The organism is Archangium violaceum, assembly GCF_016859125.1.
In the GTDB taxonomy this organism is placed as follows: domain Bacteria; phylum Myxococcota; class Myxococcia; order Myxococcales; family Myxococcaceae; genus Archangium; species Archangium violaceum_A.
The window spans coordinates 7,633,376-7,689,718 of the sequence record NZ_CP069338.1 but is presented as its reverse complement, the minus strand read 5'-3'; the positions used below and the strand labels follow the sequence as shown (position 1 = coordinate 7,689,718).

The window sequence follows — 56,343 nt, the reverse complement described above, 5'->3', positions numbered from 1 at the left end:
ACCTTCGCCCTGCTCGGCCAGTACTTCCGCAGCGAACACGTCCGCCAGGCCGTCAGCCTCCTGGACGGCGATCTCGCCGAAGAAGAGGACTGAGCACCTCCTCGCGCCGGGCCCTCCTCAGGGCCTCAGGCCGGGACGCCTCGCAGCAGCTGATCCAGGGGAGACGGTGAATCCGGCCCCGAGCCGTTGAGCACCAGCCTCGTCCCCTGCATGCGGTGCAGTTGCAGCAGCAGCTCGCGCTCCACCCCGAAGACCCACGCCAGGTGGCCCATCGGCCACTGGGCCTGCATCCGCGCGAAGGCCTCGTCGTCGAACTCGCCGTCCAGGCACTCGGGAAGCTCCACCTCGTCGTACAGCAGGCGCTCCCCACCGACGTGCTGCCCTCCTCCGAAGGCCTTGACCTCCTCGTACTCCTGGGGGTCGTACACGTAGGAGTGGACGGTGACGCCCACCTCCCTGGACAGCAATCGGGCCAGGGTGTGGTGCTCGCTATACCAGTGCGAGCCCCTCCGCCCCGCCGTGTGGGGTCCATCCAGGGCCAGCCGGACGATCTTGCGCCGGCGGTAGACGGACACCGTCAGCAGGGAGTCCGCCGGGGCACCATCCTCGGCAAGCGCCTGCCGGGCCAGCTCCATCAGCTTCAGGCCGCCCAGGGATTCAACTCGAATGAGATAACCGCCATGCGCTTCCAGTGGATGCCCCCCGGTGTGCGGGCGGGCATATACCCGGGCTGACCTGGGAAAGGCAACTCCCGGAGAGCCTGGAAGAACGTGGAGGATCCAACCATCCGGGCCGCACGGGACGTGAAAGGTAGGGGGGGCCGCGCGTGCTTGCCAAGGGGTCCCCGACCCTTACGTTGGTGACATGCGACTCGACAAATACACAGTGAAGGCGCAGGAGGCCATTCAAGAGGGACAGTCCCTGGCCCGGCGGGCCGACAATCCGAACTATGAGCCGGAGCACCTCGCGACGGCACTGCTCGGACAGAAGGACGGCATCGTCGAGCCGCTGCTCCGCAAGATTGGCGTGGATGTCAAACTGTTCGCCGGCCGGTTGGGGGAGACGCTCCAGAAGCTGCCGAGGATGCAGGGCGGCGAAGGCGCGATGCTCAGCCAGCGGCTGCTGAAGACTTTCGACAAGGCCGAGGACGAGGCGAAGTCCCTCAAGGACGACTTCATCTCCAGCGAGCACCTGCTGCTGGCCCTCACGCAGGACAAGGGGGCCGTGGGCGAGGTGCTGAAGTCCTCCGGCGTGACGCGCGAGCGCGTGCTGTCCAGCCTGAAGGAGGTGCGGGGTTCCGGCCGCGTGACGAGCCAGGATGCCGAGTCCACCTACCAGGCGCTGGAGAAGTACGGCCGCGATCTCACGGACGCGGCGCGGGCCGGGAAGCTGGATCCCGTCATCGGACGTGACGAGGAGATCCGCCGCTGCATCCAGGTGCTCAGCCGGCGCACGAAGAACAACCCGGTGCTCATCGGTGAGCCGGGCGTGGGCAAGACGGCCATCGTCGAGGGCCTGGCGCGGCGGATCATCGACGGGGACGTGCCCGAGGGGCTGAAGAACAAGCGCCTCGTGACACTGGACCTGGGCGCGATGGTGGCCGGAGCCAAGTACCGCGGCGAGTTCGAGGAGCGCCTCAAGGCGGTCCTCAAGGAGGTGGCGGACGCGGCGGGGGAGATCATCCTCTTCATCGACGAGCTGCACACCCTGGTGGGCGCGGGCAAGGCCGAGGGCGCGATGGACGCGGGCAACATGCTCAAGCCGGCCCTGGCGCGCGGTGAGCTGCACTGCATCGGCGCGACCACGCTGGACGAGTACCGCAAGCACATCGAGAAGGACGCGGCCCTGGAGCGGCGCTTCCAGCCGGTGATGGTGGGCGAGCCGAGCGTGCACGACACCATCAGCATCCTGCGCGGCCTCAAGGAGCGCTACGAGGTGCACCACCACGTGCGCATCCAGGACTCCGCGCTGGTGGCGGCGGCCAACCTGTCCAACCGCTACATCTCCGACCGCTTCCTGCCGGACAAGGCCATCGACCTGGTGGACGAGGCATGCAGCCGCCTGCGCATCGAGATCGACTCGATGCCCACGGAGATCGACGACGTGCGGCGGAAGATCACCCAGCTGGAGATCGAGCGCGAGGGTCTGCGCAAGGAGACGGATCCGCACTCGAAGGAGCGGCTGTCCACGATCGAGAAGGAACTGGCGAACCTCAACGAGCGCTTCAACACGCTGAAGGCCCACTGGGACTCGGAGAAGAAGGCCATCGGCGGGATTGGCGCGCTCAAGGAGAAGCTCGAGAAGGCGAAGAACGACCAGGCGGCGGCCGAGCGGCAGGGTGACTTCAACAAGGCGGCGGAGATCAAGTACGGCGTCATCCCCGGCCTGGAGAAGGAGATCGTCCAGCAGAACGCGAAGCTGGCCGAGCTACAGAAGACCCACAAGTTCCTCAAGGAGGAGGTGGACGCGGAGGACATCGCGGCGGTGGTGGGCAAGTGGACGGGGATCCCCGTCTCCAAGCTGCTGGAGGGCGAGGTCCAGAAGCTGGTGAACATGGAGGACCGGCTGACGAAGCGGGTCATCGGCCAGCGCAGCGCCATCGAGGCGGTGAGCAACGCGGTGCGCCGTGCGCGCTCCGGGTTGCAGGACCCGAACCGGCCCATCGGCTCGTTCATCTTCCTGGGCCCCACGGGCGTGGGCAAGACGGAGACGGCCAAGGCGTTGGCGGAGTTCCTCTTCGACGACGACAGCGCGATGGTGCGCATCGACATGTCCGAGTACATGGAGAAGCACTCCGTGGCCCGGCTGGTGGGCGCGCCTCCGGGGTACGTCGGCTACGAGGAGGGAGGCCAACTCACCGAGGCGGTGCGGCGCCGGCCGTACACGGTGGTCCTGTTCGATGAGATCGAGAAGGCCCACCCGGACGTCTTCAACATGCTGCTGCAGATCCTCGACGAGGGCCGGCTGACGGACAGCCAGGGGAGGACCGTGGACTTCAAGAACACGGTGCTCATCATGACGAGCAACGTCGGCTCGCAGGCCCTGCAGGAGGGGATGGCGGGCAAGGAGGAGCTGGACGAGGCGACGCGCAACGACGTGCTGGGGATTCTGCGCCAGAACTTCCGGCCGGAGTTCCTCAACCGGGTGGACGAGATCATCATCTTCGAGCCGCTGCGGAAGAAGGACATCCAGCGCATCGTGGACCTCCAGGTGGCGAGGATGCAGAAGCTGCTGGCGGACAAGCGGCTGACGCTGGAGCTGACGGAGAAGGCGGAGGCGCTGTTGGCCGAGCGCGGGTACGATCCGACATACGGGGCCCGGCCGCTGAAGCGGGCCATCCAGAAGTACCTGATGGATCCGCTGGCGCTGAAGGTGCTGGGAGGCGAGTACCTGCCCGGGGACCACATCGTGGTGGACGCGGACAAGGACGGGCTGACCTTCGGCAAGGGCCAGGCGAAGGCCGCGTAGCACCTCACCCTCTCCCGCTGGGAGAGGGACGGGGTGAGGGTATCGAGGGCCCCGGGTTTCCGAACCTGGGGCCTTTTTCGTTCGAGAGAAACCCACGGCCCCACCCCATTGACGGCGAAGGTCATCCGGCCGAGAGTCACTCCGTGATCCTCCCCCTGGTGGCCGCCCTCGTGGTGGGCCAGCTGATCGACCCCCAGCAGCAGCCCGGCGAGGGCGCCTCCAGACCGGACGCCGCCGGTCCCGCCATCTCCGAGCCCTCCCCTTCCCCGGCCCCCCCCGAGCCCGAGGAGATCGACCGAAGCAAGCAGACGGTCGTCACCGCCTCGCGCGCCGAGCGCAAGCTCGAGGACGTGGTGGTGGCCACCGAGGTCATCACCCGGAAGCAGATCGAAGCAGTCGGCGCCCGGGACCTGGGCCAGCTCCTCCAGCAACACCCGGGAGTGGAACTGGTTCAAACCTTCCGAGGCACGGGACTGCGCCTGCAGGGCCTGGATCCCGAATACGTGCTCGTGCTCGTCGACGGCGAGCGCGTGAGCGGCCGGGTGGGCACCACGCTCGACCTGGGGCGCTTCAGCCTGCGCGACGTGGAGCGCGTGGAGATCGTCAAGGGACCGGCCGCTGCGCTCTATGGCGCGGATGCCATCGGCGGCGTGGTGAACCTCATCTCCCGGCGCGTGCAGCGCCCGCTGGAGCTGAGCGCCCGGGGCTCGTTCGGAGCGCTGCTCGAGGGCGATTTCCGCGCGAACGCGGGCACGAAGCAGGGCCCCTTCGAGGTTCGCGTGGGCGGCAGCTACCGCACCCGCAGTCCCTACGACTGGGCGCCCGCGGACGCGGCGACGAGCGGCGCGGGCATCCGCCGGTTCGACGGTGACGTGGCGCTCGCCTATGCCCCGGATGAGCGCTCGCGGCTGTGGCTGCGCAGCCAGTACAACCAGCGTGACGAGAACGCCGTCGACCTCAACCCCTCGGGCGCGGTGCTCGACCGGAGACAGCGGCAGGAGCAGTTCGACCTCTCGCTCGGCGGCAGGAAGCAGCTCGCCGATGACACCTCCCTGCTCGTCCGGGGACACTTCGGCCTGTTCCGGGATCAACTCCTGCAAGACCAGCGCGGCTCGCGGGCGCTCGACGACTACTCGCAGAACTTCAATCGCCTCTACGAAGGCGTCATCCAGGCGGACCACCGCATGGGCCATCACGCGATCACCGGAGGCATCGAGGTGCTCGGCGAGCGGCTCTCCTCGGCACGGCTCGAGGAGAGCCCGGTGGGCCGCATCCGGGGCGGAGCGTTCCTCCAGGACGAGTGGGATGTGGCGTTGTCATCGGACGGCTCGGGGCCGAAGCTGAAGGTGGCACCGGGCTTCCGCTTCGACCTGGACTCGCAGTTCGGCGGAGCGCCCTCGCCACGGCTCGCCCTCAAGCTGGATCCCATCCCGGCCCTGACGGCACGAGCCTCGGTGGGACTCGGGTTCCGCCCGCCGTCGTTCCAGGAGCTGTACCTGCGCTTCTCCAACCAGGGCATCGGCTACGTCGTCGCGGGAAACCGCAACCTCACGGCCGAGCGCTCTGCGGCGGTGAACGTGGGCCTGGACTGGCGCCCGCCCATCGACGGGTGGATCTTCTCCGTGAGCGGCTTCCACACCCGGCTCAACAACCTCATCAACGTCACGGCCAGCGGGGTGCCCAACCCGGATGATCCGGTGACCTACAACTACGAGAACGTGGCCAGGGCGTACACGCAGGGACTCGAGCTCAACGGACACTTCCGCCTGCCCGTGCGCGCCACGTACCTGGACCTGTCCTATACACGGCTCGACGCGAAGGATGTCACGCGTGACCGCCCACTGGAGGGCCGAGCCCGGCACCGGGTCAACGCGCAACTCTCCACGAGGGTCCGCCCGCTGAACCTCGAGGCCACCGTCCGTGGCTCGTGGGTGGGTGGCCGGCCCTACTACCTGGGCACGGATGGCGGCATGGCGAACGTGATCGGCCTGGGCGAGGAGGAGGAGGTGTGGGCGCCGTCGTATTTCGATCTCGAGGCCCAGGTCACCTACAAGCTGAAGGGTGGGTTCGAGGTCTTCGTCAACGGCTACAACCTGCTCAACGCGGGCGACCAGCGGTTCAACCCGCGGACTCCGCGAGGCGTGCTGGGCGGAGTCCAGTGGGAATACTGAGCAAAGCTCCCTCTCCCTCTGGGAGAGGGCTGGGGTGAGGGTCGACATGCGGATGCGGATTCACGGGACGATGCTGCTCCTCGGCCTCTCGGTGGCGGGCTGCGCGACCGACCTGCGCGAGGACTACCCGTTCGACGGCCAGGCCAGCGGCGACAAGCTCGTCGAGGTGACGGCGCAGGAGGATGGGAGCAACGTCGCCATCATCGACGCGACGAACAAGTCCGCCACAGTCTTCTTCGACATCGACGAGGGCCGGGAGATGAAGACCGACGAGGCCTTCGACACCAACGAGTGGGACCTGTCCTTCCAGCGCTACGTCATCACGATGAACGGAGGAGGCGGCAACCCGACGGGCGAGGTCTCGGTGGCGGTGCTCGAGGACACGAGTTGGGACGCGCTCACGTCGGCGCCGGCCGAGGGCTATCAGCAGGACGCCTCGCAGCCGGTGTTCAGCGACGTGGAGGGCGGCTGGTACGCCTACGATCTCGTCCAGCACAAGCTCGTCACCCGTGACGGGCTGCTGTACGTGGTGCGCAGTAGCAGCGGGCAGTACTACAAGCTGCGGATGCTCTCGTACTACGACAGCGCGGGCACACCGGCGCGGCTCTCGTTCCGCTATCAGCGGCTGGCCTCGCCCTCCGCGGCCCCCTGAGCCCCGAGCCGCGAGGCCGCCTCGCGCGCCGCGGCACTCTGCGGATCTCGCTCGAGCACGAGCCGCCACACCTCCCGGGCCCGGGCTCCCTGGCCGAGCGTCTCCAGACAATCGCCCCACGCGAGCAGCGCGCCGCCCCCCTGCCCCTTGTACGGGTGCGCCGCCCCGGCCTCGAAGTGACGCGAGGCCTCCGCCAACCGCCCCCGTGCCAGGGCGATCCGCCCGAGCATGAACAACCCATTGCGCGTGCTCGCGGCGCGGCGCGCGAGTGCCAACCCCTCGCGCGCTTCCCTCTCCGCCTCGTCGTACCGCTGGAGCACGAGCAGCACCGCGGCGCGGGTGAAGGCCACCTCGCTCCAGTACACGCGGGGCAGTTCCCCACGATTCAACGGCTCGAGCGTCGCGAGCGCCTCGGCGCCGTGCCCGGTATGCGCCAGGATCCACCCCCGTTGCAGGAGGAGCGCATGCCGGAGGATCGGCTCGTCCGCCGCCTCCTCCTCGACTGCCCGCAGACGCGCGCTGGCGGCCTCCCAGTCCCCGAGGTTGTAGAGCGCCTCGGAGAGATTGAGCTGAACCAGGCCCCGCTGCTCGTCGGGCCCCAGCTCCTCCGAGGCACGCGAGTCCGGGCTCTTCCAGCCCCGCTCGACGCCAAGCGCCTCCTGGTAGAGCCCCGCGTTAATGAAGGTGTTGACGGCCGTGTTGGCGAGCCCCCAATCCCCCGCGGCCCGGGCCTCGTCCGCGAGGCGCCTTGCCCCCTCGACGGCTCGTGCGGTGTTCCCGAGCGCCTCATGGGCATGCACCCGGAGCTGATGCAGCGACCGCCTCATCAGCTCGTCGGGGCCCAGCAGCTCGATGGCGCGGGTGAGGCGGAACGTGCCGCGGTAGGCGCCCCAGTGAAAGCTGCACTCCTCCGCCAGCGCGAAGAGTACGGAGATGGCCGGCTGCCGGAGCAGCAGCAGGACCACGGGCAGGAGGACGAGCGCGAGCCAGGACATGAGGAGAGGGACGTGCCTCAGCGTACCTCGCATGCGCACCGGAGGAAGAAAGGCTGCCCGCCGCGGACGTTCATGGAGCGCCCCGACAACATATCCTCCACCCGGAACGAGGCCGCCCTTCAAGGCCCGGAGTCGAACGGACACGCGAACGCTCACGGCACCATCCACCGCGACGGCGAGCCCGAGGAGCACTCAGGGAGCCCGGGCCTCCGCCCCGTAGGACGCGGGAGGCGACGCGCGAGGCATCATCCGCCACCGGCACGTGGGCCCGATGAGCGTGAGGGCCCCCTGGGCCGCGAGCGCCAGCAGCGAGCGCAACACGTCGTATCCGCCCCGAGCGGGTGTGGGCAGCGGCACGCTGAAGCAGAGCGCGTCATCGTCCCGCACGGGCTCGCAGGGCGCGAGCGCCTGCACGAGCTTGTACATGGGCAGGTTGCCCGCCAGCACGCGGAACTCGAAGCGCTCCACGCCCCGCTCGTGCGCGGCCTCCACCAGCCTGTCCATCAGGATCCGGCCGAGCCCCTTGCCCTGGGCATCATCCACCACGGTGATGGCCACCTCGGCGACCTCGGGGGACTCCGCCAGGCGGAAGAACCGGGCGACGCCCAACCCCACCTCCTTGCCAACCGGGCTCCACGTCACCGCCCCGATGGCCACGTGCTGCTCCCCGTCCACGCTCGTGAGGTAGCGCAGCTCCTCCTCGGACAGCCGGGGCTTGGAGAACAAGAAGCGCTGGAAGCGCGAGCGGGCGGAGAGCCGCTCGAAGCCGTCCCGCAGCAGCGCGGCGTCCTCGGGCCGCACCATCCGCAGCTCCGCCCACGACCCATCCGCGAGCGCCAGACGCTCCCGGTAATGAGGATGGAAACGACGGTAGGGCTGCATCACGAACCTCCAGGTCGTTCGGGGATGGTGGGTTCGATGCCGCAACGCGTCAAGCCACCCTGGACTCCCGGCCAGGGCCAGGGGGAACTAGCGAACAGCCCGAGCTCCGGTCGAAAGCCGGGACGCCCCCTCCAGGGCCAGGAGTGTCGTGATTCCGGGCGTTTGCAGAGGACGTCCGAGGTGCCCGAGCGCAGCACATCCCACGAGCACTCGGCTACCGTGGCGCGAGAGGGCACGGACATGGTGGGGAGCGACGATGCGGCGTCCCCCATGGGAGCGCCAAGCCGTTGAATACACAGCCTCCTCGCTCGTCCAGGGTCCTGACGCTCCGCCTCTCTTCCTCTCCAATCGTATGCGCTCGCATCCCCTGGCCTCGCGCTTCTCCTCACTTCTCGCGCTCCTGGTGTTGAGCGGCTGCAACACCGCCTACCGGCAGGCCATGTCCCAGGCCAAGGAGGCGGCGATTCGCGGCGACTTCATGACGGCGGCCCGCTCCTACCGGACGGCCTGTGCCGCCGCCCCCGATGACGAGATGGCCTGCACCCGGGTCCCCATCTTCGCGGAGAAGGCCACGGCCCAGGCCCTCGAGTCCGCGCGCCCACCGTGCGAGGCGGGGGACCTGGATCGGTGCATCCCTCCCCTGCTGGACTCCCTGGACCTCATCCCCAACCACCCCGAGGTCACCGAGATGCTCGAGAAGGCCAGCCAGCTCCACACGGAGCGCTGTGCCGGCAAGTGGAACGCGGAGGGCTCGCTGGAAACACAGGTGGCCGGGCTCGCCTGCCTCCAGACCCGTGGCCACCAGTTCCCCCTCCCGAGCTACCAGACACTTCTCACCGAGCGCGCGAGCCGGATCGCCTCGCGCTTCGCGGAGCTCGCCATGACCGCGGAGAACCAGGGCACGGCGGGTGCCGCCACGGTGCTGTGGTCCGCGGCGCAGTGCCTCGCGCCCGGCGCGGACACGAGCTCACGGACCGAACAGACCCGCGAGGCATTCCGCTTCCAGAGCGCCATCCCCGTGGCCACCCGGCTCGAGGGCTCGATGTCGCCCCCCATCGCCCGGGAGCTGTCCGATCTCTGCCATCGCCTGACTCCAGGACTGCCTTTCTGGGCGCGGTGCGCGGAGACCGGGACGGTGCCCGGCCAGCCGGCGCCACTCGAGCTCCAGGTGGACGCGCTCATCCAGCGCGTCATGGAGAACGTCAGCGAGGACGTGCGCAGCGTGGACTACGTCAGCGGCACGCGGTGGGTCTCCAATCCGGATTACGCCGCCGCCGAGAAGCGCCTCGCGCAGGCCGAGCGCGAGTACCGGAGGGCCGAGAAGCATCGGGATGACATGGACGACGAGTGCGCGAACGAGACGGACACGCACGAGGCGAGCTGTGTCGGGTGTCCCGAGCCCTCCAGCAAGAAGACGGCCTGCGACGAGGCCAAGGCGCTCCACGCCGCCTACGATTCCGCTTCCCGGGAGCTCAGCGCGGCCCGCTCGAGCCTGTCCAACACGCCCCAATCGGTGAAGGAGGACGTGTACGACACCTTCACCTACTCGGTGTGGACCCACCGCTGGTCGTCGGACTTCCGCTTCACACTCCAGGCGAATACCCCGGGCTCCACCGCGCCCGTGCATCATCAGGGCGTGCTGCGCTTCGAGGACGACGAGCACGTGGGCTTCAGCCCCGCCGGACTCCGTGCGAACGCCCTGGAGGTCCCGTCCGCCCGGGATTATTCGAACGCGTTCTTCGAACAGCTCGCGCCCCACATGCTCGCGGCGGTGCATCGGGACGCCCAGGCCCGTGGCGCTCAGCGGAGGGCCTGGTGCAACGAGCTCCCGACGGACTGGAGCACCCCCTGGGTGCAGTGCTGGGCGGAGTCCACGCTCTGGGAAAGCGGCCGGGAGCCCCAGCCAACCGCTCTCCTACAGCTCATCGCCACCCGGGCCGGCGCTTCCGAACAGCCCCTGTGTCGCTGAGGATGACGCGGCGCTTCCAGCGACCTATGGTGGATGGACGCGCCGTCGCACCCGGTATCCGCCCCCCCCCATGGGACACGTCCACATCATCCGAGACTTCGCCTCTCCGCAGGAGGGGTTCCACCGAACCGTCCGCATCTACACCCCGGATGCGTACGACCATGAGCCCCACCGGCGCTTCCCCGTGCTGTACATGCACGACGGGCAGAACGTCTTCGCCCATCCCGAGTCGGCCATCTACGACACTTGGTGTACCAACAGCATCCTCGAGCGGCTGGTGGCCGAGGGCAGCCTGGAGCCGTGGCTCATCGTCGCGGTGGACTCGACGCCCAACAGGCTCTCCGAGTACTCGCCCTGGGACGAGCCACGCGGCCATATCCAGGGCCGGGGTGGATCCTACGTCCGCTTCCTCGTCGAGACGCTCAAGCCCCACATCGATTCCACCTACCGCACCCGCCAGGGCGCCGAGTCGACGGCGGTCATGGGCTCATCGCTGGGCGGCCTCATGTCGCTGTACATGGGGTGGAAGCACCCGGAGCTGTTCGGCCGCATTGGAGGGATGTCGCCCTCGGTGATGTGGGGCTGGAACCGGCTCTTCGCGGAGTGGTCGGCCCACACCCGGCGCTGGTCGCGCATCTACCTGGATGCCGGCCAGCACGAGAGCGTGGATCCGGTGGGCTACGCCATGAACTACGGCGACTCCACGCGCGACTTCTTCCACCACCTCCAGGGGCTGGGCTACGCCGGCCACGAGCTGTTCCTCGTGTTGGATCCCGGAGGGCTCCACCACGAGAAGGACTGGCAGCGCCGGCTGCCACTCGCCATGCGCTGGCTGCTGAGCTGAGACGCCCGGCGCTCGCGCTCAGCCCCGCGCCTGGATGAAGCGCAGGGCCTCCTGCATGGCCGGTAACTCCTGGTGCCGGATGAGGTACATCTCATCCCCCAGGGCGCTCCGGAAGACGGCGGGCAGCTCACGGTGCTGCAGCAGCGCTCCACCGAGCCGGTCCACCACCTCCGCATGGCGGTGACGGTACTGGTGGCCCGTGCGCCGGCCGGCGTGACACACGTGGTACCTGGGCGTGTAGCGGAAGTCGCGCAGATCCTCGCCCGTCAGCATGCGTGCCCACAGGCGGTACACGTCCATGTCGCACGCGTAGTTCATCATGTCCGTCAGGAAGGCTCCGGGCGGGCGCAGGTTGGCCTCGAGGGCCACGTAGCCGCCATCGGCCAGCCGGAAGAACTCCAGGTGGAACCAGCGCTCGCGCAGCCCGAGCGCCTCCACCGCCTTGTGGCCCATGGCATCCAGCGAGGGGGGAATCTCCTTGTGGCTCCAGATGGCGAGATCCTTCTGCTCGAGCACCGATTCCATGATGCCGTCGCTGTACTCGTGGCTGAGCCGGAAGATGATGCGGCCCTCGCGGTCCACGAGCCCGTCGTAGGTGACGATGGTGCCGCGCACGAAGGCCTGGGCGAGGTAGCCGGGCAGCGACTCGGTGAGGGCCGCGTCCACCTCCGCGTCGTCGGACACCTTGAAGGTGCGGGCGGCGCCAACGCCGACGTCGGGCTTGAGCACGAGCGGGTAACCGACGCTCCGGGCGAAGGCCTTCACCCCGGCGGCATCCTTCAGCGGGATGGCATCGGGGTGCGGGATTCCCGCCTGCTTGAAGACATCGTGCATGCCGAGCTTGGAGCGCAGGCGGGCGATGTCGGCGGGCTGCAGGCCGGGGACGTGGAAGTCCTCGCGCAGCTGGGCCTCCACCTCGAGCCACGTCTCGTTGAGCGAGTCGATGCGATCGATGTGGCCGTGGCGCCAGGTGAAGTAGCCGGTGGCACGCAGGAGGGCGCCATAGTCGTTGAGGTTGGGAGTGAAAAAGTATTCGGACAGCGAATCGCGCAGCTCGCGGCGGAGGGAGTCGTAGGAGGCGTCGCCGAGACCCAGGACACTGACTCCGAGCTCGCGCAGGGCCGTGACGAAGTGAAAGAACTGGGGAGGAAAGTGGGGCGAGATGAAGACGACGTTCACGACTGCGCCTCCGACGGCAAGTGACATCTGGCTGACGCTCCACGATACCGGCTTCCCAGATTCTGGGACAGGGAAGATGACGCGAAGCGCCATGACTTCGTGGAATCCATGTCCCGCCCTCACCCCCCGTGTGGGTGCGACCGGCCCGTTTCTGGCTCCGGCTCCCCACCAGGGCCACCATCCCGCCCGTCATCCAACTCCGAGGGGAGGCTCACATGGGCGCACTGGACGGAAGGACCGCCATCATCACGGGAGGAGGCTCGGGAATCGGCTTCGCGATCGCCGAGCGGTTCGCGCGCGAGGGGGCGGAGGTCGTGCTCGCCGGGCGGAATCGGCAGCGGCTGGACCAGGCGGTGGCGAGGATTGGACGCAGCGCGCGGAGCATGCCCACGGACGTGGGCGACGAGGAGCAGCTCCAGCAGCTCATCCACTCCGTCGCGCGCGTGGACCTGCTGGTGACCTGCGCGGGCGGGGCGGTGTTCGGCCCCGTCGAGGAAGTGCGCCCGAAGGCGTGGCGCGAGCTGTTCAACGACCGATTCTTCGGACAGCTCTCCGCCTGCCATTACGCCGTTCCGAAGATGAAGCCGGGCAGCTCCATCATCCTCTGCTCGGGCATCGCCGGCCACGCCGCCCTGGTGAACTACGCTGGCGGCGCGGGCCTGTGTGGCGCGGTCAATGCCATGGGGCGCTCTCTCGCGGTCGAACTGGCCCCGAAAGGTATTCGGGTGAACGTTCTGTCGCCGGGGCTGACACGCAATACGGCGATTGATTGGGGGGTCCCGCCCGAGCAGGTGGAAGCGTTCCTGGCCGGGCTCGCCAACAACGTTCCGATGAAGCGCGCGGGCACGACCCGCGACATGGCCGACGCGGCCTTCTTCCTGGCGACGTGCGAGTACGCCACCGGGATGGTGCTCGACATCGACGGAGGCTGGACGGCGGTCTGAATCCGCACCGAGGGTGCGGCAACATGTCACATTCCTCGGGCCGTGCCCTCCCCCTAGAAGGCCCGCATGGGAGGAGCACGAATGAAGGCTCGATCGCACCTGTTGTCCGCCGCCGTGGTTTCGATGCTGTGCACTGCCGCCGAGGCCCACATCTCCGTGGGCGCCCCTGGCCCCGCGGTCGCGGGAAGCACCCAGGAGCTCACGTTCAACGTGGGCCACGGCTGTGATGGCGCGGACACCTTCCGCATCGAGGTTCGCATTCCGGAAGGAGTCACCTCGGTACGCCCGCTGAACTCCGAGTTCGGCAAGGCGGTCGTGTCGAAGGACGCGGCCACGAACACGATCACATCGGTGACCTGGACCAAACCCAGCAGCGCCGACGTGCTGCCCGCCGACACCCATTTCTACAAGCTCACCCTGAGGGCCAGGCTGCCGGACCAGGCCTTCACCACGCTGTTCTTCCCGACGATCCAGCACTGCCGGGCCGCTGACGGCACCGAGTCGACCGTGGAATGGATCGCCACCACCACGGATCACAACCACGGCCAGAACGCGGGCACGGAACCCGCGGAGAATCCCGCTCCGGCTCTCTTCATCGTTCCCGCGCGCACCCCCGGCTGGAACAAGTACACGGTGGACCAGCATGTCCATGACATGTCGGTCTTCAAGGATGCGCAGATCGTCTGGGCGGGAAGCGAGGCCTACAGCCCCAGTACCTACATCCTGAGCTTGATCGAGAAGGAGCCGAACACCCGGGTGCTCCAGGCCATCCATCCCGGAACCGAGATCTGGGTCAAGTACTGAGCGAGGAATTCGCCATGCGTCCCCTGCTCCTGATTGCCACCCTGACACTGTTCTGCGCCTGCCCCTCGAACCCCACCCCGCCTTCGGGCGACGCGGGAACGACCCCTCCCGGGGAGACGCCCGCCGGCCAACTGCCTCCAGAGCTGAAGCCACCCACCCAACAACTGGAGTCGGAGCGCCCACCCGAAGGGTCGGGGCTGCCGAGCAACCTGAAGCCTCCTGAACACTGAAGAGCTATCGATAAATTGGCTGGAGCCCACCTGCCAAACCAATAAATCCGGGCACTTGGCGGCTCCGCCGGGTGATTTATCGATAGCTCTTGAGGCGAACCTTCGCGGAGACCCGCGCGGCACACGAAGCTCAGTGCCGCGCGCCTCCGCTGAGATTCAGGACCACGACGCCCGCGATGATCAGCGCGATGCCTCCGAGCGCGCCCCAGTTGAACGCGTCCCGGAAGTACAGCCACCCGATCATCGCGGTGAGGGCCGTGCCCACGCCGCTCCACACGGCGTACGTGAAACCAAGCGGCAGCGACTTCAACGCCTGGCTCATGAGGTAGAAGGCCGTGCCGTAACAGACGACCACGATGACACTCGGCAGGATCCGGGTGAAACCCTGGCTGGCACGCAGCGCGCTGGTTCCCATGACCTCCGAGAGAATGGAGATGCCGAGCAGCAGGTACGGGTTCATGCCTTGACCCCTACCACCTGCACCATCCCCGGGGACGTGCGAAACTTCACGGACCTGCGCGGGGTGAAGCCCGCCTGCCGGAGCCAATCCCGCATCTCATCGAGGGTCCAGGTCCCGGACTGGCTGGTGAGGGCGAAATAGAGATCCGTCAACGCACCCACCTGGTTCTTCGGAGACGGCCGCTTCCCACGCTCGAAGTCCTGGAGCACGAACACCCCGCCCGGGGCGAGCGCACGGAAGACCTTGCGTGCCACCGCGAGGTTCTGCTCGCTCGAGAAGTGGTGCGCCACCATGGACATGAACACGAAGTCGTAGGTGCCCTCTCCCAGGTCGTCGCCGAGCACGTCTCCCGCGACGAGGCCGAGGCGCGCTCCGAGCTGATGCGCCTCCACGAACGGGCGCGCATGAGCGACCGCCGCCTCGAGGTCCAGGATCGTCGCCCGCAGCCCGGGGTACTTGCGCAGGAAGGCCGCGGAGTAGGTGCCTCCCGAGCCGCCGATGTCGAGCATCCGGCGAGCCCCCTTGGGGATGGGCGTCCGGAGCACCACCTCCTCCAGACCGAGCCGGCCGATGTCGACCATGCCCGCCTGGTACGCGTGCCACTCCTCCGCGCTGTTCGAGCTGTGCATCGCGATGGGCTTGCCACTGCGGACGACCGACTCGAGCTGCCCGAGGTACTCCCACTCGAGCAGCTGGAAGCGCATCTTGTTGGCGAGTGAGTGGGGGCTGTCGTTCAGGAGCCACTTGCGGCTCACCGGCCGCAGCGAGTACCGGCGCGTCGAGTCCTCGTACGCCAGATAGTCACACCCCACCAGGCAGTTGAGGAGCGCCTCGGTGGCTCGCGGGTGCGTGCCTCGCTCCCGGGCGACCTCCTCGACCGTCCTGGCCTGCTCCTTGAGTGCCTCGAAGAATCCCAGCTCGACCCCCGCCATCACGGCACGCGCGAACGTGAAGGCGAGTTGTGTCTCGGCGACAGGCCTGGGGACGAGCCCCGCCGCGAGCACGAGCCGCTCCAAGGGATTCTCGGGAATGACACCCAGACGCATGAGTCTCTCCTCCGCGAGGCCTCGTAACCGACGGGCGCGCGCTTCGTCCATGCCAATCAGTGGTAGAGATGGCCCACATGAAACCGAATCATCCAAGAAGGGTGTTCTTCCTGCTCGTGATGAGCGTTTGGGCCTGTCGCTCCACGGATCCCGAAACCGAAGTGCCGGAGGTGGCCGATGAATCGCTGCAGTGCCCGGGGCCAGGGGACGGCACGGAGCTGCCCGCATGTCCGAGCCTCTGCGACTCGCTGGAGCTGGCCTCACAGCCACTACCTCCGTCAGCGCAGGATCTGTCGCGCGACATCCTCTCCACGGCGCTGGACGTGAAGCTCGACTCGCTGAACGCCACGGCCCTCATCCAGATGGCGGGCACCACGAGCCGCGCCCTCTCGTTGAAGGTAGGCAACCTTCGAATCACCGATGTGCGCAGCCGCTGCGGCAAGCTGAGCTACACCGTGAAGGACGGGCAGCTGGACATCGGCGTTCCCGAATGGGCGAGCTTCGTCCTCGTCGACTACACGCTCACCCCGTCATCGAACTTCGATGGCTACCTGCCCACCGGCACCACCTTCAGCTGGCCCTCCTTCTGCGCCAACCTCTTCCCCTGCCACCCGGCCCTGGCCGACAGCACGAAGTTCTCGCTCAAGCTCAGCAACGTGCCCGAGGGCAAGACGGCGGTCTACCCCACCCACATCCCGGGCGAGGCCCCGCCCTATATGCTGGCCTGGGCGGTGGGCGAGTACACGGAGAAGGCACTGGGCACCACCACGGCGGGGACGCAGGTCTCCGTCTGGTACCTGCCGGGAGAGGAGGCCGCGGCCCTCGAGGGCACCCCGCACCTCGAGGACGCGGTGGACTTCTTCGAGCAGCGCTACGGCGCCTATACCTTCGGCACCAAGGTGGGCTCGGTCTCGGCCAACTGGGGCGAGGGGGCCTATGGCGGAATGGAACACCACCCCTACTGGCACGTGGCCGCCGATGCCATGAATGACAAACTGGTCCACCACCACGAGGCGGCGCATGGCTGGTTCGGCAATGGCGTGCGCATCCAGTGCTGGGAGGATTTCGTCCTCTCCGAGGGCACCGCCGAGTACCTGACGGCCCGCTCGGTGCGCGAGACCGAGAGCGTGGAGGCCGAGGAGCAGGTGTGGGCCACCTGGAAGGGAGAGCTGGAGAGGGCCGTGGCACGCGGTGACACGGTCGCCCTGCCGGATGCCACCTGCAATCAGATCGACATCCTCACCCACCCGCTCTGGTCCAACATCCCCTACAAGAAGGGAGCCTTCTTCTACCGCGCGCTGGAGAAGGAGATTGGCACCGAGGCGATGGACCGCGTGCTGGCCGGTTTCTACCGGAGCCACGTGGGCGGCACGGCCCGCATGCAGCAGATGCTGGAGCTCGTGAAGGCCGAGACGGGCTATGACCCCAAGCCGCTCGCCGATACCTGGCTGCGCGGCCTAGGGGTGCCAGCCGACGTCCCTTGAACCGACGCGCGCTCGCTACTTCTTCCGCCCCGGCACTTCGGCGGACAGATCCGGGAACAACTTGCGCCATGCCGGAATGTCTTCTTCCTCTTCCGCCGGCTTCGCGGGCGCGCTGCTCGGCGGAGGAGGCGGCGGAGGCGTCCTGGCGGCGGGCGGAGGCGTCCGGCCCTTCGCCTCCTTCACCGCGGGAGCAGCCGGAGCGGTGGGCGCGGTGGGCGCGGCCGCGGCAGCGGCCCGGCGCCTCTCCTGCTCCGCCGCGAACATGCGCTGGAGTGAGCCCGAACTCCGGCCCAGCTTCTCCAGGGATTCCCGCACGTCCCGCAGGTGCTCGATGCGTTGCTTCAGCCTTCGATCCAGCTCAAAGGGCAACGAGACCCCTTCAGCGTTCTTCATGAAATGGTCTTCCTCTCGAGAATGCTGCCCACCACGCCCTCTGCTCGCGGGTCCGTTTCCGACAATGGCTTCGCATTCACGCTCAACGTGATGAACATCAACGAGCCTGCAAAGCCATACGGAAGCAACATTTCCTGTATCGAATCAGCGCCCGATGGAATGGGCGAGGGGGGCACTTCGTGACCACATCATGCCACGACCGGGGTCCCCCCGCTCGAAATTCATGAGGCATGCGACGGCCGGGACGCCGGAGAGCGAGCGCCTACACGAATCGCGATAGCCCGGACGCCCGCTTCGCGGGCGGCCGGGCCCCCGATTTCAGACCTGGAGCGCTCGGGAGAGCGGGAGCTCGCGCACACGCGTCCCCGTGAGCGCGAAGAGGGCATTGGCGATGGCGGGAGCGACAGGCGGGACACCCGGCTCGCCGATGCCTCCCGGAGGCCCGTCGCTGGAGATGATCTCCACGTGGATCTTTCGAGGCGCCTCGCCGATGCGCACCAGCCGGAGGTCGCGGAAGTTCGACTGCTCGACCGCACCGCCCTTCATCGTCACGCCGCCGTACAAGGCCAGGCTCATCCCGAAGATGACCGAGCCCTCCATCTGGGCCCGGGTGCGATCCGGGTTGATGACCGTGCCCGCATCGACCACGACCCAGGCCTCATCGACCGAGAGCTTGCCGCTCGGATTGCGCACGACGGAGGCGACCACCGCCACGTAGGAGAGGAAGCTCCGGTGCGCGGCGAGGCCCAGGGCCCTGTCCTCCTTCTTCCGGTCGCGCCACGGAGCGAGCTGCGTCACGCGCTCGATGACGCGACGCAGGCGGCCGACGTCCACGGGGTGCACGTCCAGCGACATGCCGTAGTTCGTGAGTTGCTCGACGCCGAGCTCCGCCAGGCCCATGGTCCGGGGCGGCCCGAGCACCTCCAACATCACGTCACGGGGATCCTCGCCCCGGGCATGGGCGATCTCGTCGATGAACGAGTTGACCGAGAACGCGTGGAAGATGTTGTAGACGGACCGGAGCCAGCCGATGCGGACGTGGGCATTCGCCTGGCACGCCTCCGCGCGGAGGTTGGGAACCCCGAGCCCGAGGTCCAGCACGCCCTGCTGGAGATCCCTCACCGAAGGCAGGTTGGTGGGCGCGAAGGTCGACCCGATCGGCGGGAACGCGGTGCGGTGCTTCCAGGCGATGACCTTGCCGCGCTCGTCGAGGCCCGCGCTGAGGCGCTGCATGCTCACGGTGTTGTAGTAGTCGTGATGGACGTCGTCCTCGCGCGTCCACTGCACGCGCACGGGAACGCCCACCTCCTTCGCGAGCCAGGCGGCCTCGGAGACGAAGTCGGCCTTCGACTTGCGACCGAAGCCACCGCCCAGGAACGTCACGTGGACCGTGACCTTCTCCACGGGCATCCCGAGCACACGCGCGGCCTCCGCTCGCGCGGCCTGCGGGTGCTGGGAGGGAGCCCACACCTCGCAGGTGTCCCCCTCGACGCGGGCGACCGCGACCGGCGGCTCCATCGAGACATGGGGGAGGTGGGGGACGTGGTACTCGGCCTCGATCACGCGCGCGGCCCTGGCGAGGGCGCCGTCGGCATCTCCGACGTTGCGGTAGACCTTGCCGGGCGCCCGTACCGACGCGGTCAGCTCCTCGCGGAACTTCTCCGAGTCATACGTCGCGTTCTCCCCATGCTCCCAGGAGATCTCCAGCGCCTCGCGGCCCCGCATCGCCGCCCAGGTGTTGTCCGCCAGAACGGCGACGCCGCCCCAGGGCTGGAACATGTACGGGGCCTTCGGCACCGGCATCTCGATGACGCGCTTCACTCCGGGGATGGCGAGCGCGCGGCTGGCGTCGAACCGCGCCACGCGTCCTCCCACCACCGGAGGCCGGGCGATCACCGCCGTGAGCATGCCGGGGAGCCGGACGTCGGCGCCGAAGACCGCGCTCCCGTTGACGTAGGCGGGCCCGTCGATGAGCGGCAACGGCCGGCCCACGCGACGAAGCTCGTCCTTCGGACGCAGCCGGACATCCGCCGGCTTGGGGACGGGGAGCTTGCCCGCCTCGAGCGCGAGCTCGCCGAAACCGAGCTTGCGCCCGCTCGGACGGTGGAGCACGACGTGGTCACTCGCCTCGCAGGTGTCCGGCGCCACCTTCCACCGCTTCGCCGCGGCGGCGATCAACATCGTACGCGCGGTGGCACCCACGCGGCGCATGTCCTCGTAGATGCCGCGGACGCTGTTGGAGCCGTCGGTGTTCTGGTCTCCGTAGGCCGGGTCGCCATCCGCCTGGGTGATCTTCACCCGGGCCATGTCCGCGCCGAGCTCGTCGGCGATCAGCACGGGAAGGGAGCTTCGGATGCCCTGCCCCATCTCGGAGCGGTGGCAGACGATCGTCACCTGCCCATCCGGGGCCACGTGCACGAAGACGTTCGGGTTCAGGCCGGGGACGGCCGATTCCTGGGCCTGGGAGCTCGTCTTCGGCTTCGGTCCGGAGCGCCGCCCCGACGGCTCTTCCGCCAGGCTGTCGCTGGTCAGGAAACCAACGGCGAGGCCTCCCACGGCGAGGTTCAGCCCCGCGAGGAAGGAGCGCCGGGCAATCAACATGGGTCGCTTGCTCATCGCATCCTCCCTATTCCTCGGAAAGCCCGGCGGCCTTCTTCACGGCCGCGCGAATGCGCGTGTACGTGCCGCAGCGGCACAGGTTGCCCGCGAGCGACTGATCGATCTCCTCATCGGTGGGCTTCGGCTTCTTCTCGAGCAGGGCCGCCGCGGTCATGATCTGCCCCGCCTGGCAGAACCCGCACTGCGGAACGCCCAGGTCGACCCAGGCGCGCTGCAAGGGGTGGTTGCCGTCCGGCGAGAGCCCCTCGATGGTCGTCACCGAGCCCCCCGCCGCACGGCGGACCGGAGTCACGCACGCGCGGACCACCTGGCCATTGATGTGGACGGTGCACGCGCCACACAGCGCCTGGCCACAGCCGTACTTCGTGCCGGTGAGGCCGAGCACATCGCGCAGCGCCCAGAGCAGCGGCATTTCCGGATCGACGTCGAGCACCCGGTCGACGCCGTTGATGCGAACGCGAATGCTCATGGCCTTGCCTCCTCGCTCGGGCACTCCGCGCCCGTTTCCACCCATGCCGCCACGATCGCCCCGAAGCTCTTCTGCGTGCCCGGCGCCGGCTCCCGGTCCGCCCCGGGTGCCCACCCCCAGCCCACGAGCTCATCGTGCGCGTTGTGCTCGACGATCTGCTCCAGCGTCTTCCCGCCATTTCGAGACGGGTCCTTCAGCTGCTCACAGACGGCGCGAGGACTCTTGCCCACCCAGGCCATCGACCGGGGAGCGAGATGCCAGTTCGGAGCACCGGGGACACGAGCGAGCTCGACGTTCCGCTCCTGATGACAGCTCGTGCATTCCATTCCAACCACGCCGCGATCCTCGGGGCCACGCACCACCGGCGGATGGTGCGACTGCAGCCCGGTGCGCTGATAGGGCGAGTCCCCGTCGGGATGGCAGTTCGCGCACCGCGGGTGGAGCAGCACCCGGCTGGCTTCCAGGAAGAGCGCACGTGAGCGATCGGCCCGATCCTCGATGACGCCGAACGCCTCGGGCGAACGGAGCTCGTTGGGGCCGACCTGGGGCAGGAGCTCGGACAGCCGCGCGGTCGGCTCGGGCTGACGTTTACTGCAACCCGCCGTGCCCATCAGGACGAGGACGGACGCCCAGAGGGTGAGTGAGGGTGTCATTCGAGAACGAGAGGAGGACGACGTCGAGATGCATCTCGCATGTTTCACTGCGACACCTCAATGGCTTCCAGCGGGCCCCCCTCAGGAGGGCCCGGGTCGTTGGCGTTGAAGATATCGGCGAGGCTCAGCCAGTCATGTGGAATCGCCATCACTCGCTGACGGTTGTAGCGCAAGATTGGCGTCTGTCCGGTGTGGAACGATTGTGACTTCGCATGGCCGAGGCCGAAGCGCGGACTGCTCGCCGGAGCACCGGGCCCGCGCCAACAACGGACTTGCAGGAGTCCCGAACCCTCTATTATTCATGTCGCAGGTGCCGAGGGGCGCCTGTACCCGAAAAAGACGACGTCACCCTCGCATCTCCCGCAGGTCGACATGTTCTCGATGAGTTCCTTTCACGGCCCACTATCGGGTGAGGGCCGACGCTGAGGGACTTTTCATGGGAACCGACTCCCGCGCCGCCACTCCCCTCCCCTTGCGCGAATGCAAGGTCCGAGCGTCGCTCCTGCTCAAGGACCTGAGCTCCTCCGACGCCCTCCGCGTCGCTCGCGCCACGGAACGGTTGCGCAAGCTCCCCGCCTTCGCCCGCCTCTCCCCGAGTGAGCTGGTCGCCCGCAGGGAGTCCATCCGCCACAAGCACGCGCTGGCCGTCATCGCGCACGAGCAGGGGTTCTCCTCCTGGGCGGAGCTGAAGAACGAGCGCGGTGAGGACTCCCCGCTCGAGGTCGACTTCGACGCCTTCTTCGCCAGGGACGCGGGCGTCTTCCTCAACCGCTGGTTCTCCACCTACGCCGAGGCACTCGCCTCGCACCGGGAGCGTGGCGGCTACCTCTTCCCCTACCGCAGGCAGTTCTTCATCTGCGAGGCCGACTGCCTCGCGGCTCGCGGAGTGGACACCACCGATCCCGACTGGGAACGGATGGGACGCAACTGGGTGGAGCCACTGGATGTGGCCGCCCGTACGCGCCTCGGACAGAAGCTCATCGCGCTCGGCTACGCGAGCTGACGCGCCCTCTTCGTCTCTTCATCACCCCAAGGAAGAACCCATGACCCCCCCTGATGACCGCTCCGGGCGCGGCGGCCCGACGTCGCGCGCCGAATTGAAACGGGCCTATAAGGAAAAACCTCCTCCGATGGGCGTGTACGCGGTCCGCAACCGCGTCAATGGCAAGGTGCTGGTGGGCGCGGCCCTCAACGCCCCGGGCATGCTCAACCGCATCCGCTTCGAGCTGGACACCGGCAAACACCCCCAACCCGACCTGCAGGAGGACTGGCGACGCCACGGTGCCGACAACTTCACCTTCGAGGTGCTCGACGTCCTGCCTCCCTCGGAGGAGCCGGGCAGCACGGACCCGAAGGAGGAGCTGAAGGTCCTGGAGGCGCTCTGGCTGGATCGGCTCCGGCCTTATGGCGAGGCCGGCTACAACGAGCCTCCGGCCCAGGACCGATGAATGCTCCCTCTCCCCCTGGGAGAGGGTTGGGGTGAGGGTAACCGAACCCGTTCTTCAACCCGTGGCCCACAGCGTGGACAGGGGGTTCAACCCGGATGCACCCATACCCTCACCCTGTCCCTCTCCCAGAGGGAGAGGGGAAAGCTCCTCGCACCACGTCCGCCAGGCAGTGCGGGCAGGCGGTGCGTCCCCTCGCCAGGGGCCTGCCACATCCCTCGCACCGCATCCCGCCCGGCAGGCGGCAGGCCTCGTCTCCCGGAGCGCACTTCGGGGCATCGGGAGCGCCGGCCCGCTCCAGCTCCGTCCGGAGGGTTTCGTCCTCCAGGCTCAGCCAGGAGGACACCCTCCGCCGGTTGCGGGAGAGCAATTCGAAGGCGTTGCGCGCGAGTGGCATCAACGCGGGCCGGGACAACCGCTGCGCCCAGTCCCGGTAGTCCTCCAGGGCCCACAGCACCATCAGCCACGCATGGGTGTCCCGGTAGACGCCTCCCTCGTCGTCCACCACCACCAGTTCCTCCGAGCCACCCGAGCGGCGCAGCTCGGGAAAGCGTCTCGCCGCCTCCTCGCTGCCGGCCGGGAGGCATTCGAGCTCCACCAGCACGCACTGCTCCCCCAGCCACCGGGCACAGCTCACGCAGAAGCCACACGTCTCGTCATACAGCACGCAGAGGGTACGCATGGCTCGCCTCAGGCCCTCTCGGCCACCGGCAGCGGCGGCGACACCCGGGTGTACTCGCGCGGCAGCACCGGCGGCGGCTGCTGGCGCACCTGGCTCGAGCGTCGGATGCGGTTGAAGACATACAGGTTGAAGAAGTGCATCGCGCCCAGCACCACCATCACCTTGCCCACCTTGCCGCAGACCAGCTCGATGACCTCCTGCACCGTCCAGATGGTCTGGTACTCCTTCAGCGACAGGGCCACGTACCCGATGTTCATCAGGTAGAAGCCCACCACCAGCAGGTGGTTCACCGACTCCGCCAGCCGCTCCTTGCCCAGGAAGGCGTCGTGCAGGAAGTGCGCCCCGTTGCGCTGCAGCGTCCTCGCCACCCAGATCGTCAGCAGGATGCTCACGAACAGGTAGAGCAGATAGGCCGCCACCATGAAGTGACTCGACACCGCGTTCGGCTCCATGACACGTCTCCTCGGGGAGCGCGGTCGCCCGGGGCTCGAGTGCCCCTTCCCAGGTTGGCGCCGCCCTCCCCTTCCGTCAGGGAGTACCGGAAGGAATTCTCGCGGTTGCGGGGCGGATGCTCAGGGCCGCCAGCGCCACAGGTAGAGACCGAACTCGAGCACCGGCGGCATCAGCATCAGGACGAGCCCGGCCCACATCACCGGCTCGCGGGAGAGTGGCCGCTGGCGTCGCCAGGCCTCCAGGGTGGAGACGCACAGGAGGTAGAGCGCCGTCAGCTCCAGCAGTCCTCCCACCAGCGGCATGAAGGGAGGCATCGAGATGCTCGCGCCCCACTCCAGCACGCCGCGCAGGAGGAACAGGCCCGAGCAGGCAATCGCCACCCCCAGGAAGGTCCGGCCCTCGTGCAGCGGTACCTCTGGCGCGGGTACGTCCAGTCCCTCGTGGCGCCAGTGTCTGCGCAGCAGGCCGTACGCCGCGAGCGCCACCGCGAGCCCCGCCACCGCGCCCAGGATGGGGCCTATCTCGAAGCGCGCCCGCGTCACCCACCGGCCATCCGCGAGCCGGGCCGCGGGCTGCATGGTGAGCGGATCCAACTCGTGGGGGTGCACCACCCGGGGCGTCACCGACACGACGAGCGCCCACAACACCAGCGCGCACGCCACCGCCTGCAACACCGCCACCGCGCGCAGCCAGATGGCCTCGTCCGGAGGCAGCGCCGCCTCCGCCGCCCCGTCCGCGAGCCGCCGCAGGTCCAGACCCATGGCCTGGGCACTCGCGTAGCGCCGCGAGGGCTCGAGCGCCACCGCCCTCCGCACCACCGTCCCGAGCGCCCCCGGCAGGGAGGACGCCCCCGCCACCGGTGGCCGGCCCGTCACCATCTCGTGCAGCAGCACGCCCAACGCGTACACATCCATGCGCGGCGCGGGGGGTGCTCCAGCGAGCGCCTCGGGCGCCATGTACTCGGGAGTCCCCACCACGGTATGCGCGGCGGTGAGCGTGTCTCGCGGCCCCTCCTGGCGCACGATGCGCGCGACGCCGAAGTCCGTCACCTTCACCCGCCCCTCTCCGTCCACGAGGATGTTGGCGGGTTTGATGTCCCGGTGCACCACGCCGCGCGCGTGCGCGTAGGCCAGCGCGTCGCAGACCTGGAGCGCCACGCGCACGGCCTCCGCCGGAGCCAGCGGCAGCAGCTCCGCCAGGGAGCGGCCCTCCACCAGCTCCATCACCAGGAAGCGCTCGCATTCCTCGTCTCCGAAGTCGTGCACCCGGACGATGTTCGGATGGTCCAACAGCGCCAGCGCCCTCGCCTCCCGGGCGAACCGGGCCTGCGCCTCGGGGCTGGAAGCAGCCTCACCCGCGAGGAACTTCACCGCCACCGGACGGTCCAGCCTCACGTGGCGCGCGCGGAAGACGCGGCCCATGCCTCCGCGGCCGATCTCCTCCTCCAGCTCCAACGCGCCGATCCGCCCCGGATCCTCCATGTCCTCGCCCAGGAGACAGCCGGGACACACCGCCAGGCGCTTGTCGTCCACGGGCATCGCGCAGCGCGGGCAGCGGGCACTCATCTCTTCAGCACCCGGAGCAGCTCGGCGAGCTCCGCCTCCGCCTCCTCGGGTCCTCCCACCGTGTCCACCACCTCCTCGCGCACCAGCTCGCGGTAGCGCACCCGCGCCCGGTGGAGGAACGTCTTGAGCTGCGGCAGCGACATGCCGTGCGCCTCCGCCGCATCCCGGTAGCTCGGCGGCTCGCCCGGACGGAAGAACTGGAGCACCAGCGCGAAGGGGCCCTTGCGCTCGCCCCTGTCGAACTCGGCCTTCAGCCGCTCCAGGGCCCGCTCCATGACGCTCGAGGCCCACTCCCGCTCGAAGGCCTCGTCCGGAGCCTGGGCATCCTCGGAGGCGATCCGCTCCGCCAGCTCGAAGTCCAAGGGCAGCGCGGCCACGCCCCCGCCCCGCCGGGCGGCGTTCGAGCGCTCGTGACGGTGGACGAGGTGGTTGCGCGCGGCCGTCAGCAGGTAGCCCCGCAACCGGCCCTTCTCGGGGCTCAGGCGCTCGAGGAAGTCGTGCTCCAGCAGCCGCAGCAGCAGCTCCTGCACGGCGTCTCGCGCGGCCTCCGCGTCCAGCCCCTGGCGGCGCATGAAGACGTAGAGCGGGCGCCAGTAGGTACGCAGCAGCGACTCGAGCGCCGCGCGCCGTGCCTCCGGAGAGGCCCGTGCCGAGCGAATGAGGGTCCAGCGCGTGGGTGGGAAGGCGCCCGGCCCCTCCTCTCGCGGATCTGCGCTCATGGGGAGGTTCTATCGCAACTCGGGGGCGGCCTTCTCGGGAGGTGGGCCTGCACGGCAGTGCACATCCGCACCGGGCACTGATCGCTGCCGGACACGTTTCATCCGCCCTGGGGAGCGGCGTCTCCGTTTCACTGGAGGAAAAGTCACCGGGGCATTGTCCGGGTGTACCCCGCTCTCTACCGTCCCCTGCCCGAAGTCATACCCACAGTCACAGTCACACGAGGACGAGCCATGACCCCAGCTTCCCAGATGCCCATGCCCATGCAGCCCGGAATGAGCCCGATGATGGGCGGTCAGATGCCGATGATGGGCATGAATCCGATGATGGGCGGCATGATGCCCATGCCGATGATGGGCGGCATGAACCCGATGATGGGCGGCATGATGCCCATGCCGATGATGGGCATGAACCCGATGATGATGGGCGGTCAAATGCCGATGATGGGCATGAACCCGATGATGGGCGGCATGCCCATGATGATGCCCATGATGATGCGGATGCCGATGATGGGCCGGATGACCTGTGAGATGGGCAAGGACGGCATGATGTGCCGGGTGATGCCCATGGACCCGGGCCAGATGGAGATGATGAAGGACTGCTGTGACGCGATGAACTCCATGATGGCCATGGGGATGCCGATGATGATGATGTGCAACGGCATGCCCATGATGATGTGCACCGCGAAGTAGCACCGGGCCCCGAGGGCCTGAAGCACGAGAGCCGGCGAGAAGCCCCGAGGGCCCGCCGGCTCTTCGTGTTTCCGGGGGGGCTCCGAACGTCTAGCCGACCGTCTCCGCGTACGTCATCACCAGGTACATCACCGCGTCCACGTTGCCCGTGTTCCGGTAGACGTGCGCCACGTCCGCCTCGAACAGGATCGCGTCTCCCGCGGCCAGCACGTGGTGCTCGTCACCCCGGTCGATCTCCACCGTCCCCACCGTCACCACCAGGTTCTCCATCGTCCCCGGCGGGTGCGCGTCCGCGTGCTCCTCGGCGTGCGCGGCCAGCCGCAGCTCGTAGAACTCCACGCGCCTCGGCTCGTCGAACGGGAAGAGCGCGCGCGAGCTGAAGCTCCCGTCATGGGAGGCGAGCCGCTTCGACTGATTGGCGCGCATCAACCGGGTACCGCTCTGCGCCGTGGTGCTGATCAGCGCCGAGAACGGGATGCCCAACGCCCGGGCGATCTTCCAGATGACGTTGATGGTGGGCGCGCTCTGCCCCAGCTCGATCTGCCCCAGCATGGCCCGGCTCACCCCGGACGCCTTGGCCAGCCGCTCCAGGGACAGGCCCCGCTGGGTGCGCAGACGGCGCAGGTTGCGGCCCACGATGGGCGCCAGATCGGTCGACGCATCCGAGTGCGCCACCTCGTAGGCCCACTCCTCCTCGGAGGAGGGTGCTTCGGGTGGGGGAGCTTCCGCCTTCTTGGCGCCCTGCTCCTTCTTCCGCCCCTTTCCCTTCACGGGCGAAGGGGTGCTCTCAGTGTCCTCCGCCGAGGGAGGCGTATTTTCACGAACCGATTTCACGTGGGCCAGACCATGACCCACACCCACACTGGCGTCCAGAGACTCATGGGGGCGGGCGACCGAGTCGACGAAGGTCTGGACTCACGCCGCTTCCGGAACTCATCGAGATTGATCACTTCGGCAGCCTGATTCATGGCGGATGATTTCTCCGATAGCGGAACCATGTCCGCCTTAGCAGACGGACGCAATATCCGTTTTAGCGGAGGCACTGTCAATCCGCCCCGCCAGGACGAGGACCAGCCGGGAAGAGCAAGCACCTTCCCTATTGTCCGCCGTGTGCCTCCAGCCACGCCGCCACCCGGGAGGCCTCCGGTTCCTTGTGCGCCGCGAGGAGCTCCTTGTACGCCTGGGAGACGAGCGTCCGAGCGCGTGCACGTACATCCTCCGCGCCTCCCTCCCAGAGGGCTCGACCCAGGAGGAACCGCAGGTCCGTCACCCGCTCCGGCGGAAGGCGTGGAGCGCCCACCAACGTCAGGGCCCGCTCCAGCGGCGCGATCGCCTGGGCCGGAGCGTTCAGCGCCAGCTGGCACTCGCCGATCCCCACGAGCAGTCCGAACACATCCGGATGGTGGGCCGAAAGCAGCTTCTCGTACAACGCGAGGGAACGCTTGTAGTGCTCCAACGCCCGCAGGTGTTGTCCGCCCTCCCGGTACCAGTCGGCCAGCCCCTCCAGCACGATGGCGGTCTCCATGGAGTCCTTGCCCACCTCCTTCTCCGCCAGGCCGAGCGCACGCTGGTAGTCGGCCAGGGACTCGGCGCGCCGGCCCAGGGCCCGGAGCACCCCGGCGCTGCCGAACAGGGGATAGACGAGATCGACGGCGTTGTGCTCCGGCGCCGCCTCGGCGATCCGCAACGCCTGCCGGAATTGCTCCAGCGCCTCGCGCTTCCTGCCCAGCCCACTGAGGGCATTGCCCACGCCCACCTGACTGGTCGCGACATCCGTGTGCCCGGGTCCGAAGGCCTTCTTCCGGATGGCCAGGCTCTGCTCGTAGGAGGAGAGGCTCCGCGCGTACTGGCGCAGGTTCCCCTGGATGGCGCCGAGGGAGTCCAGCGTCGCGCCCACCTCCGGATGCTCCGCGCCCAGCCCCGCATCCCGCGCCGCCAGGGCCCGTTGGAAGTAGCCCAGGGCCGCCTCGTCGTCCCCGGCCTTCGACGCCAGCTGTCCCAGGTTGTGCAGCGCATTGCCCGTCTCCGGGTGGTTGGGGCCGAGCGCCTTCTCGTAGAGGGCCTGCGCCCGTGCCAGGACCTCGCGCCCCTCCTCCAACCGCCCGGATTTGACGAGCGAGGCCCCCAGGTTGTTGAGGGCCGCCGCCACCTCCGGATGCTCGGGGGAATAGACCTTCTGCCGCAGCGCCACCACCTGACGGAAGAGCGCCAGGGACTCCTCCGTCTTGTCCTCGCGCAGGTGGATGGCGCCCAGCGCGTTGGTGACGAAGGCCTCGATGCGCTCATCCCCGCCCATCCGCTCCAGCACCGCGCGCGCGTGCTCGGCCCACTCGCGGCCCTTGTCGTAGTGCGCCTGGAGCATCGCCGAGCGCACCAGCCGGGCCGAGGCCGAGGCGATCACCTCGTCGTGGCGGCCCGCCTCCGCGGCCCACACCGCCTGCCGGAGCGAGGCCTCGGAGGCCTGGAAGTTTCCGGCCTTCTCCTCCAGGGCCCCGCGCAGCTCGAGCACCTCGGCCTGCAACGGGCGGTAGCGCAGGGCCTCCGCCTCCTCGGAGAGCTCGCCGATGCGCTCCAGGGCGGGCTTGAACTGGCCGCTGTCGAAGAGGGCCCGGGCCTCGGCGAACCGGAGCCGCAGCTGCTCCACCTTCTCGAGGCTGGCCGCGTCCTCCGGTGGGCGGAGGGTGGCCCGCAGCGCCTCCACGTTGGCGCAGCCCGACAGGGGCGGCAGCGCGTGGGCGGCCTTCGCCGCCTGATCCACCAGCGCGGCGTTCGCGTGGGCATAGACGTCGGTGAGGGCCTGGAGCGACTGCCGCCGCCGCTCGAGGCAGGCCATGCGCAGCGAGAGCACCTCGTCGGACTGCTCGCCCCGGACCCGCGTGGCCTCACAGGCCTCGGCGTGCATGGACACCCAGTCCTGGGCGTAGCCGTCCAGCACCTGCGCCGTGCGCTCCCAGGACTCGGCCGCGTTGGGCCTGCCGGTGGCGCGGAAGGCCCGGCCGAGCACCTCCTTGCGCGTGGCGTCCCACAACCCCTCCAGGCGGAGGACTCCCCCCCGGCAGGGCTGCTCCGCGGGGGTCCGGAGCTGGAGGGGCAGCCCGATGCCCAGGGAGAGCAACAGGATGCTCGCGGCCACCATCCAGTGGCGCTGGTGTTTCGGCAGTGTCTGACCGAGCGCCTCGAGCAGGGCCTCCATGGAGGGGAAGCGCTGCTCGGGCTTCGGGTCGAGCCCGCGCAGCACGATGCGCCGCACGTTGGCGGGCACCCGTCCATCGCGAGGTGGCTCCGGGGTGCGCCACGTGGAGGGCGGGCCCGGAGTCCGGCCATGGGGCCGCTCGCCATAGAGGGCCTCGTAGAGGGCCACGCAGTAGCTGAACTGGTCCGCCCGCGCGTCGAAGACGCCTCCGCCGTACGACTCCGGCGCCATGTAGGCCGGCGTGCCGATGACCTGGCCCACGCGGGTGAGGGGCGTGTCCAGCGGCGAGCTGCCCCGCTCGGGCAGGGGCACCTCGAGCTCCGTGGGGGGAGGGAGCGGCTCATCGGAGGCCGAGGCCTGCCGCGCGAGACCGAAGTCCAGCACGCGCACCCGCCCATCCTTCCCCATCAGCACGTTGTCCGGCTTGAAGTCGCGGTGCACCAGGCCCGCCGCGTGCGCGGCCGCGAGCCCCCGTCCAGCGGAGAGGAACACCTCCACCACCTCGCGCCAGGCGCGCGGCCCCTGCTTGAGCCAGTCGCGCAGCGAGGGCCCCTCCACCAGCTCCATGGCGATGAAGACGCGCTCGCGCCACGTGCCCACGTCGTAGATGGAGATGACATGGGGATGGGACAGGCGCGCCATCGCCTGCGCCTCGCGCAACAGGCGGGCCTGTCCACCGCTCTTCTCCACCTGGTCGGACCTCGGATGGAGCAGCTTGAGGGCGAGCTTGCGGTCCAGCTCGGGGTCATACGCGGCGTACACCACGCCCATGCCGCCGGCACCCAGCTTCGCCAGCACCATGAAGCGCCCCACCGTCGCGCCGCGAGGCAGCTCCTCCTCGGGAGGGCTCTCGGGCAGGGGCGCGGGCGACGTCACCACGTTGGTGGGCACGTCCTCCGACGAAGCGACGCCGCTGCGCACCAGCATCCGGCTGCACGAAGGGCACTTCTCCGCATGCTCGAGCAGCCGCGCGACCTCCGCCTCCGGGAGACGTCCCAGGGCGGCTTCCCGCACGAAGTTCTCCTCGGGGCAGATGCTGTCGATCGGACTCTCCGCCATACTGGTCTCCCCTGTGCGCGGGCCATTCTGGCTCGATGGGTGGAGCTTGGCCACCCGGGAAATACTGGAAGACGGGTCAATCCCGTATAGTTGAGAACCAGGCAGGCGGGCGGTCGGAGGTGACGTAGGCTGCCCGGTCCGGAGAGCTCGCGAGTGCCCATCGACCCACGCGATTACATCCCGGATGTGCGCGACGGCCTCACCCGCGTCGAACGCATCATCCTCCACACGCTGCACCGGCTCGAGCACGAGCGCGGGGGCCGCTCCGTTCCAACGGCCATGCTCTATGGGTACGTCGTCGAGCAGCTCGACATCGGCCCCGACGAGTTCCAGGACATCGTCACCCGCCTCGTCGGGCACCGGGTGCCATGAGAACGCGACGACACGAGGAAGACCCATGAACACGAGCGACGCGATACCTCCCGGAGACCCGTGGGCCGGCGCGGAGCTCCCGCGCCACACCGTGCGCGATGCGGCCGGAGCCCCGGTCCTCGTCCATTCGCCCTCCACGCGCGATGGGCGGCCCTGGGCGGACCTCGCGTGGCGCATCCCCCAGGTGGACGCCACCCATTGCGCCGACGTGCTGCTCCCGGCCCTGCGCGGCTGGGCGCTCTCCACGGATGACGAGGCGCTCGCCCTGGCGCTCATCGCCCGGGGCGCCCGCGTGGTGAGGCATGCGCACAGCTACTCCCGCGACCTGCGAGCCGATCCCGCCTCGTGGAGCACCCCCGAGGCGCCAGGAGGCTGCCAGCTCAGCGCCGTCGAGCGGAGTGCCGAGGCGCTGGCGTCACCGCTGCTCGCGGCCTACCCGCCGGGCCACCCGGACCATTCCGGCTGGACACCCGAGGAGGCCCGGCACGAGGTCGCCCGGATCCTCGCCGGGGAGGTGCTCGGCCCACTCCTGCCGTGCAGCGGGCTCGCGCTCGAGGGGGACACCGTCATCGGCGCCTGCCTCGTCACCCTCCGAGAAGGGAGCCCACCCCATGGGGGCCCCTGGGTCATCGAGGTGTACCGGAACCCCGCTCCCCGCTATGCCGGTGTCGGTGCCGCGCTGCTGCGCCGGGCCCTGTGGCTGTCGACCCGAGCGGAGCTCCCCGCCCTGAGTCTCGTCGTGAGCGACGGCAACCCGGCGCGGCGGGTCTATGAGCACCTGGGCTTCCAGCACGTGGGCTCCTCCCGGACCCTCGAGCTGCCCACCTGACAGGAGCCACCCCATGGCGAAGCAGAAGGACGAGAAGACGAAGGGCTTCAACAACCCGTTCGCCCGACTCGAGGGACTGCGAGACACGCTGCCGTCCACGAAGCCCCAGGTGAGCCGGGAGGACTTCCCCGACGAGCCCCCGCCCCACGGTCCCGAGCGCGCGGTGGTGCGGCTGGAGACGGGCCGCGGAGGCTCGGAGGTGACGGTGGTGGAGGGACTGGGTCTCCCCGCGGCCGAGCTCCAGACGTGGCTCCAGGCCCTGCAACGGGGCCTCGCCTGCACCGGCACGGCGGAGGGCGAGCGGCTGGTGCTGCGAGGTGACCACCGCTTCAAGGTGCCCGACCTGCTGCTACGCCGGGGCGTCAAGCGCGTGGTGCACGGCTGAGCCGCTCAGACGGAGGGGGCCTTCGGCACGTCGTCGGGCCGATCCTCGGGCCGCTGCTCGGGCGTCTCCGCACCGGGCGCGGCTGGCGCCACGGCCTGCTCCCCGGCCTGCGTCTCGCTCTTCGGGGTCTCCCGCTGGACGCTCTTCTCCCCCGCGCGCTCGGCCTCCCGGAGGAACTCGGCGTACTCGTCCTTGCGCGCGTCGGCCTGCTGCCGGGCCTGCTCCGCCCGCAGCCCCGCGGCGGCCCGGCCCCGGACGACGGCCCGCTGGCTGAGCACCACCCCTCCGGCGAACACGCCCCACTGCAACGCCGTCAACAACCACCCGCGCTCCACCCACCCGTCGACGCCGGCCTGTACGAACTCGAGCGCGAGGAGGAAGAGCTGGCCGGTGAACGCGGCGCCGAGCGCGGTGGACCACGGGCGCAGCTCGACGACGCGGGCGGCGCCGTAGCACAGCAGGGGTAGCACGACGAGCACCCACAGATTCTGCAGCCCCAGGGCGATGGCGAAGCGGAGGACCGTGAGGGACAGCGCATCGACCCGGCCGATGAGCCGCATGGTGAGGGCCGAGCTCAGCACGGAGCCCACCACCAACGCGAGGAAGCCGAGCCCCACGATGAACTGGAGACGGCGGACGCGGACGCGCAGCGGTTCGAGGACGGCCTTCTTCGGGGTTCTCACGGAAACCGGAGCCTAGCGCAAGCACGGCCCGGGGGCGTACGGGGAGTCCTCACTCCTCGTCTTCCCCGTCCGCCGTACCGCCTGGGGTGCGAGGAGGCGGGCCCTCTCCATAGAAGACCTCCTCCAGGACGAGCCCCTGGGCCGGAGCGGTGGGGCCGGCGCGCTTGCGATCGCGCGCGGCGAGGACCTCGGCCACCCAGAGCTCGGGACGGCGGCCCTTGCCCACCTCCACCAGGGTGCCCACGAGGTTGCGCACCATGTGCTTGAGGAAGGCGGTGCCCTCGACGGTGACGGAGAGCTCGTCCCCCGAGGTGCCCTGGACGTCCACCCGGCGCACCTCGCGCACCGCGTGGGCGGCCTGACAGTCCGAGGCCCGGAAGGAGGAGAAGTCATGCCGGCCCACCAGGTGCGCGGCGGCGCGGCGCAGGGCCTCCACGTCCAGGGGGGCGAACACCTCCCAGTGGGTGAAGCGGCGCAGGGGCGAGCGCGAGGGCTTGTTGCTCACCCGGTACCGGTAGCGCTTGCCTCGGGACCAGCGGCGCGGGTCGAAGTCGGGGGGCACCTCCTCGGCGCGGACGACGGCGATGTCCTCGGGCAGGAAGCGGTTGAGCCCCATCCAGTACGCCTTGAGGGGCAGCGTGCGCACCGTGTCGAAGCACACCACCTGCCCGGTGGCATGCACGCCCGCGTCGGTCCGTCCGGCGGCCTCCACGGAGACACGCTCGCCGAGCAGCTGCTCCAACGCCTGTCCCAACCGGGACTGGATGGAGACGCCATTGGGCTGGACCTGCCACCCCACGTACCGGGTGCCGTCGTATTCGAGGGTCAGCTTCAGCCGGGGCATGTCAGCGGTACTTGAGCCAGGCCGAGAGGATGTCTCCCACCATCTTCCCCACGGCGACGTTGTGCTTGCGGGCGAGTGACTCCAGCGCCTCCAGCTGCGCGGCGCTGACGGGCACCGGGATGATGCGCTCGCCGCCGGAGCCGGAGGCGGGCTCCTCCACGGGCGCCACCGACTCCATCTCCGTCTCCGTGGTGGGCGCGAGCGTGGGGGACGTGGGCGTGGCGGGGGGGCGCAGCCGCTGCTGCTCCTCCTCCAGTTCGTCCAGGAAGAGCTGCTTGAGGAAGTTGGAGAGGTGGAGGTGGGTGGGGGTGAACTCGTACGCGTTGAGGAAGCGGTCCAGGTCCTGCTGGAAGTGCCAGGCCGTCGGGTAGCGCTTGTCCCTGTCCCGCTCCAGCGCCTTCATGAGGATGGCTTCCACCGGCTCGGGGATGTCCGCGCGGAAGTACGAGGGCGCGTACACCTTGCCCTCGACGATGCTGCGCATGACGGCCACGTCCGACTCACCGGTGAAGAGCTTGAAGCCGGTGAGCCACTCGTAGAGCACGGCGCCCAGGGAGAAGAGATCGCTGCGGTGGTCCAGCGGCTTGCCCAGGCATTGCTCGGGGCTGAGGTAGCTGAGCTTGCCGCGCAACTCGCCGGCGCGCGTGTGCTCCACCCGGTTGGCCGCCTTCGCGATGCCGAAGTCGAGCACCTTCACCGAGCCGTCGAAGCACACGAAGATGTTCTCCGGCGTCACGTCCCGGTGGACGATGTTCAGCGGCGCGCCGTACAGGTCCACCTTCTGGTGCGCGTAGTAGAGGCCCTCGCACACGGACGAGGCGATCTTCAGCGCGTACACCATGGGGAAGGGAATCCCCAGGGACTCGGCCTTGGGGACGACCCGCCGCATGTCCCGGCCGAAGAGGTACTCCATGCCGATGTAGTAGCTGTCACCCACCTTCCCCAGATCGTGGATCTGCACGATGTTGGGGTGGTTGAGCTGGGCGGCCAGCCGGGCCTCGTTGAGGAACATGCGCACGAAGGCCGATTGCCGGGACAGATGGGGCCGGATGCGCTTGATGACCACGGGCTTGTCGAAGCCGTCCGGGCCAGCATGGTGGGCGAGGAACACCTCCGCCATACCACCCACGGCGAGGCGATCAATGAGCTGGTACTGGCCAAAAGGCACGGGGGCTCGCGGGGCAACGGGCGACATCGGGGGAGCCAAGATAGCGCCCCCGGTGCCCCGGCGGCCAATGTTCCGGGGAGGGCCTCGACGCACCGGGTGCTTCGTCCGGTTGTTTCCTGGGTGAGAGAACGGCCTGCGCCGATTGCACCCCCGTCGCGGGACAACTACAACCGGACTGCCCCTTCTCTCAGAGAACAGGAATGCTCGAGACCCACCCCGACGTGGCTGGCGCACCCGACTCAGCCAAGAGCCACCTGGCGGGAGGCGGAGAGATGGGCGCGCTGGTCCGCGCCATGGACTGGTCGAAGACGCCCCTGGGGCCCGTCTCCGGGTGGCCCACGAGCCTCAAGACAATGGCCGGCGTCGTCCTGCGCAACCAGTTCCCGATGCTGCTCTGGTGGGGACCCGACCTCGTCCAGATCTACAACGACGGCTACCGGCCCATCCACGGAGAGAAACACCCCTCCTGCCTGGGCGCCCCCGCGGCCTCCGTCTGGTCGGAGATCTGGGACGTCATCGGCCCCATGGCCCACGGCGTGCGCGACGGGGGCCCGGCGACGTGGAACGAGCACTTCCTGCTCCTCATCAACCGGAGGGGCTTTCCCGAGGAGACGTTCCATACCTTCTCGTATAGCCCCGTCCCCGCCGAGGACGGGCGGGTCGGCGGCGTCCTCGTGACGGTGCAGGAGACGACCGAGCAGGTGCAGGACAACCGGCAGCTGCGGATGTTGCGCGATCTCGCGGCCCGGTCCGCCGACAAGAAGTCCGTGGAGCAGGCCTGCCACGCGGCGGCGGGCATCCTCTCGGCCAATGACGCCGACCTGCCGTTCGCGCTCCTCTATCTCCTGAACGCGGACGCCAGCGAGCTCCTGCGCGTCAGCACGAGCGGGCTCGAAACCTACGAGGGCCCGGCCAATCTCTTCCGCGTGCCGTTCGCTCCCACGACCGAATCCCTCGACGGCTGGCCCTTCGCCGAGGCGGCGCGTACGGGGCGAGAGGTCATCGTCGACAAGCTCTCGGAGCGCTTCGGCCGCCTCCCAGCGGGCCGCTCGGGACTCCACCCGGAGCGGGCGGTGGTCCTCCCCTTGTCACGGCCCGGTCAGCCCCATCCGTATGGGTTCCTGGTCGCCGGGGCCAGTCCCCGTCGCGTCCTCGATGAACGCTACCTGGGACTCTTCCGGCTGACCGCGGATCAGGTGGTGACCGCGATCGCGAACGCGCGGGCCTACGAGGAGGAGCGTGAACGCGCGGAAGCACTGGCGGAGCTCGACCGGGCGAAGACCGCGTTCTTCAGCAACGTCAGCCACGAGTTCCGCACGCCCCTGACGCTGATGCTCGGACCCACGGAGGACGCACTCGCCTCCCCGGCCCGAGCGCTCACGGGCGAGAACCTGGAGACCGTTCACCGCAACGAGCTCCGGCTGCTGAAGCTCGTCAACTCATTGCTCGACTTCGCGCGCATCGAAGCCGGCCGCATCCAGGCCTCGTATGAGCCGGTGGACCTCGCGGAGCTGACGGCCGGGCTCGCGAGCGCCTTCCGCTCCGCGATCGAACGCGCGGGGCTGTCGTTCGAGGTCCACTGCCCGCCCCTCCCGGAGCACGTCTACGTCGACCAGGACATGTGGGAGAAGATCGTCCTGAACCTGCTCTCGAACGCGTTGAAGTTCACGTTCGAGGGGGAGATCCGCGTCTGGCAGCAATGGAAGGGGGACCGCGTCGAGCTTCGGGTCTCCGACACGGGGATCGGCATCCCCGAACACGAGCTGCCGCACATCTTCGAGCGCTTCCATCGCGTCCAGGGCGCCCGCGCGCGGACACACGAGGGCTCGGGCATCGGCCTGGCCCTGGTGCACGAGCTGGTCCGCCTGCATGGAGGCACCCTCGCCGTCGAGAGCACGTCGGGCCAGGGGACGACGTTCACCCTCGGCATTCCGGCCGGGACGGCGCACCTCCCCAGGGAGCGGGTGACCGCCGTGCGCTCCCAGGTCTCCACGGCACTCGGTACCGCGCCCTACGTGAACGAGGCCCTGCGCTGGCTGCCAGGAGACACCCACGAGGTGCCGGCCGTGGAGACCTCGACGCTGGGCTCCGCCGAGCCCCCGGTCCTGGATATCGCCGCCGGTGCCCGCATCCTGCTCGCCGATGACAATGCCGACATGCGTGAGTACGTGGGCCGGCTCCTCTCCACTCGCTGGGCGGTGGAGACGGTGGGAGACGGCGTGGCCGCGCTCCAGGCCATCCGCGAGCGGCGCCCGGACCTCGTGCTCACCGACATCATGATGCCGAACCTGGATGGCTTCGGCCTCCTGCGGGAGCTGCGCGCCGACGAACACACCCGGAACATCCCCGTCATCGCCCTCTCGGCGCGGGCTGGCGAGGAGGCCCAGGTGGAGGGGCTCCGGGCGGGCGCGAACGACTATCTCGTGAAGCCCTTCTCGGCCCGAGAGCTGGTGGCACGCGTCGAGGCGCAGCTCGCGCGGGCCAGACTGCGGAGCCTCGAGGAGGAGCACAGCCAGCGGCTCGCCCGGGTGTTCCAGCACGCGCCCGTGGGCATCGCGATCGTACGCGGCCCGCACCATGTGTTCGAGTTCGCGAACGCGAGCTATCTCCAGCTCATCTCGAACCGCTCGATCCTGGGCCGGGGCGTCCGCGAGGCACTCCCGGAGCTGGCCTCCCAGGGCATCTTCGAGCTGTTGGACCAGGTGTTCGCGTCGGGTGAGCCCTTCATCGGCAGGTCCGTGCGCATGCTGCTCAACCGCGACGCGCAGGGAGTGCCGCAGGAGTGCTTCTTCGACTTCGTCTACCAGCCGATGCTCGATGACGAGGGCCAGGTGGAGGGCATCGTGGCCGTCGCCTTCGAGGTGACGGAGCTGGCGAACGCCCGGCGTGAGGCGGAGTCCGCGAACCGCGCCAAGGACGAGTTCCTCGCCATGCTCGGCCACGAGCTGCGCAATCCCCTGGCTCCCATCCTGACCGCACTGCATCTGATGCGGCTGCGGGGCGGTGGCGCGATGGAGCGGGAGCGCACCCTCATCGAGCGACAGGTCCATCACCTCATCCGGCTGGTGGATGACCTGCTCGACGTGTCGCGAGTGACCCGGGGAAAGGTCGAGCTCAAGCGGGAGCGGATCGAACTGGCCGAGGTGGTGGCGAAGGCCATCGAGCTGGCCAGCCCCTTGATCGAGCAGCGCGAGCACACGCTGACGGTGGAGGTGCCGCGGCACGGCTTGAGGCTGGATGCGGACCCGACCCGGCTCGCCCAGGTCTTCTCCAACCTGTTGACGAATGCCGCGAAGTACACAGAGCCCAGAGGCCGGATCTCACTGGTCGGCGAGCTCGAGAGCGCCGAGGTGGTCGTCAAGGTTCGTGACAACGGCACGGGCATTTCGCCCGAGACATTGCCCAGGGTCTTCGAGCTCTTCGTCCAGGAGCGCCAGGCACTGGACAGGTCCCAGGGCGGACTCGGGCTCGGGCTCGCCATCGTCCGGAGCATGGTCGCGCTCCACGGGGGCCACGTGAGCGTGCACAGCGACGGGGAGGGTCGCGGCAGCGAGTTCACCGTCCGGTTGCCCCGGGTGGATGCGGGCGCCGTCCAGGCCGTGACCGGTTCATCGGGGGTCGAATCGAAACAGTCAGGGAGGGACACCGTGCCCACTCGAATCCTGATCGTCGACGACAACAAGGACGCCGCCGACATCCTCGCCGAGTCACTCGAGCTCCTGGAGTGTGAGACCCGAGTCGCCTATGACGGCCCGAGCGCCCTGCGGATCGCCGCGGCGTTCCAGCCCCAGGTGGCCTTGCTGGACATTGGCCTGCCCGTCATGGACGGCTACGAGCTGGCCCGCCTGCTGCGCCAGCAACAGCCGACTCCGGGCCTCCGGCTCGTCGCCGTGACAGGCTATGGCCAGGAGTCGGACCGGAAACACTCGAGCGAGGCGGGCTTCGATGCCCACCTCGTGAAGCCCCTCGACTTCGACGAGCTGGGCGAGCTGCTCAGGCGCCTGACGACCGCCTGAACGGACTCAAGGCAGCTCGAGCACCCGCACCTTGAGGGCGGCCGGGTGCGCGGGAGAGGCCGGGAAGTCCACCGGAGAGGGGCCCAGGTCGAGCACTCCCCGGCCCCGGCGTCCAGCCCGGGACACCCCCTCCGTCACCATGGCCTCGAAGCGGCGGGAAGCCAGCGTGGCGAGGTTGCAGCACGCCACCAGCCGGCCACCGGGGGCAACCACCCTGGCGGCGGCCTCGGCCAGGGAGGCGTAGTCCCGGGCGGCGGAGAAGCGGCTGGTGCGCGTCGTGGCGAAGGAGGGCGGATCCGTCACCACGACGTCGAACGTCTCCCCCTTGCGCTCCAGCCGGCCGAGCCAGTCGAAGACATCCCCCGCCACGTAGTCGTAGCGATCCACCGGCTGGCCATTGAGGCGGGCGTTCTCCTCCCCCCACTCCAGCACGCGGCGGCTGGCGTCGAGGTTGAGCACCCGCTTCGCCCCGCCCGAGGTGGCCGCCACGCCGAAGCCGCAGGTGTACGAGAAGAGGTTGAGCACGGTGAGGCCGCGCACCTCCCCGGCCAGCCACGCCCGCGTGTCGCGCATGTCCAGGTAGAGGCCCACCGACAGGCCCTGGCCCGGACGGATGAGGAAGCGCAGCCCGTTCTCCAGCGCCACCAGCGACTCCAACGACTCACCGCGCGCGGCCTGCTCGGGGGCGAGCTGCTCCTTCGCCACATTGGCCAGGTGGCGCGCCTCCTTCGGCCGCCGCTTGAGGTACACGCTGCGTGGCGCCCACGCGGACTCGATGGCGTCGAGCAGCGCCTGCTCCTCGGCCGGAGAGAAGTCACGGTAGAGGCTCACCACGTGGAGGTACTCGAAGACGTCCACCGTCACGTCGGGGACACCATCGGGCTCGCCGTTGACGAGCCGGAAGGCGGTGGTCCGTGGATCCTCCCGCAGCAGGGCGCGCCGCTCGCGGGCCTGACGGAGGACGTCCGCCAGGGCGGAGGCATGAGGGCTCATCCTCGGCGCGCCGGGCCCTGGGCGACCTCGGCCTCCGGGACACGGGCACGCGCCCAGACGTCGGTGAGGACGCGGGCGGCCTCGTTCGCCAGCTCCACCTCGTCCACGCCGAGCACCTGCCCCTCGCGCACGGTGACGCGGCCCCCGACGATGTTCCACGCCACCCGGGAGCGGCTGACCTGCCCGAGCAGATGCGGGGCCTGCCCGCTGTCCTTGTCCAGCGCGGGCACGCAGTCGAACACCACCAGGTCCGCGAGGCGCCCCTCCTCCACCGCGCCAGAGGGCACGCCGAAGAGACGAGAGCACAGCTCGGCCGGACCCTCCGAGAAGAGCTGCACCAGCACGCCGTCCGGATCCACCAGGCGCGAGCCCCGCGCGGCCCCCAATGCCGTGACGAGGGCGGCGGACAGCGCGTCCCAGAGGTTGCCGTGCCCGGCACTGCCCAGTCCGATCAGGTTCTGCCGCCCGTGCAGCGTCTCCAGGGCCCGGCTGCTGGGCTCGAGGAGCAGGGCCGCCCCGGGTCCGAGCGCCACACAGGTACCGGACGCCGCCAGGCGCGTGGACTCGGCATCGTCCACGGCGCGCGCGTACGCGGCCACGGAGAGCGGCCCGAGCAGCCCGAAGGACTCCAGCCGGGGCACCACGCGCTGGAAGTGCTGCGACCAGGTGGTGGCCAGGTCGTGGTCTCCCTCGGAGAGATGGAAGATGACGGGCGTGCCGGAAGCGTCCCGCAGACGGCCGAGCAGCTTCAACAAGGGGTTCGCGCTCGTCCACGAGGCATGGAAGCCGAACGCGCCGCGCACCAGCGGATGGGCGCCCCGGCGCCGGACGAAGTCGGCGTTGGCCTCCGCCTGGGACTCGGCCTGGTTGGTACCCCCGAGGCTGTGCGTGGAATGGCTCGCCACCAACCGCAGGCCGAGCTGCTCCGCCACGCGCGCCTGGGCCTCGAGTGCGCCGGCCACGTCACCCGGGCAGGACAGGTGCTCCACCACCAGGGTGACGCCCGAGCGCAGCGCCCGGGCCATGGCATGGCGGGAGAGGACCTCCACATCCGAGGCGGTGAGGTACGTGGACAGGCGGTGCTCGTGCTCCAGCCGGTACTGGGGCGGGTGCAGGAGGAGCTCGCCCACGGTGGGGACGAGCTGATCCCCAATGAGGTGGGCATGACAGTCCACCAGGCCGGGCATCACCAGCCGCCCGCGGCAGGAGACCTCCCAGTCTCCGGGGAGCACGGGCACCTCGTCGTTGGGAGCGACGCGGCGGATGAGCCCCTCCTCGATGACGATGGCCATACCGGCACGACCCCGGCCGTCCGCGCGGAAGATGGAGCAATTCTTGAGGACCAGGCGTCCTTCCATAAGGGGCGTGAGTATATGCGCGGACCGGGTGGATGGATCTCGGGGTGTGCCAGATCCTTATCAACCGGTAGAATGGCCGTTGCTGGCCTGACATGCTCTTCAACACCGCGCTGTTCGGCATCTTTTTCCTGGTCTTCTTCGTGGCGTTCCACTTCGGGGCCCGCTCGCGCGGGGCGAAGCTGTGGCTCGTCACGGGGGGGAGCCTCGTCTTCTACGGGGCCTGGGACGTGCGCTTCGTGCCGCTGCTGCTGGGCACCGCGCTGCTGGACTTCTGGTTGGCGCGGGAGCTCGGCCGCTCGGGGGACGAGCGGCGGCGGCGCCTGTTACTGATAGTGAGCCTGACCGCGAACCTGGGCGTATTGGCGCTCTTCAAATACGCGCGGTTCTTCGCGGACTCGGCGCACGGGCTGCTGACGCTGCTCGGGGTGGCGGTGCCGGAGCCCACGTTCTCGCTGGTGCTGCCGGCGGGCATCTCCTTCTACACGTTCCAGAGCATGAGCTACACCGTGGACGTCTACCGGGGGGAGCTGAAGGCCAGGGAGCGTCCGGAGGAATTCGTCGCGGCGGTGTCCTTCTTCCCCCACCTGGTGGCCGGGCCCATCATCCGGGCGTCGGTGCTGCTGCCCCAGTTCGAGCGGATGGAGCCACCCCGGTGGGAGCAGGTGCAGCGCGGCTACCTGCTCATCGCGGTGGGGCTCTTCAAGAAGACGGTGGCGGACCTGCTGGCGCCGGTGGCGGATGGGCTCTTCGGGAGCGTGGGGCCGGTGGGGGCGTTGGAGAGCTGGACGGGCGCCCTGGCCTTCACGGGGCAGATCTACGCGGACTTCTCGGGGTACACGGACATCGCCATCGGCGTGGCGCTGCTGCTCGGCTTCGAGCTGCCACCGAACTTCGACCTGCCCTACCTGGCCACCTCGCCGGTGGACTTCTGGAGGCGCTGGCACCTGTCGCTGTCCACGTGGCTCAGGGACTACCTCTACATTCCGCTGGGCGGGAACCGGAACGGGCGCTACCGCAACCTGCTGCTCACCATGCTGCTGGGCGGGCTGTGGCACGGGGCCAACTGGACGTTCGTCCTCTGGGGCGCGTACCACGGGCTGCTGCTGGTGGCCTCGCACCTGCTCGCGGCGCGCTTCCCCAAGCGCTCGGGAGCGGCCACGCCCGAGGGCTCGCGCTGGCTGAAGCGGGCGGGGACGTTCTACCTGGTGGTGCTCGGGTGGGTGCTGTTCCGGGCGGACACCCTGGCCTCGGCGCTGCGGGTGCTACGAGGCATGCACGCGCCAGGGGTGGCGTCGGACGTCACCCACGCCTCGGTGCTGACACTGGTGCTGGTGGGCGCGGCGCTCGTGGTGTGCCACGGGGTGTCCGCGCTCGCCGAGCGCACAGGACTGCGGCAACGCCCCGCCCTGCTCTGGCCCGCGGTGGCCACCTGCATGGCCGTGGCCATGGTCATCGGCACACCGGGGCAGAGCTTCATCTACTTCCAGTTCTGAGGACTCAGAACAGGCGCATCTGGGACGTGTCCTCCTCCTTGCCGGAGCCGCGCGCGGGCAGCGGGGTGAAGCCGTGCTTCGTCGCCCACTCCTGGCTCGGCCCGGCCCAGCGGAAGCGGTCCAGGTACACCTTGCCCTTCTCGTCGAACTCGACGCCCTCGGCCACCAGCAGCTCGCGCTGGTTGTAGCCCTGCGTGCTGATGCCTCCCGAGCGGTTGATGATGCGCTGCCAGGGCACCTTGGCGGCGCGCGGCCCCAGGTCTCCCATGGCGAGCCCCACGATGCGGGCATCGCACCCGCCGCCCACGATGATCGCGATGTCCCCGTAGGTGGACACCTGCCCAGGGGGCACCTGCTCGACGACCTGGTAGATGCGTTCGAAGAACCGCCGCTCCTGCGCGGTGATGGTCACGGTTGTGGACATGTCTCCTCCAGTCAGATGGAGCGTACTACCTCAGAGGACCTGTCCAGGGAAGTCGGTATTACGTCCGACGTCGCGTACCCGACCCGACACGTGGAGTAGACAACCCTTCTCGGAGCGCTCGACTGCCCGGCACCCCGGACGCGAGGTACCGGGCTGGAGCGCCGGGGTCAGTACCAGTTGGCCACGCGCACCTCGACGCCCACATCCGTGCCAACGAGCCGGGTGAACGCATCCAGGTCGCTGCCGCGCGAATGATAGGGATAGACGACCTTCGGCTTGAACTCGCGCACCGCGCTCGCCGCCTGCTCCACCGTCATGGTGTAGGGCAGGTTCATGGGAACGAAGGCGACGTCGATGTCGCGCAGCGCCCGCATCTCGGGAATGTCCTCCGTGTCACCGGCGATGTAGACGCGCTTGCCGCCGACGGTCAGGACGTAGCCGTTGCCACGGCCCTTCTCATGGTACTGAAGACGCTCGGGCGTGATGTTGTACATGGGGATCGCCTCGAGGCCGATGTCCGCCACGCTCGTCTTCTCTCCGTTGGCGAGCACCTGCGTGGCCTCGTGGAGGGCTGGCGGCAGGGCATCGCGCACGGCCTGGGGCGTGACGATCACCGTCTCCGGCTGGATGATGGCCGTCAGCGTGTCGGCGTTCAGGTGATCCCCATGAATGTCGGTCACCAGGATCACATCGGGAGTGGGAAGGCCTTGAAAAGGTTCCGTGCCACCGACCGGGTCGACGTAGATCGTCTTGCCCGCCCAGCTCATGAGGAAGGTGGCGTGATTGACCGGGTGAACGATCAAATCACCTCGGGACGTCTGGAAGACATCTCCCGAGAGGGGCGCTTCCTCGGGAGGAGGGGCCTCCTCCGGCGGCGACTTGCAGGCGGACATCGACAGCGAGATCGCTGCCACCGCGGAAATGAAGAACCGGGCCTTGCTCATGATTGTCCTCTCTCCGATGCAGGGGTTGAAGCGCTTCCAGTTCTACCCGGTTCTCGCGGAAAGACGCCTCGCAATAAAAAGACATATTGCGAGACCTCCTGCACCCAGGTGCTCAGCCGGGACGCGGCGCGGCGCCCTCCAGGAAGCAGCGCAGCAGCAGGGAGATCAACGCGTCGACCGGCTCGGGCTGCTTCTCGGTGAGCTGCCGGAAGAGCATCTCCCGCACCATGCCCAGCAACACCGTGGGGTAGTGGCGGGCATCCTCGGGCCGCAGGGCCCCCTCCTCGACCCCCTGCCGACCGAGGTCCTCGACGCGGCGGGAGATCTCACGCCAGAGCGCATGATGGTCGTTCAGGTCCTGCCCCCTGGCCACGCCGCGCTGCATCACGTCCTCCAGCATGAGGGAGAACAGCCGGAAGTGGAGCTGGGAATGCTCCAGGATGCACCGGAGCAACCCCTGCAACCGCGCGCGGTAGGGCTGTCCCCGGCTCCGCTCCAGCTCCGTGTCGAGCATGGCCAGCAGCTCCCGCCCGCGCACGTCTCGCAGCGCCGCCAGGAGCTGCTGCCGGTCCTCGAAGTAGTTGTAGAGCGTTCCGACGGAGACCCCGACGCGCGCGGCGATGTCGTCCATGCGCGCGGCGTGGAGCCCCTGCTCGGCCAGCACCTGCTCCGCCGCGTCGAGGATGGTGGCCCGAGCCTCCTCCTTCAGCCGGGCCCGGAGGGACTGCGGTTTGCTTCCTGATGTCGAGCGCGGACTCATGGGATGGAACCAGGATACTTTTCCCTGGCCCCGGGTGCGCAGGAATCCCCCTCTCCGCTCGCCTCCTGGCCCTCTAAGCTGGTGGATACCATGCTCATCGGTGCCACGACCCTGCCGACCCTGGAGACCCCCCGTCTGCGCCTGCGTTGGATGACGGAGGCGGATGTGCCCGCGCTCTTCGCGCTCTTCTCCGACCTCGAGGTGACCCGCTATTGGGGTTGGTCCGCGTACACCGAGGAGGCCCAGGCGGAGAAGCTGCTGCGGGACATCCACAAGAGCTTCGCCGAGCGCTCGCTCTTTCAATGGGGCTTCGTCCGGCGCGAGGACGACCGGGTGGTGGGCACCTGCACCCTGTCGGATTTGAGCGGGCAGCACGAGCGCGCGTCGCTGGGCTACGCGCTGAACCGCGCGTATTGGGGCCACGGCTACGGGCGCGAGGCGGTGGGCCGGGTGGTGGAGTTCGGCTTCACCACGCTCGCCCTGCACCGGTTGGAGGCGGACGTGGACCCACGCAACGCGGGCTCCATCAAGGTGCTCGAGGACCTGGGCTTCCAGCGCGAGGGCTTCCAGCGCGAGCGCTACTTCATCAATGGCGAGAGACAGGATGCCGTGATGTACGGGCTGCTTCGCTCGGAGTGGCGGCCACGCCCGCCCTCGCGATGAAGGAAGGCACGTCTACGGGTGGTCCGAGACGACGATCGAGAAGGGATACCGGTCGTCGGTCCTCAGGTCGGGATCGTAGTCACCCGTCGGGAGGGCGGTCACGATGAGGGTCCGCTTCTGGTCCGCGGCGAACTTCAGCTCCTTCGGGCCCGAGGAGAGCTCCAGAAACTCCCCGTCGGAGTCCGGCGTCAGCCCGGGCACGGCCTGGACGACGAAGCGGCGCCCCGGCTCGGCCGGTGCTTCCAGGGACACGTAGACGGTCCCGGGAGTGCCCGCGCCGGCCGACAGCTCGATGTAGCTCGTGCCGAGCATCATCGGCGCCTTCTCTCCGCCGATGTCGATCCCGCCCGGCACGGCCTCCCGCCGAGCCGCCAGCGCGAGTCTGGCCGCCTTCAGGTTGTCCAGCCCGTCCTTGAAGTGACGGAAGTGGCGGTCATCGACGTGCTCACCGGTGTACCAGCGCCAGCGCGAGAACTCCGGGACGGTGTCGACGTAGCTCGAGCCCTGGTCCTTCAGCATCGTATCGAGCGCGTCGGCGAAGTCCGGCTCGTTGAGCGTCTGCTCATTCTCCGCGCCGGGCGGGTTGCGGGAATCGAGCCACATGCGCGAGAGGAACCGTGCATCACCCCCGAAGAAACGATCGTTCAGGTAGAGCAGGTACATGGAAGAGCCATACATGTACCAGGTCTCGTAGTCGTCGTAGTAATCGAGCGCCCATTCGGGGTGGGCCTGGAAGTCATCGAAGTACGTCTTGATGTAGCGGTCCGCGTACACCTGATCCGCGAAGACGGCGGACATCTCGAAGGTGATGGGAGCCTCGTACCAGTCATCCGCGGCTTGAGAGGCATGCGCCATCTCGTGGACGACGGTCTCCTCGAGCTCGGGTCCGCCGTAGGGGCCCCAGGCATCAACGACCATGAAGCCGCGCCGATCATCCCACTCGGTGGAGGTGTCGCCCGAGAGCACGTCGACCAGACAGCTCCGGTGCCCCTTCCACACGAACACGTCGAACGCGTCATCGGGTCCGCACTCACCATTGTCCGAGAGCGCCGGGCGCATGCCGAGCCGGTTGACGTGATAGTCCCAGCCCTTCTCGACAAACGCGAGCACCTGCCGGGCCGTCTCCAGCTCGACCTCCTTGTAATAGTGGACGACCACCGGGAGCGTCTCGGAGCGGATTGAGTAGGGGAACATCTCGTTGAAGTCGGGCCGGCCGCAGATGGGCGTCCCTTCCGCCAACGGGTGCGTGTAGTTGAAGGGGTCTTCGACGACGTCTTCGGTTGGATTGCAGCCAACGGCGCTGAGACTCAGGCCAAGGCAGGTCAACCCGGAAAGGAGCCTGGACACACCAGAACGATGGGATGAGCGTGAGCGAGGCGCCCTTGCAGAGGCAAAGCCGAGCGGAATGGACATGTCCGTCTTCCTTTGAACGCAACGTTGCGGTGGACTTCGTTGGGACGTGCAGGGGGTACAGCAACGCGCATACCTGGAACGAGTCCGCCTCGCTGGGCGCTCGGGGGGTCGTGCTCCGCCCGGACCAGGGACATGTCAGCGGTGGCCAGAGGCGTGTCAAAAGCGGCTGGCGACGTGTCAGCGAGGGGGGGGGGGCTGATGCGTCCACACACCGCGCTTCGTCCGGGTGCGTCACATGGACAGGCGCCGCGAGGACCTTTCTGGGCCGAAGTCAATCACAAACGCAAGACCCGATCCCATTTTCATTTTCTCACACTTGATTTCTCAAACTCACGTTCCAAGAGACCAAGACAAATACGTGTTTATCTATTTGAGAGGCCCGGGCACACCGGCGCATGACAGACAAACAGCAGCGGAACCCCCTCTCCCCTCGGAGCCAGGTCCCCAACATAATGCTCCCCCCGCGCATTCCGCACCCGTCATCTCAAGATGAGGAGCGTCACTATCGCTTTGAGAACACCCAGAACGAAGCCGAGATCCGACAGGCCATGGTTTTCATGTGTTTAGCGTTTTTCGTTTCCTGGCTTGGTTTTTGCTCCCGGTGGCTGGATATGGACTACCTCATCATTGGCGCGGGCCCTGCTGGGCTGCAGCTGGGCTATCTGCTCGCGAAGGCGGGCCGGGACTTCCTGATCCTCGAGGCTGGCTCCTCGGCCGGAACCTTCTTCAAGACGTTCCCCCGCCATCGGACGCTCATCTCTACCAACAAGGTCTACAACGGCACGAGCGACGCCGAGCTCAACCTCCGGATGGACTGGAACTCCCTCCTGTCCGACGACCCGGAGCTCCTGTTCACCCGGTACACGGACCGCTACTTCCCTTCCGCCGACGTCATCGTGAAGTACCTCGGCGACTTCGCGCAAAAGAACCGTCTCCCCATCCAGTACGACGCACGCGTGACCCGCGTCACGCGCACCGCTGACGGCGGCTTCCGCGTCGAGGATCACCAGGGGCGCGTCTTCGAGGCGAAGCGCCTGATCGTCGCGACGGGCGTCTCCAAGCCCTACATCCCCAACATCCCCGGCATCGAGCACGCGGAGCAGTACTCGACCGTGTCCGTAGATCCCAAGGACTTCATCAACCAACGCGTCCTCATCCTCGGGAAGGGCAACTCCGCGTTCGAGACCGCTGACAACCTGATTCCCACAGCCGCCGTCATCCACGTCGCGGGCCCCTCCTCCATCCGCATGGCCTGGAGGACCCATTACGTGGGTCACCTCCGCGCGGTGAACAACAACTTCCTCGACACCTACCAGCTCAAGTCCCAGAACGCCCTGCTCGACGGGAACGTGGAGCGCATCGAGAAGCGGGACGGCTCCTTCGTCGTCACCGTGAGCTTCTCGCGGGCCAACGAGGTCAAGAAGGACCTGCGCTACGACCGGGTCATCGCCTGCACGGGCTTCCGCTTCGACGCGTCCATCTTCGACGACAGCTGCCGGCCCGAGCTCGTCATCAAGGACCGCTTCCCGGCCCAGACCTCCGAGTGGGAGTCGACGAACGTCCCCGGCCTCTACTTCGCCGGCACGCTCGGGCAGGTGCGTGACTTCAAGAAGTCCACGGGCGGCTTCATCCACGGCTTCCGTTACGGCGTGCGGGCCCTGCACCGCATCCTCGAGCGGAAGTACCACGGCGCCGAGTGGCCCCACGAGGCGCTCCCGGCGAAGCCCAAGGCCCTGATGGAGGCGGTCCTCGCCCGTGTCAATCGGAGCTCGGCCCTCTGGCAGCAGTTCTCGTTCCTGGGCGATCTCATCGTCGTCGGGCACGATGGCACGGCGAAGTATTGCGACGAAGTGCCGGTCGCCTACGTCCACGACAGCGCCTACGGCGATTCCGACAGCTATTTCACCATCACCCTCGAGTACGGCCCCGGGCACGATCGTGTCGACCCCTTCGATGTGGAGGTCGGCCGCATCGCACAGGACGACGCCATGCGCTCCGGTGAGGGCCGGTACCTGCACCCGGTCGTGCGCCACTACCGCAAGCGGGAGCTCGTGGCGACCCACCACGTGACCGAGAACCTCGAGAACGACTGGACGTCCGAGGTGGTCCATCGCGAGCCCCTGAAGGCCTTCTTCATGCGGGAGCTCGGCGGCACGTCCAACACGGGCGAGCGCACCCGCTCCGCGTCGACCGAGAGCCAGCTCCGGCCATGAAGGCACTCTCTCTTCGGGAGCTCGAGGCCGAGGCCCGGAGGCGTCTCGAACCTGGGGCCTACGATCTCTTCGCGGGGGGAGCGGACGACGAAGTGACACTGAGGGCGAACGAGAGCGCGTTCGCCCGGCTCGGCCTCGTCCCGCGCGTCCTGCGAGGACGGGGCAAGCCCCGGCTCGAGACCACCCTGCTCGGGTGCCGCGCCTCCATGCCCATCGTCATCGCGCCCACGGCCTTCCACCGGCTCGCCCATCCAGACGGCGAGCGGGCGACGGCGCGGGCCGCCGCGGCGGCGGGAGCCATCATGATCGTGAGCATGGCCTCGACCACGGCCATCGAGGAGATCGCCGAGGCGAGCGCCGGTGGACCCCTCTGGTTCCAGCTCTATCTCCAGCCGGACCTCGGGTTCACGCAGGCGCTCATCCGGCGCGTGGAAGCGGCGGGATGCAAGGCATTGGTCGTCACCGTCGACTCGCCCGTGTTCGGCCGTCGTGAGCGCGACCTGCGCAACGGCTTCACGGATCTCCCCTCCGGCCTGTGCTGCGAGAACATGCGCCCCGCCGGCCCTGGCGGGACACGGGGCCCGGCGCGCCCCATCGCCTTCTCCGAGGCGCTCTCCTGGGAGGACATCGACTGGTTGAGGAAGACCACGTCCCTGCCTCTCGTGCTCAAGGGCGTCGTGCACCCGGCGGACGCGAAGATGGCCCTGGAGCGGGGAGTGGACGCGCTGCTCGTCTCCAACCATGGGGGCCGCCAGCTCGACACGATCCCCGCCACCCTCGAGCTGCTCCCGCCCGTCGCGGAGGCGCTCGGTGGCCGCCTCCCGCTCCTGCTCGATGGCGGAATCCGGCGAGGGACGGACATCGTCAAGGCGCTCTCCCTGGGGGCCAACGCCGTCGCCATCGGCCGCCCCGTGCTCTGGGGGCTCGCGGCGGAGGGCGAGGCCGGGGTCGCCCATGTACTCGAAACCCTGCGCTCGGAGCTCGAGCGCGCCATGGCGCTCTGCGGATGTGGCTCGGCGAGCGACGTCGGCCCCGAGCTCCTGCACGTTTCACGTTGGGAGAAGCAATGCCAGACGTCCTGAACCTTCGCCCGGTCGCGAACACCCTGGCGTCGCGTCTGCCCGTCGCGCTCATCGGGCTTCGCAACCGCATCTTCACGCGCATCAACGGCGAGGAGGGAATCCCCATCCCCGGCGAGCGCGTCGGCGTGTCGCACTTCAAGGAGCTCTATTCGAACCCCGCCGCCGACGGGAGGAGCGAGGGCGCGGTCCTGTCGGACCTCTTCTGGTACTGGCTCTCCCCCGGCGCGGAGATACACCAGGAGCACCTCGAACCCGGTGAGCGTTACGAGGAGGTCGCCCAGGCGACGCGGCGCATCCTCTCCCTCCCGAAGAAGACGGCGGAGGAGCTCGCGGCGCGGTGCACGGTGCGAGTCCTCGAGGAACGCGCCATGCACCGGGCGACGCTCGTCCGCCTGCGTGACCTGATGATGCCCATCTGGGCCGAGTTCTATTACGAGCTCGTCTTCAACGAGCGGTGCCCCAGGGAAGCCCGCGATCTCATCGTGGACAACGCGGACGACGTGGTGACGGCGCTCAAGGGGCTGAGTCTGCGCCACATGGACAGACGCCTGCGCCTGACGCGTTATTTGAAGGCCAGACTCGAGGCGGGTGCCGTCGCGCACGAGCTCCCGTCCTGTCTGTCCCTGGAGCAGAAGGCCTTCTACCTGCAGGGGGTCTACTTCAACACGGCGGTGGTGCAGATGTCGGAGGCCATGGCCCACCTGGTCATGTTCCTCGCGCAGCACCAGGAGGTCCAGACACGGCTCGCGGACAACCTGGACGATGACCGCTACCTGGACCGGATCATCACGGAGTCCCTCCGGCTGTATCCCCTCTTCGGGATCGCCCACCGCATCACGTCCAGCGACATCCGCGTCGACGACAAGACCACGCTCCCCAAGGGCTCCGTCCTCTGTTTCAACTACCAGGCCTACCACCACGAGGGCTTCGAGGATCCGCTGCGCTTCGACCCGGACAGGTGGTTGAAACATTCGACAAAGGAATCCAACTACATGCCCTTCGGGGCCGCGGCGAACCGCCCGTGCCCCGCCCAGGCCATCGCCCTCGTCACGATGCGCGCCGTCGCGAGGGAGACGATCCGGCGATTCAGGGCCTTCTCGTCGGCCAGCCACACGCGACCGCTCCCGAACCGGGGGCCGTGCGTGCTGGAGCCTCGGAAGGAGAACCCGGATCCACGCGCCCGGGAGGAGCTCCTCGCGTCCATGAGCGCTCGCGAGCCCTGGGAAGAAGTCGGACGCAGCGTCCTGCAGCTCGTCCTGGGGACCTACATGGTCCTGGACGCGAAGCGCCTGCGGCTCTGCCAACGCTACTTCGAGGCCGAGCGCCAGGCCTCGACGACCGGGGCGAAGGCCTCGCGCTGCCCCTTCAGCCATTCATGAACGAATGACGGAGTACACAATGAAACGTCGAAGGCTCAGGAAGCCGGGCTTCGTGCCCGCGGAGGTCTCCCTGTGAACCCGGGCCCAATGCTCATGTCCCTCATCCAGGCCGCCTCGAATGGCGCCGAGTCGGCGGTCGGAGCCAAGGCGGAGGAGATCGTGCTCCACCTGCTGGCGCAGTTCATCGCGATCCTCGTGGCGACGCGCCTCGTCGTGTACGTGGCCAGGAAGCTCGGTCAGACGGACGTCGCGGGAGAGATCCTCGCGGGGCTCGTGCTGGGCCCGAGCCTCCTGGGCGCTCTCGCGCCGGAGGTGATGCACACCCTGTTCGATGGGTCCACCTCGCAGACCTTCATCGGGCTCTCGCAGATCGGCCTCATCCTCCTCATGTTCCAGATTGGCCTCGAGTTCGAGTTCAAGGCCAACCTGAGCACCTCGAAGAAGTCCATCACCGTGGTGAGCCTGGCGGGGATGCTCGCCCCATTCGTCATGGGGTACCTGAGCGCGCCCTGGTTCCACGCCCGGCTCCCCGAGCCCCGGCCCGCCCTGCTCGGATTCCAGCTCTTCTTCGGGATCGCCATGTCCATCACGGCGATCCCCATCCTGGGGCGGATCTTCATGGAGCTCCGGCTCGCCCACACGCGTATCGCGGCTCTGACGATCGGCGCGGCGGCCATCGACGACATCGCCGGGTGGTTGCTCCTCGGGGTGGTGACGCTCATCGTGCAGAACCAGTTCGCGCCGTCGAAGCTCGTCTGGCGGTTGGTGGCCCTCGCCGCCTACACCGCCTTCGTGTTCCTCGTGGCGAGGCCGCTCCTCAAGCGCTTCGTGGACAACAACCTCCGCCGCCACGGCGGGCTCCAGACGGGCACCGCGGCCCTGCTGCTGCTCGCGATCTTCGCGTCCGCCTTCGTCACGTCCTACATCGGCGTGTTCGCCATCATCGGAGGCTTCGTGATGGGCGTGTCGCTGCACGACAACCGGTCCTTCGTGGAGGAGTGGAAGACACGTATCTCCCCGCTGGTGAACACGTTCTTCCTCCCGCTCTTCTTCACGTACACCGGTCTGCGCACGAGCATCGGCACGCTCTCCAATGCGAGCGAGGCGATCGCGTGCCTCCTCGTGGTGGCGGTGGCGTTCATCTCGAAGTTCGGTGGAGCCTACGGGGGCGCGCGCCTCGTCGGCGAGGACCACCGCTCCGCGATGGTCATCGGTGTCTGCATGAACACGCGGGCCCTGATGGAGTTGGTCGTGCTCAATGTCGGTTACGACCTCGGCGTGCTCCCCAGGAGCATGTTCACGATGCTCGTGATCATGGCGATCCTCTCCACGTTCATGGCGACCCCGCTCATCCGCTGGTTGTTGCGCGGGGAGGAACGCGATCCCCAGAGCAGCGCGGAGCTGGAAGGTGGCTCGGAGGTGGGCCGCACGGCTCCCTCATGAGGACCGCTCCTGGTCAGTAGACGATGCAGTCGAACTTCTCGATGACGGCTCGGAGTTCCTCGGGGCTTGTCTCGAAGCGCTCGGCAGCGGAGGGAGCGTAATAGGTCAAGGCCCTGGTGGACGTCGGGTGGGTATGCAGGTTGTCCACGACGACATCGCCAAAGCTTCCCGGCCATTTGACGCTGCGTAGTTCGGGGGCTCGGCCAATGGGGTCCAGGAAGGTAAAGCAGGGCCACTTGGGGAAGCGCAGGGTGTTGATGTCGCAGCCGTGAAACCGACACCCTGCCAGCCGGGCCTCAGTGAAGTCGCAGTCCTCGATGGAGCCGAATTGAAACCAGGGGTCACTGCCGTACTCGGGCCAGTGGCCGAAGTCGCACCCCGAGAAGCGACCCTTGAACCGACATCCCTTGAGGGAGGCACTTATCCACTGCTGGTAGTTCTTCGACTCCTGCTTCACCTCGAAGGTGCAGTCAATGAACGTGGCCTGCTTGATGACCAGACGACTGGAGGGAACCTTCAGGACGACGGTGCATTTGCGCAGCGTCAAGCCCGTGCTGAGGAAGTAGAGGGAATTTTTGTCCGTCAGTTCCAGCCGCTCGTTGGCAATCTCCTGGTTCTTGAAGATGACGTTCTCCAGCCACCCCATGGCCGCCCCTTTCAGAAGGTGATCATCCGGAAGAACTCGCCCGCCATGCGGCGGCCATGGCGGGCCATGTTCGACTCTGTTCCGGCGAGAATCTCGTACTGGCGGCCCGTCTTGGGGTCAATCACGTCGACGCCCTGGGGCTTGAACTGAAGAGGTCCGTCGAATTGTTGTTTCAACCTGGCATGGACGAAGCGCCCCCGGCCTCACGCTCCAACAGTCGCGCCAACCAGTACTCGCCCTTCTTCAAGGCCTGCTCCATGGCGTCTTTTTCGTTCGGCGTGAGCCTGTGGGGTCCCCACTCGTTCGCGGCCTTGGAGACAGCCTCCTGGAGCATGTCGCCCACCTTGTCCTCGGCGGGAATGTCCGCAGCCGATTTGCCGCGCGGCAGGTGCCAGCGCTGGCCGTCGCTCAACTCCACCTGCCGGTTGCCGCCCCGGTGGCGGATGACGGTTTCGGCGGAGCGGCCCCCTGGAGCCTGACCCGGCCCACTGCCCGTCCCCTTCTTGAGCATCACCACGGCCATGGGGCCCTGCGGCGAGGTGGCCACTGTTTCCGCCGCCACCACCGCTTTGGCCAGGGCCCCCTCCGTCGCGAGCGCCGCCTCCGTCACCTCCAGGCGTCTCAGGACAGCGGCGCCGCCCTGCGCCTCGAACTGCTTCCCGGCGAGGTTGAAGCGCGGAAGCGACTTCACCCGTGGCAGCACCTGCCCCAGCGCGTGCCCGCTGAGAGAGGCCACGGCGAGAATCATGGCCCGGGCGGCGTCCTCGCCCAGCACCTTGCCGAATTCCTCTCCCGCCGTGCGCAGTTCCTCGAAGGTGGTGGCGTGGTGCGCCGTGTCGGCCATGCGGGTCCACCCGTCCATCAGCTCGTACACCGTGTTGAGACCCAGGTAGCCCACCAGGAGAAGGGTCATGCTGGCGGCAAGGGCCTTGGTCGTGGGCTCGGGCACCACCCACATCATGCAGTAGAGGGCCACCGTCCAGACGATCATGGACACAATCATCCGCACGTCCAGTAGTTCGGCCTTCAGCGCATCGCGCGTCTCCTCAAGGACCCTGCCGAAGGCCAGGGCCAGGGCAAACGCCCGCCGGTCATCGGCGCGCAAGTAGGGCTCATCGTCCAGCAGGCCGAGGCAGTCGCCGCCCCCCTGGTATTCACACCACTTCAGGTACTTCCGTTTGAGGGCTGCTTCGGCCTCGGGAATGAGCGCAACCGGGCCGTCCTGACGCAGGGGTACCCAGGTGGGGGCCGAGCGATGGTGGTGCTCCACCTCCCAGTAACCCGTCATGGCGACCCATGGGTCGCCCGGCTTCGTCGCCACGAGACTCGGCAGCTCGTGGGCGGCCTCACGTGGCGACTTCCGCTTCAGCCGCACGCCGCGAGCGAGCCGCTGGAAAGCTTGCTGAAACTCGGCCCTGGGGATGGGCACCAACCAGGTAGCGACGTTGCCGGGCTCCATGAAGTCCACCACATACACGGTGGCGGACTCGAGCCCGGGCCCCGCCTTGGCGGCCACACGCACCTTGGTGACCGCCGGGAGCGTGAGCGAGTTGCAGCGGTAGCCGACGAGGAGGCTGCCGTGTGGGGTGCCCGTGGCACACGCGAACTGGAAAAGAACGATGAGGGCCCAGGCACCAAAGCAGGGGCTCAGATGCGCGCCCTTAGGGCGAGCGCCAGGAAGACGGGTGGACACAGGGTACATCCGGAGGAGACGTGACCAAAGCCGTACATCCGGAATCAAACGGAAATGCGGGTACACCCGTCAAGCCACCGGGTTGGCCGAGGGTGGGAGGACACAGCAGAGGTCGCAGCGCTGGGCCTTCGACTCCGCATCCCGCTCCTTCTATGCGAACACCGGCCTCTCAGAGGCACACCCGCAGGCGCTGTTCGGCACCTTCCAACTGTGACGCCGGCTCCTCTTCGCCGTGGCGGCGCTGGCGCGCCTCGCGACGAGCGCCGCACACGCCTCGGGGTTCGCCGACCTCGCTCACTTCTCGGAGAGGGCACATCATGCGGGGCAGACACGGAAGAAGGCGGGACGAGTCGGAGCACTGGCAGGGCGGGCGGGAGGATCACAGGGGGCGGCATGGACATGGCGGACGCCACCGGATGTTCGAGGGCGGCGAGCTGCGCCTCGTCCTGCTCCACCTCATCGCCCAGGAGCCCC

Annotated in this window: 50 protein-coding genes and 1 pseudogene (2 of these 51 only partly in view); 24 read left to right on the top strand and 27 right to left on the bottom strand. The window is 68.6% G+C overall.

All coding sequences use genetic code 11. The annotated features are described in order from the left end of the window. A protein-coding gene (locus JQX13_RS32935) for a hypothetical protein (RefSeq protein ID WP_203403434.1) crosses the window boundary here: on the top strand, positions 1-93 show its 3' end. It extends 555 nt beyond the left edge of the window; only the last 93 of its 648 coding nucleotides appear in the window; its start codon lies beyond the left edge, outside the window; the stop codon is at positions 91-93. Between the two features lie 32 nt (positions 94-125). On the opposite strand, the gene JQX13_RS32930 is transcribed toward JQX13_RS32935, so the two are convergent. Then, positions 126-635 carry a hypothetical protein gene (locus JQX13_RS32930; protein WP_239014000.1) on the bottom strand — a complete coding sequence of 170 codons (510 nt, stop codon included), beginning with the start codon at positions 633-635 and terminating at the stop codon, positions 126-128. Positions 636-864: 229 nt separating this feature from the next. Here JQX13_RS32930 and clpB point away from each other — a divergent pair, with 229 nt between their 5' ends. The 3 genes from clpB (at position 865) to JQX13_RS32915 (ending at position 6,291) form a co-directional block, all read left to right on the top strand. Next, positions 865-3,468, top strand: a complete 2,604-nt coding sequence (clpB, locus tag JQX13_RS32925) for an ATP-dependent chaperone ClpB (RefSeq protein WP_203403433.1) — start codon at positions 865-867, stop codon at positions 3,466-3,468. 143 nt (positions 3,469-3,611) lie between these two features. Then, entirely contained in the window at positions 3,612-5,639 is a 2,028-nt protein-coding gene (locus JQX13_RS32920; RefSeq protein WP_203403432.1) for a TonB-dependent receptor plug domain-containing protein, read from the top strand. 34 nt (positions 5,640-5,673) lie between these two features. Beyond that, positions 5,674-6,291, top strand: coding sequence for an HmuY family protein (locus tag JQX13_RS32915; protein WP_203403431.1), 618 nt, complete (start codon positions 5,674-5,676; stop codon positions 6,289-6,291). Here the strand turns inward: JQX13_RS32915 and JQX13_RS32910 are convergent. Together JQX13_RS32910 and JQX13_RS32905 are read right to left on the bottom strand one after the other, a co-directional pair. Beyond that, positions 6,258-7,286, bottom strand: coding sequence for a tetratricopeptide repeat protein (locus JQX13_RS32910; RefSeq protein ID WP_203403430.1), 1,029 nt, complete (start codon positions 7,284-7,286; stop codon positions 6,258-6,260). The genes JQX13_RS32915 and JQX13_RS32910 overlap by 34 nt on opposite strands. Before the next feature lie 192 nt (positions 7,287-7,478). Continuing rightward, complete coding sequence (locus JQX13_RS32905; RefSeq protein ID WP_203403429.1) at positions 7,479-8,168, bottom strand: GNAT family N-acetyltransferase; 690 nt, start codon at positions 8,166-8,168, stop codon at positions 7,479-7,481. A gap of 352 nt (positions 8,169-8,520) precedes the next feature. Here JQX13_RS32905 and JQX13_RS32900 point away from each other — a divergent pair, with 352 nt between their 5' ends. Next, a complete protein-coding gene (locus tag JQX13_RS32900; RefSeq protein ID WP_203403428.1) occupies positions 8,521-10,137 on the top strand; it encodes a hypothetical protein in 1,617 nt (538 codons plus the stop codon). A gap of 70 nt (positions 10,138-10,207) precedes the next feature. After that, positions 10,208-10,981, top strand: a complete 774-nt coding sequence (locus JQX13_RS32895; protein WP_203403427.1) for an alpha/beta hydrolase — start codon at positions 10,208-10,210, stop codon at positions 10,979-10,981. Positions 10,982-10,999: 18 nt separating this feature from the next. Here JQX13_RS32895 and JQX13_RS32890 read toward each other — a convergent pair whose 3' ends face one another. After that, positions 11,000-12,160: an ATP-grasp domain-containing protein gene (locus JQX13_RS32890; RefSeq protein WP_203403426.1), complete on the bottom strand. Its 1,161-nt coding sequence runs from the start codon at positions 12,158-12,160 to the stop codon at positions 11,000-11,002. A 215-nt stretch (positions 12,161-12,375) separates the two neighbouring features. Here JQX13_RS32890 and JQX13_RS32885 point away from each other — a divergent pair, with 215 nt between their 5' ends. From JQX13_RS32885 to JQX13_RS32875, 3 genes are all read left to right on the top strand, one after another. Further along, positions 12,376-13,104, top strand: a complete 729-nt coding sequence (locus JQX13_RS32885; protein WP_203403425.1) for an SDR family NAD(P)-dependent oxidoreductase — start codon at positions 12,376-12,378, stop codon at positions 13,102-13,104. A gap of 81 nt (positions 13,105-13,185) precedes the next feature. After that, positions 13,186-13,908, top strand: a complete 723-nt coding sequence (locus JQX13_RS32880; protein ID WP_203403424.1) for a YcnI family protein — start codon at positions 13,186-13,188, stop codon at positions 13,906-13,908. Positions 13,909-13,922: 14 nt separating this feature from the next. Next, complete coding sequence (locus JQX13_RS32875) at positions 13,923-14,138, top strand: hypothetical protein (protein ID WP_203403423.1); 216 nt, start codon at positions 13,923-13,925, stop codon at positions 14,136-14,138. A 130-nt stretch (positions 14,139-14,268) separates the two neighbouring features. Here JQX13_RS32875 and JQX13_RS32870 read toward each other — a convergent pair whose 3' ends face one another. After that, entirely contained in the window at positions 14,269-14,598 is a 330-nt protein-coding gene (locus JQX13_RS32870) for a DMT family transporter (RefSeq protein ID WP_203403422.1), read from the bottom strand. Further along, complete coding sequence (locus tag JQX13_RS32865) at positions 14,595-15,644, bottom strand: class I SAM-dependent methyltransferase (RefSeq protein ID WP_203403421.1); 1,050 nt, start codon at positions 15,642-15,644, stop codon at positions 14,595-14,597. Before JQX13_RS32865 ends, JQX13_RS32870 begins: the two co-directional genes overlap by 4 nt. Before the next feature lie 77 nt (positions 15,645-15,721). On the opposite strand from JQX13_RS32865, the gene JQX13_RS32860 reads away from it, so the two are divergent. After that, positions 15,722-17,128, top strand: coding sequence for a M1 family metallopeptidase (locus tag JQX13_RS32860; protein WP_203403420.1), 1,407 nt, complete (start codon positions 15,722-15,724; stop codon positions 17,126-17,128). 15 nt (positions 17,129-17,143) lie between these two features. Here JQX13_RS32860 and JQX13_RS32855 read toward each other — a convergent pair whose 3' ends face one another. From JQX13_RS32855 to JQX13_RS32840, 4 genes are all read right to left on the bottom strand, one after another. Beyond that, positions 17,144-17,521 (bottom strand): hypothetical protein, encoded by a 378-nt coding sequence (locus JQX13_RS32855; protein ID WP_203403419.1) that lies wholly within the window; start codon positions 17,519-17,521, stop codon positions 17,144-17,146. A 318-nt stretch (positions 17,522-17,839) separates the two neighbouring features. Next, a complete protein-coding gene (locus JQX13_RS32850) occupies positions 17,840-20,137 on the bottom strand; it encodes a xanthine dehydrogenase family protein molybdopterin-binding subunit (RefSeq protein ID WP_203403418.1) in 2,298 nt (765 codons plus the stop codon). 10 nt (positions 20,138-20,147) lie between these two features. Continuing rightward, positions 20,148-20,609, bottom strand: coding sequence for a (2Fe-2S)-binding protein (locus JQX13_RS32845; RefSeq protein ID WP_203403417.1), 462 nt, complete (start codon positions 20,607-20,609; stop codon positions 20,148-20,150). Beyond that, a complete protein-coding gene (locus JQX13_RS32840; RefSeq protein ID WP_203403416.1) occupies positions 20,606-21,262 on the bottom strand; it encodes an Isoquinoline 1-oxidoreductase subunit in 657 nt (218 codons plus the stop codon). Before JQX13_RS32840 ends, JQX13_RS32845 begins: the two co-directional genes overlap by 4 nt. 436 nt (positions 21,263-21,698) lie before the next feature. Here JQX13_RS32840 and JQX13_RS32835 point away from each other — a divergent pair, with 436 nt between their 5' ends. After that, positions 21,699-22,265 (top strand): hypothetical protein, encoded by a 567-nt coding sequence (locus JQX13_RS32835; protein ID WP_203403415.1) that lies wholly within the window; start codon positions 21,699-21,701, stop codon positions 22,263-22,265. Positions 22,266-22,305: 40 nt separating this feature from the next. Next, positions 22,306-22,710 (top strand): GIY-YIG nuclease family protein, encoded by a 405-nt coding sequence (locus JQX13_RS32830; RefSeq protein WP_203403414.1) that lies wholly within the window; start codon positions 22,306-22,308, stop codon positions 22,708-22,710. 109 nt (positions 22,711-22,819) lie between these two features. Here the strand turns inward: JQX13_RS32830 and JQX13_RS32825 are convergent, their stop codons facing one another. From JQX13_RS32825 to JQX13_RS32810, 4 genes are all read right to left on the bottom strand, one after another. After that, complete coding sequence (locus JQX13_RS32825) at positions 22,820-23,389, bottom strand: thiol-disulfide oxidoreductase DCC family protein (protein ID WP_203403413.1); 570 nt, start codon at positions 23,387-23,389, stop codon at positions 22,820-22,822. Positions 23,390-23,397: 8 nt separating this feature from the next. Then, positions 23,398-23,841: a hypothetical protein gene (locus tag JQX13_RS32820; RefSeq protein WP_203403412.1), complete on the bottom strand. Its 444-nt coding sequence runs from the start codon at positions 23,839-23,841 to the stop codon at positions 23,398-23,400. Positions 23,842-23,961: 120 nt separating this feature from the next. After that, positions 23,962-25,407 carry a serine/threonine-protein kinase gene (locus JQX13_RS32815; RefSeq protein WP_203403411.1) on the bottom strand — a complete coding sequence of 482 codons (1,446 nt, stop codon included), beginning with the start codon at positions 25,405-25,407 and terminating at the stop codon, positions 23,962-23,964. Beyond that, positions 25,404-26,126 carry an RNA polymerase sigma factor gene (locus JQX13_RS32810; RefSeq protein WP_203403410.1) on the bottom strand — a complete coding sequence of 241 codons (723 nt, stop codon included), beginning with the start codon at positions 26,124-26,126 and terminating at the stop codon, positions 25,404-25,406. The genes JQX13_RS32815 and JQX13_RS32810 overlap by 4 nt, the downstream gene beginning before the upstream one ends. A gap of 231 nt (positions 26,127-26,357) precedes the next feature. Here JQX13_RS32810 and JQX13_RS32805 point away from each other — a divergent pair, with 231 nt between their 5' ends. Continuing rightward, the gene (locus tag JQX13_RS32805; protein ID WP_239013999.1) at positions 26,358-26,816 is read left to right on the top strand and encodes a hypothetical protein; all 459 of its coding nucleotides are present in this window, start codon (positions 26,358-26,360) and stop codon (positions 26,814-26,816) included. 90 nt (positions 26,817-26,906) lie between these two features. Here the strand turns inward: JQX13_RS32805 and JQX13_RS32800 are convergent, their stop codons facing one another. Continuing rightward, complete coding sequence (locus JQX13_RS32800) at positions 26,907-27,587, bottom strand: helix-turn-helix domain-containing protein (protein WP_343211028.1); 681 nt, start codon at positions 27,585-27,587, stop codon at positions 26,907-26,909. Positions 27,588-27,912: 325 nt separating this feature from the next. Then, entirely contained in the window at positions 27,913-31,068 is a 3,156-nt protein-coding gene (locus JQX13_RS32795) for a tetratricopeptide repeat-containing serine/threonine-protein kinase (protein ID WP_203403408.1), read from the bottom strand. Between the two features lie 153 nt (positions 31,069-31,221). On the opposite strand from JQX13_RS32795, the gene JQX13_RS32790 reads away from it, so the two are divergent. Genes JQX13_RS32790 through JQX13_RS32780 form a run of 3 tightly spaced genes read left to right on the top strand, consistent with a single transcriptional unit; the run spans position 31,222 to position 32,654 of the window. Beyond that, complete coding sequence (locus tag JQX13_RS32790; protein ID WP_239013998.1) at positions 31,222-31,440, top strand: hypothetical protein; 219 nt, start codon at positions 31,222-31,224, stop codon at positions 31,438-31,440. Between the two features lie 25 nt (positions 31,441-31,465). Further along, entirely contained in the window at positions 31,466-32,269 is an 804-nt protein-coding gene (locus JQX13_RS32785; RefSeq protein ID WP_203403407.1) for a GNAT family N-acetyltransferase, read from the top strand. Between the two features lie 13 nt (positions 32,270-32,282). Then, the gene (locus tag JQX13_RS32780; RefSeq protein WP_203403406.1) at positions 32,283-32,654 is read left to right on the top strand and encodes a translation initiation factor; all 372 of its coding nucleotides are present in this window, start codon (positions 32,283-32,285) and stop codon (positions 32,652-32,654) included. Positions 32,655-32,659: 5 nt separating this feature from the next. On the opposite strand, the gene JQX13_RS32775 is transcribed toward JQX13_RS32780, so the two are convergent. The 3 genes from JQX13_RS32775 to JQX13_RS32765 are packed head-to-tail and all read right to left on the bottom strand — an operon-like array spanning position 32,660 to position 35,376. Then, positions 32,660-33,337 carry a hypothetical protein gene (locus JQX13_RS32775; RefSeq protein WP_203403405.1) on the bottom strand — a complete coding sequence of 226 codons (678 nt, stop codon included), beginning with the start codon at positions 33,335-33,337 and terminating at the stop codon, positions 32,660-32,662. A gap of 49 nt (positions 33,338-33,386) precedes the next feature. Beyond that, positions 33,387-34,181, bottom strand: coding sequence for a tRNA pseudouridine(38-40) synthase TruA (truA, locus tag JQX13_RS32770; protein ID WP_203403404.1), 795 nt, complete (start codon positions 34,179-34,181; stop codon positions 33,387-33,389). 1 nt (position 34,182) lies between these two features. After that, positions 34,183-35,376, bottom strand: coding sequence for a serine/threonine protein kinase (locus JQX13_RS32765; RefSeq protein ID WP_203412318.1), 1,194 nt, complete (start codon positions 35,374-35,376; stop codon positions 34,183-34,185). Between the two features lie 173 nt (positions 35,377-35,549). Here JQX13_RS32765 and JQX13_RS32760 point away from each other — a divergent pair, with 173 nt between their 5' ends. Beyond that, positions 35,550-39,365, top strand: a complete 3,816-nt coding sequence (locus JQX13_RS32760; protein ID WP_203403403.1) for an ATP-binding protein — start codon at positions 35,550-35,552, stop codon at positions 39,363-39,365. Positions 39,366-39,371: 6 nt separating this feature from the next. Here the strand turns inward: JQX13_RS32760 and JQX13_RS32755 are convergent, their stop codons facing one another. Next, the gene (locus JQX13_RS32755; protein WP_203403402.1) at positions 39,372-40,358 is read right to left on the bottom strand and encodes a class I SAM-dependent rRNA methyltransferase; all 987 of its coding nucleotides are present in this window, start codon (positions 40,356-40,358) and stop codon (positions 39,372-39,374) included. Further along, positions 40,355-41,716, bottom strand: coding sequence for an amidohydrolase family protein (locus tag JQX13_RS32750; protein WP_203403401.1), 1,362 nt, complete (start codon positions 41,714-41,716; stop codon positions 40,355-40,357). Before JQX13_RS32750 ends, JQX13_RS32755 begins: the two co-directional genes overlap by 4 nt. Positions 41,717-41,808: 92 nt before the next feature. Here JQX13_RS32750 and JQX13_RS32745 point away from each other — a divergent pair, with 92 nt between their 5' ends. After that, entirely contained in the window at positions 41,809-43,209 is a 1,401-nt protein-coding gene (locus tag JQX13_RS32745) for an MBOAT family O-acyltransferase (RefSeq protein WP_203403400.1), read from the top strand. A 4-nt stretch (positions 43,210-43,213) separates the two neighbouring features. On the opposite strand, the gene JQX13_RS32740 is transcribed toward JQX13_RS32745, so the two are convergent. From JQX13_RS32740 to JQX13_RS32730, 3 genes are all read right to left on the bottom strand, one after another. Then, entirely contained in the window at positions 43,214-43,633 is a 420-nt protein-coding gene (locus tag JQX13_RS32740) for an MGMT family protein (protein WP_203403399.1), read from the bottom strand. Between the two features lie 167 nt (positions 43,634-43,800). Then, entirely contained in the window at positions 43,801-44,577 is a 777-nt protein-coding gene (locus JQX13_RS32735) for an MBL fold metallo-hydrolase (protein ID WP_203403398.1), read from the bottom strand. Positions 44,578-44,689: 112 nt separating this feature from the next. Further along, positions 44,690-45,337, bottom strand: coding sequence for a TetR/AcrR family transcriptional regulator (locus JQX13_RS32730; RefSeq protein WP_203403397.1), 648 nt, complete (start codon positions 45,335-45,337; stop codon positions 44,690-44,692). A 90-nt stretch (positions 45,338-45,427) separates the two neighbouring features. Between JQX13_RS32730 and JQX13_RS32725 the strand changes: the two genes are divergently transcribed. Beyond that, complete coding sequence (locus tag JQX13_RS32725) at positions 45,428-46,000, top strand: GNAT family N-acetyltransferase (protein WP_203403396.1); 573 nt, start codon at positions 45,428-45,430, stop codon at positions 45,998-46,000. Positions 46,001-46,012: 12 nt separating this feature from the next. Here JQX13_RS32725 and JQX13_RS32720 read toward each other — a convergent pair whose 3' ends face one another. Next, positions 46,013-47,326: a hypothetical protein gene (locus tag JQX13_RS32720; RefSeq protein ID WP_239013997.1), complete on the bottom strand. Its 1,314-nt coding sequence runs from the start codon at positions 47,324-47,326 to the stop codon at positions 46,013-46,015. A 698-nt stretch (positions 47,327-48,024) separates the two neighbouring features. Between JQX13_RS32720 and JQX13_RS32715 the strand changes: the two genes are divergently transcribed. From JQX13_RS32715 to JQX13_RS32700, 4 genes are all read left to right on the top strand, one after another. Beyond that, a complete protein-coding gene (locus JQX13_RS32715; protein WP_203403395.1) occupies positions 48,025-49,626 on the top strand; it encodes an NAD(P)-binding domain-containing protein in 1,602 nt (533 codons plus the stop codon). Beyond that, the gene (locus JQX13_RS32710) at positions 49,623-50,708 is read left to right on the top strand and encodes an alpha-hydroxy acid oxidase (protein ID WP_203403394.1); all 1,086 of its coding nucleotides are present in this window, start codon (positions 49,623-49,625) and stop codon (positions 50,706-50,708) included. The genes JQX13_RS32715 and JQX13_RS32710 overlap by 4 nt, the downstream gene beginning before the upstream one ends. Next, positions 50,693-52,087: a cytochrome P450 gene (locus JQX13_RS32705; protein ID WP_203403393.1), complete on the top strand. Its 1,395-nt coding sequence runs from the start codon at positions 50,693-50,695 to the stop codon at positions 52,085-52,087. The genes JQX13_RS32710 and JQX13_RS32705 overlap by 16 nt, the downstream gene beginning before the upstream one ends. A gap of 72 nt (positions 52,088-52,159) precedes the next feature. Beyond that, a complete protein-coding gene (locus JQX13_RS32700) occupies positions 52,160-53,530 on the top strand; it encodes a cation:proton antiporter (RefSeq protein WP_203403392.1) in 1,371 nt (456 codons plus the stop codon). 13 nt (positions 53,531-53,543) lie between these two features. Here JQX13_RS32700 and JQX13_RS32695 read toward each other — a convergent pair whose 3' ends face one another. After that, positions 53,544-54,176, bottom strand: a complete 633-nt coding sequence (locus JQX13_RS32695) for a pentapeptide repeat-containing protein (protein WP_203403391.1) — start codon at positions 54,174-54,176, stop codon at positions 53,544-53,546. A gap of 11 nt (positions 54,177-54,187) precedes the next feature. Then, positions 54,188-55,869 (bottom strand): annotated as a pseudogene (gene sitA5, locus JQX13_RS55610) (SitA5 family polymorphic toxin). Positions 55,870-56,285: 416 nt separating this feature from the next. Between sitA5 and JQX13_RS32685 the strand changes: the two are divergent. After that, a protein-coding gene (locus tag JQX13_RS32685) for a PadR family transcriptional regulator (protein WP_203403390.1) crosses the window boundary here: on the top strand, positions 56,286-56,343 show its 5' end (the start). Its footprint extends 398 nt past the window's final position; only the first 58 of its 456 coding nucleotides appear in the window; it begins with the start codon at positions 56,286-56,288; its stop codon lies beyond the right edge, outside the window.

Bases quoted from the DNA above. Each gene is read 5' to 3' on its own strand.
- JQX13_RS32930 (WP_239014000.1), bottom strand. From the start codon at position 635: ATGGAGCTGGCCCGGCAGGCGCTTGCCGAGGATGGTGCCCCGGCGGAC.
- clpB (WP_203403433.1), top strand. From the start codon at position 865: ATGCGACTCGACAAATACACAGTGAAGGCGCAGGAGGCCATTCAAGAG.
- JQX13_RS32910 (WP_203403430.1), bottom strand. From the start codon at position 7,286: ATGTCCTGGCTCGCGCTCGTCCTCCTGCCCGTGGTCCTGCTGCTGCTC.
- JQX13_RS32905 (WP_203403429.1), bottom strand. From the start codon at position 8,168: ATGCAGCCCTACCGTCGTTTCCATCCTCATTACCGGGAGCGTCTGGCG.
- JQX13_RS32900 (WP_203403428.1), top strand. From the start codon at position 8,521: ATGCGCTCGCATCCCCTGGCCTCGCGCTTCTCCTCACTTCTCGCGCTC.
- JQX13_RS32895 (WP_203403427.1), top strand. From the start codon at position 10,208: ATGGGACACGTCCACATCATCCGAGACTTCGCCTCTCCGCAGGAGGGG.
- JQX13_RS32885 (WP_203403425.1), top strand. From the start codon at position 12,376: ATGGGCGCACTGGACGGAAGGACCGCCATCATCACGGGAGGAGGCTCG.
- JQX13_RS32880 (WP_203403424.1), top strand. From the start codon at position 13,186: ATGAAGGCTCGATCGCACCTGTTGTCCGCCGCCGTGGTTTCGATGCTG.
- JQX13_RS32875 (WP_203403423.1), top strand. From the start codon at position 13,923: ATGCGTCCCCTGCTCCTGATTGCCACCCTGACACTGTTCTGCGCCTGC.
- JQX13_RS32870 (WP_203403422.1), bottom strand. From the start codon at position 14,598: ATGAACCCGTACCTGCTGCTCGGCATCTCCATTCTCTCGGAGGTCATG.
- JQX13_RS32865 (WP_203403421.1), bottom strand. From the start codon at position 15,644: ATGCGTCTGGGTGTCATTCCCGAGAATCCCTTGGAGCGGCTCGTGCTC.
- JQX13_RS32860 (WP_203403420.1), top strand. From the start codon at position 15,722: ATGAAACCGAATCATCCAAGAAGGGTGTTCTTCCTGCTCGTGATGAGC.
- JQX13_RS32855 (WP_203403419.1), bottom strand. From the start codon at position 17,521: ATGAAGAACGCTGAAGGGGTCTCGTTGCCCTTTGAGCTGGATCGAAGG.
- JQX13_RS32850 (WP_203403418.1), bottom strand. From the start codon at position 20,137: ATGAGCAAGCGACCCATGTTGATTGCCCGGCGCTCCTTCCTCGCGGGG.
- JQX13_RS32845 (WP_203403417.1), bottom strand. From the start codon at position 20,609: ATGAGCATTCGCGTTCGCATCAACGGCGTCGACCGGGTGCTCGACGTC.
- JQX13_RS32840 (WP_203403416.1), bottom strand. From the start codon at position 21,262: ATGACACCCTCACTCACCCTCTGGGCGTCCGTCCTCGTCCTGATGGGC.
- JQX13_RS32835 (WP_203403415.1), top strand. From the start codon at position 21,699: ATGGGAACCGACTCCCGCGCCGCCACTCCCCTCCCCTTGCGCGAATGC.
- JQX13_RS32830 (WP_203403414.1), top strand. From the start codon at position 22,306: ATGACCCCCCCTGATGACCGCTCCGGGCGCGGCGGCCCGACGTCGCGC.
- JQX13_RS32825 (WP_203403413.1), bottom strand. From the start codon at position 23,389: ATGCGTACCCTCTGCGTGCTGTATGACGAGACGTGTGGCTTCTGCGTG.
- JQX13_RS32820 (WP_203403412.1), bottom strand. From the start codon at position 23,841: ATGGAGCCGAACGCGGTGTCGAGTCACTTCATGGTGGCGGCCTATCTG.
- JQX13_RS32815 (WP_203403411.1), bottom strand. From the start codon at position 25,407: ATGAGTGCCCGCTGCCCGCGCTGCGCGATGCCCGTGGACGACAAGCGC.
- JQX13_RS32810 (WP_203403410.1), bottom strand. From the start codon at position 26,126: ATGAGCGCAGATCCGCGAGAGGAGGGGCCGGGCGCCTTCCCACCCACG.
- JQX13_RS32805 (WP_239013999.1), top strand. From the start codon at position 26,358: ATGACCCCAGCTTCCCAGATGCCCATGCCCATGCAGCCCGGAATGAGC.
- JQX13_RS32795 (WP_203403408.1), bottom strand. From the start codon at position 31,068: ATGGCGGAGAGTCCGATCGACAGCATCTGCCCCGAGGAGAACTTCGTG.
- JQX13_RS32785 (WP_203403407.1), top strand. From the start codon at position 31,466: ATGAACACGAGCGACGCGATACCTCCCGGAGACCCGTGGGCCGGCGCG.
- JQX13_RS32780 (WP_203403406.1), top strand. From the start codon at position 32,283: ATGGCGAAGCAGAAGGACGAGAAGACGAAGGGCTTCAACAACCCGTTC.
- truA (WP_203403404.1), bottom strand. From the start codon at position 34,181: ATGCCCCGGCTGAAGCTGACCCTCGAATACGACGGCACCCGGTACGTG.
- JQX13_RS32765 (WP_203412318.1), bottom strand. From the start codon at position 35,376: ATGTCGCCCGTTGCCCCGCGAGCCCCCGTGCCTTTTGGCCAGTACCAG.
- JQX13_RS32760 (WP_203403403.1), top strand. From the start codon at position 35,550: ATGCTCGAGACCCACCCCGACGTGGCTGGCGCACCCGACTCAGCCAAG.
- JQX13_RS32755 (WP_203403402.1), bottom strand. From the start codon at position 40,358: ATGAGCCCTCATGCCTCCGCCCTGGCGGACGTCCTCCGTCAGGCCCGC.
- JQX13_RS32750 (WP_203403401.1), bottom strand. From the start codon at position 41,716: ATGGAAGGACGCCTGGTCCTCAAGAATTGCTCCATCTTCCGCGCGGAC.
- JQX13_RS32745 (WP_203403400.1), top strand. From the start codon at position 41,809: ATGCTCTTCAACACCGCGCTGTTCGGCATCTTTTTCCTGGTCTTCTTC.
- JQX13_RS32740 (WP_203403399.1), bottom strand. From the start codon at position 43,633: ATGTCCACAACCGTGACCATCACCGCGCAGGAGCGGCGGTTCTTCGAA.
- JQX13_RS32735 (WP_203403398.1), bottom strand. From the start codon at position 44,577: ATGAGCAAGGCCCGGTTCTTCATTTCCGCGGTGGCAGCGATCTCGCTG.
- JQX13_RS32730 (WP_203403397.1), bottom strand. From the start codon at position 45,337: ATGAGTCCGCGCTCGACATCAGGAAGCAAACCGCAGTCCCTCCGGGCC.
- JQX13_RS32725 (WP_203403396.1), top strand. From the start codon at position 45,428: ATGCTCATCGGTGCCACGACCCTGCCGACCCTGGAGACCCCCCGTCTG.
- JQX13_RS32715 (WP_203403395.1), top strand. From the start codon at position 48,025: ATGGACTACCTCATCATTGGCGCGGGCCCTGCTGGGCTGCAGCTGGGC.
- JQX13_RS32710 (WP_203403394.1), top strand. From the start codon at position 49,623: ATGAAGGCACTCTCTCTTCGGGAGCTCGAGGCCGAGGCCCGGAGGCGT.
- JQX13_RS32705 (WP_203403393.1), top strand. From the start codon at position 50,693: ATGCCAGACGTCCTGAACCTTCGCCCGGTCGCGAACACCCTGGCGTCG.
- JQX13_RS32695 (WP_203403391.1), bottom strand. From the start codon at position 54,176: ATGGGGTGGCTGGAGAACGTCATCTTCAAGAACCAGGAGATTGCCAAC.